General features: G+C 70.4%; 54 protein-coding genes, 3 pseudogenes and 1 riboswitch (2 of these 58 running past the window's edge). Of the genes and pseudogenes, 29 read left to right on the plus strand and 28 right to left on the minus strand.

Going from position 1 to position 55,513, the window contains the following annotated elements; genetic code table 11:
- Positions 1-734, plus strand: the 3' portion of a protein-coding gene (locus ACIRD8_RS26415) for a ThuA domain-containing protein (RefSeq protein ID WP_403996401.1). It extends 2,293 nt beyond the left edge of the window; only the last 734 of its 3,027 coding nucleotides appear in the window; the start codon falls outside the window, past its left edge; its stop codon occupies positions 732-734.
- Positions 735-753: 19 nt separating this feature from the next.
- Here ACIRD8_RS26415 and ACIRD8_RS26420 read toward each other — a convergent pair whose 3' ends face one another.
- From ACIRD8_RS26420 to ACIRD8_RS26440, 5 genes are all read right to left on the minus strand, one after another.
- On the minus strand, positions 754-1,374 hold the full coding sequence (locus ACIRD8_RS26420; RefSeq protein ID WP_403996403.1) for a GTP-binding protein: 621 nt from the start codon (positions 1,372-1,374) through the stop codon (positions 754-756).
- Complete coding sequence (locus ACIRD8_RS26425; protein ID WP_099175472.1) at positions 1,352-1,723, minus strand: DUF742 domain-containing protein; 372 nt, start codon at positions 1,721-1,723, stop codon at positions 1,352-1,354. The genes ACIRD8_RS26420 and ACIRD8_RS26425 overlap by 23 nt, the downstream gene beginning before the upstream one ends.
- Positions 1,724-1,725: 2 nt before the next feature.
- A complete protein-coding gene (locus ACIRD8_RS26430; protein ID WP_099175471.1) occupies positions 1,726-2,160 on the minus strand; it encodes a roadblock/LC7 domain-containing protein in 435 nt (144 codons plus the stop codon).
- Positions 2,161-2,167: 7 nt separating this feature from the next.
- A complete protein-coding gene (locus ACIRD8_RS26435; RefSeq protein ID WP_403996406.1) occupies positions 2,168-4,159 on the minus strand; it encodes a sensor histidine kinase in 1,992 nt (663 codons plus the stop codon).
- Positions 4,160-4,574: 415 nt separating this feature from the next.
- A complete protein-coding gene (locus ACIRD8_RS26440; RefSeq protein WP_403996409.1) occupies positions 4,575-6,371 on the minus strand; it encodes an ABC transporter ATP-binding protein in 1,797 nt (598 codons plus the stop codon).
- A gap of 143 nt (positions 6,372-6,514) precedes the next feature.
- On the opposite strand from ACIRD8_RS26440, the gene ACIRD8_RS26445 reads away from it, so the two are divergent.
- Positions 6,515-6,805, plus strand: coding sequence for a hypothetical protein (locus ACIRD8_RS26445; protein WP_403996412.1), 291 nt, complete (start codon positions 6,515-6,517; stop codon positions 6,803-6,805).
- A 115-nt stretch (positions 6,806-6,920) separates the two neighbouring features.
- On the opposite strand, the gene ACIRD8_RS26450 is transcribed toward ACIRD8_RS26445, so the two are convergent.
- The gene (locus tag ACIRD8_RS26450) at positions 6,921-7,364 is read right to left on the minus strand and encodes an SRPBCC family protein (RefSeq protein ID WP_403996415.1); all 444 of its coding nucleotides are present in this window, start codon (positions 7,362-7,364) and stop codon (positions 6,921-6,923) included.
- A 280-nt stretch (positions 7,365-7,644) separates the two neighbouring features.
- On the opposite strand from ACIRD8_RS26450, the gene ACIRD8_RS26455 reads away from it, so the two are divergent.
- Positions 7,645-8,382 carry an SDR family oxidoreductase gene (locus tag ACIRD8_RS26455; RefSeq protein ID WP_403996418.1) on the plus strand — a complete coding sequence of 246 codons (738 nt, stop codon included), beginning with the start codon at positions 7,645-7,647 and terminating at the stop codon, positions 8,380-8,382.
- A 202-nt stretch (positions 8,383-8,584) separates the two neighbouring features.
- On the opposite strand, the gene ACIRD8_RS26460 is transcribed toward ACIRD8_RS26455, so the two are convergent.
- Entirely contained in the window at positions 8,585-9,121 is a 537-nt protein-coding gene (locus ACIRD8_RS26460) for a TetR family transcriptional regulator C-terminal domain-containing protein (RefSeq protein WP_403996560.1), read from the minus strand.
- 339 nt (positions 9,122-9,460) lie between these two features.
- Here ACIRD8_RS26460 and ACIRD8_RS26465 point away from each other — a divergent pair.
- The 3 genes and pseudogenes from ACIRD8_RS26465 to ACIRD8_RS26475 form a co-directional block, all read left to right on the plus strand.
- Positions 9,461-10,894: pseudogene (locus ACIRD8_RS26465) on the plus strand (glycoside hydrolase family 30 beta sandwich domain-containing protein); the annotation flags it as partial.
- Between the two features lie 111 nt (positions 10,895-11,005).
- A complete protein-coding gene (locus ACIRD8_RS26470) occupies positions 11,006-12,277 on the plus strand; it encodes a GDSL-type esterase/lipase family protein (RefSeq protein ID WP_403996420.1) in 1,272 nt (423 codons plus the stop codon).
- A gap of 47 nt (positions 12,278-12,324) precedes the next feature.
- Positions 12,325-12,840 carry a DinB family protein gene (locus ACIRD8_RS26475; RefSeq protein WP_403996423.1) on the plus strand — a complete coding sequence of 172 codons (516 nt, stop codon included), beginning with the start codon at positions 12,325-12,327 and terminating at the stop codon, positions 12,838-12,840.
- Between the two features lie 89 nt (positions 12,841-12,929).
- Here the strand turns inward: ACIRD8_RS26475 and ACIRD8_RS26480 are convergent, their stop codons facing one another.
- Positions 12,930-14,444 carry an aromatic amino acid ammonia-lyase gene (locus ACIRD8_RS26480; RefSeq protein ID WP_403996426.1) on the minus strand — a complete coding sequence of 505 codons (1,515 nt, stop codon included), beginning with the start codon at positions 14,442-14,444 and terminating at the stop codon, positions 12,930-12,932.
- 151 nt (positions 14,445-14,595) lie between these two features.
- On the opposite strand from ACIRD8_RS26480, the gene ACIRD8_RS26485 reads away from it, so the two are divergent.
- Genes ACIRD8_RS26485 through ACIRD8_RS26505 form a run of 5 tightly spaced genes read left to right on the plus strand, consistent with a single transcriptional unit; the run spans position 14,596 to position 19,371 of the window.
- A complete protein-coding gene (locus ACIRD8_RS26485; protein ID WP_403996429.1) occupies positions 14,596-15,639 on the plus strand; it encodes an ABC transporter ATP-binding protein in 1,044 nt (347 codons plus the stop codon).
- A complete protein-coding gene (locus ACIRD8_RS26490) occupies positions 15,636-16,286 on the plus strand; it encodes an ABC transporter permease (RefSeq protein WP_403996432.1) in 651 nt (216 codons plus the stop codon). Before ACIRD8_RS26485 ends, ACIRD8_RS26490 begins: the two co-directional genes overlap by 4 nt.
- Before the next feature lie 2 nt (positions 16,287-16,288).
- Positions 16,289-16,960 carry an ABC transporter permease gene (locus tag ACIRD8_RS26495; protein WP_403996435.1) on the plus strand — a complete coding sequence of 224 codons (672 nt, stop codon included), beginning with the start codon at positions 16,289-16,291 and terminating at the stop codon, positions 16,958-16,960.
- A gap of 11 nt (positions 16,961-16,971) precedes the next feature.
- Positions 16,972-17,907 (plus strand): ABC transporter substrate-binding protein, encoded by a 936-nt coding sequence (locus ACIRD8_RS26500; protein ID WP_403996438.1) that lies wholly within the window; start codon positions 16,972-16,974, stop codon positions 17,905-17,907.
- 54 nt (positions 17,908-17,961) lie between these two features.
- Positions 17,962-19,371 carry a purine-cytosine permease family protein gene (locus ACIRD8_RS26505; protein ID WP_403996441.1) on the plus strand — a complete coding sequence of 470 codons (1,410 nt, stop codon included), beginning with the start codon at positions 17,962-17,964 and terminating at the stop codon, positions 19,369-19,371.
- Between the two features lie 63 nt (positions 19,372-19,434).
- On the opposite strand, the gene ACIRD8_RS26510 is transcribed toward ACIRD8_RS26505, so the two are convergent.
- Positions 19,435-19,605: a hypothetical protein gene (locus ACIRD8_RS26510; RefSeq protein ID WP_403996443.1), complete on the minus strand. Its 171-nt coding sequence runs from the start codon at positions 19,603-19,605 to the stop codon at positions 19,435-19,437.
- A 24-nt stretch (positions 19,606-19,629) separates the two neighbouring features.
- On the opposite strand from ACIRD8_RS26510, the gene ACIRD8_RS26515 reads away from it, so the two are divergent.
- The 5 genes from ACIRD8_RS26515 to ACIRD8_RS26535 all read left to right on the plus strand — a co-directional run bounded on the left by ACIRD8_RS26515 (position 19,630) and on the right by ACIRD8_RS26535 (position 24,366).
- A complete protein-coding gene (locus ACIRD8_RS26515; protein ID WP_403996446.1) occupies positions 19,630-19,968 on the plus strand; it encodes a hypothetical protein in 339 nt (112 codons plus the stop codon).
- A 125-nt stretch (positions 19,969-20,093) separates the two neighbouring features.
- Positions 20,094-20,939, plus strand: a complete 846-nt coding sequence (locus ACIRD8_RS26520) for an MIP/aquaporin family protein (RefSeq protein WP_403996449.1) — start codon at positions 20,094-20,096, stop codon at positions 20,937-20,939.
- Positions 20,940-20,966: 27 nt separating this feature from the next.
- Positions 20,967-22,484 carry a glycerol kinase GlpK gene (gene glpK / locus ACIRD8_RS26525; RefSeq protein ID WP_403996452.1) on the plus strand — a complete coding sequence of 506 codons (1,518 nt, stop codon included), beginning with the start codon at positions 20,967-20,969 and terminating at the stop codon, positions 22,482-22,484.
- A gap of 108 nt (positions 22,485-22,592) precedes the next feature.
- Positions 22,593-23,054: a hypothetical protein gene (locus tag ACIRD8_RS26530; protein ID WP_403996455.1), complete on the plus strand. Its 462-nt coding sequence runs from the start codon at positions 22,593-22,595 to the stop codon at positions 23,052-23,054.
- Between the two features lie 85 nt (positions 23,055-23,139).
- Positions 23,140-24,366, plus strand: coding sequence for a metallophosphoesterase (locus tag ACIRD8_RS26535; RefSeq protein WP_403996458.1), 1,227 nt, complete (start codon positions 23,140-23,142; stop codon positions 24,364-24,366).
- Positions 24,367-25,333: 967 nt separating this feature from the next.
- On the opposite strand, the gene ACIRD8_RS26540 is transcribed toward ACIRD8_RS26535, so the two are convergent.
- The 5 genes from ACIRD8_RS26540 to ACIRD8_RS26560 all read right to left on the minus strand — a co-directional run bounded on the left by ACIRD8_RS26540 (position 25,334) and on the right by ACIRD8_RS26560 (position 30,662).
- Positions 25,334-25,714 carry a DUF4387 domain-containing protein gene (locus ACIRD8_RS26540; RefSeq protein ID WP_403996461.1) on the minus strand — a complete coding sequence of 127 codons (381 nt, stop codon included), beginning with the start codon at positions 25,712-25,714 and terminating at the stop codon, positions 25,334-25,336.
- Complete coding sequence (locus ACIRD8_RS26545) at positions 25,707-27,092, minus strand: acyclic terpene utilization AtuA family protein (protein ID WP_403996464.1); 1,386 nt, start codon at positions 27,090-27,092, stop codon at positions 25,707-25,709. Before ACIRD8_RS26545 ends, ACIRD8_RS26540 begins: the two co-directional genes overlap by 8 nt.
- Positions 27,093-27,094: 2 nt before the next feature.
- Complete coding sequence (locus ACIRD8_RS26550) at positions 27,095-28,066, minus strand: NAD(P)-dependent oxidoreductase (protein WP_403996467.1); 972 nt, start codon at positions 28,064-28,066, stop codon at positions 27,095-27,097.
- A 37-nt stretch (positions 28,067-28,103) separates the two neighbouring features.
- A complete protein-coding gene (locus tag ACIRD8_RS26555) occupies positions 28,104-29,429 on the minus strand; it encodes an MFS transporter (RefSeq protein ID WP_403996470.1) in 1,326 nt (441 codons plus the stop codon).
- A gap of 105 nt (positions 29,430-29,534) precedes the next feature.
- On the minus strand, positions 29,535-30,662 hold the full coding sequence (locus ACIRD8_RS26560) for a tartrate dehydrogenase (RefSeq protein WP_403996473.1): 1,128 nt from the start codon (positions 30,660-30,662) through the stop codon (positions 29,535-29,537).
- A 133-nt stretch (positions 30,663-30,795) separates the two neighbouring features.
- Here ACIRD8_RS26560 and ACIRD8_RS26565 point away from each other — a divergent pair, with 133 nt between their 5' ends.
- Together ACIRD8_RS26565 and ACIRD8_RS26570 are read left to right on the plus strand one after the other, a co-directional pair.
- Positions 30,796-31,761, plus strand: coding sequence for a LysR family transcriptional regulator (locus ACIRD8_RS26565; RefSeq protein ID WP_403996476.1), 966 nt, complete (start codon positions 30,796-30,798; stop codon positions 31,759-31,761).
- 137 nt (positions 31,762-31,898) lie between these two features.
- Positions 31,899-32,351 carry a hypothetical protein gene (locus ACIRD8_RS26570; protein WP_403996479.1) on the plus strand — a complete coding sequence of 151 codons (453 nt, stop codon included), beginning with the start codon at positions 31,899-31,901 and terminating at the stop codon, positions 32,349-32,351.
- Positions 32,352-32,418: 67 nt separating this feature from the next.
- Here the strand turns inward: ACIRD8_RS26570 and ACIRD8_RS26575 are convergent, their stop codons facing one another.
- Entirely contained in the window at positions 32,419-32,919 is a 501-nt protein-coding gene (locus ACIRD8_RS26575; protein WP_403996482.1) for a GNAT family N-acetyltransferase, read from the minus strand.
- An 85-nt stretch (positions 32,920-33,004) separates the two neighbouring features.
- Positions 33,005-33,616 carry a TetR/AcrR family transcriptional regulator gene (locus tag ACIRD8_RS26580; protein ID WP_403996485.1) on the minus strand — a complete coding sequence of 204 codons (612 nt, stop codon included), beginning with the start codon at positions 33,614-33,616 and terminating at the stop codon, positions 33,005-33,007.
- 442 nt (positions 33,617-34,058) lie between these two features.
- On the opposite strand from ACIRD8_RS26580, the gene ACIRD8_RS26585 reads away from it, so the two are divergent.
- A complete protein-coding gene (locus ACIRD8_RS26585) occupies positions 34,059-34,208 on the plus strand; it encodes a hypothetical protein (RefSeq protein WP_403996488.1) in 150 nt (49 codons plus the stop codon).
- A gap of 182 nt (positions 34,209-34,390) precedes the next feature.
- Complete coding sequence (locus ACIRD8_RS26590; RefSeq protein WP_403996491.1) at positions 34,391-34,915, plus strand: YceI family protein; 525 nt, start codon at positions 34,391-34,393, stop codon at positions 34,913-34,915.
- A 148-nt stretch (positions 34,916-35,063) separates the two neighbouring features.
- On the opposite strand, the gene ACIRD8_RS26595 is transcribed toward ACIRD8_RS26590, so the two are convergent.
- From ACIRD8_RS26595 to ACIRD8_RS26605, 3 genes are all read right to left on the minus strand, one after another.
- Positions 35,064-36,446, minus strand: coding sequence for a carboxyl transferase domain-containing protein (locus ACIRD8_RS26595; RefSeq protein ID WP_403996494.1), 1,383 nt, complete (start codon positions 36,444-36,446; stop codon positions 35,064-35,066).
- Complete coding sequence (locus ACIRD8_RS26600; protein WP_403996497.1) at positions 36,439-37,893, minus strand: acyl-CoA synthetase; 1,455 nt, start codon at positions 37,891-37,893, stop codon at positions 36,439-36,441. Before ACIRD8_RS26600 ends, ACIRD8_RS26595 begins: the two co-directional genes overlap by 8 nt.
- A gap of 101 nt (positions 37,894-37,994) precedes the next feature.
- Complete coding sequence (locus tag ACIRD8_RS26605; RefSeq protein ID WP_403996500.1) at positions 37,995-39,272, minus strand: SLC13 family permease; 1,278 nt, start codon at positions 39,270-39,272, stop codon at positions 37,995-37,997.
- Positions 39,273-39,443: 171 nt separating this feature from the next.
- Between ACIRD8_RS26605 and ACIRD8_RS26610 the strand changes: the two genes are divergently transcribed.
- The 5 genes and pseudogenes from ACIRD8_RS26610 to ACIRD8_RS26630 all read left to right on the plus strand — a co-directional run.
- The gene (locus ACIRD8_RS26610) at positions 39,444-40,157 is read left to right on the plus strand and encodes a FadR/GntR family transcriptional regulator (protein WP_403996503.1); all 714 of its coding nucleotides are present in this window, start codon (positions 39,444-39,446) and stop codon (positions 40,155-40,157) included.
- Between the two features lie 467 nt (positions 40,158-40,624).
- A complete protein-coding gene (locus ACIRD8_RS26615) occupies positions 40,625-40,984 on the plus strand; it encodes a UBP-type zinc finger domain-containing protein (protein WP_403996506.1) in 360 nt (119 codons plus the stop codon).
- A gap of 60 nt (positions 40,985-41,044) precedes the next feature.
- Positions 41,045-41,932: a DUF5996 family protein gene (locus ACIRD8_RS26620; protein WP_403996510.1), complete on the plus strand. Its 888-nt coding sequence runs from the start codon at positions 41,045-41,047 to the stop codon at positions 41,930-41,932.
- A 308-nt stretch (positions 41,933-42,240) separates the two neighbouring features.
- Positions 42,241-42,435 (plus strand): hypothetical protein, encoded by a 195-nt coding sequence (locus ACIRD8_RS26625; protein ID WP_403996513.1) that lies wholly within the window; start codon positions 42,241-42,243, stop codon positions 42,433-42,435.
- A gap of 119 nt (positions 42,436-42,554) precedes the next feature.
- Positions 42,555-42,767 (plus strand): annotated as a pseudogene (locus ACIRD8_RS26630) (transposase); the annotation flags it as partial.
- Positions 42,768-42,878: 111 nt separating this feature from the next.
- Here ACIRD8_RS26630 and ACIRD8_RS26635 read toward each other — a convergent pair.
- Both ACIRD8_RS26635 and ACIRD8_RS26640 read right to left on the minus strand, forming a co-directional pair.
- Positions 42,879-44,078: an MBL fold metallo-hydrolase gene (locus ACIRD8_RS26635; protein WP_403996516.1), complete on the minus strand. Its 1,200-nt coding sequence runs from the start codon at positions 44,076-44,078 to the stop codon at positions 42,879-42,881.
- A gap of 122 nt (positions 44,079-44,200) precedes the next feature.
- Complete coding sequence (locus ACIRD8_RS26640; RefSeq protein ID WP_403996519.1) at positions 44,201-44,635, minus strand: PPOX class F420-dependent oxidoreductase; 435 nt, start codon at positions 44,633-44,635, stop codon at positions 44,201-44,203.
- 154 nt (positions 44,636-44,789) lie between these two features.
- On the opposite strand from ACIRD8_RS26640, the gene ACIRD8_RS26645 reads away from it, so the two are divergent.
- The 3 genes and pseudogenes from ACIRD8_RS26645 to ACIRD8_RS26655 form a co-directional block, all read left to right on the plus strand.
- A complete protein-coding gene (locus ACIRD8_RS26645) occupies positions 44,790-45,995 on the plus strand; it encodes a Glu/Leu/Phe/Val dehydrogenase dimerization domain-containing protein (protein WP_403996522.1) in 1,206 nt (401 codons plus the stop codon).
- A gap of 55 nt (positions 45,996-46,050) precedes the next feature.
- Positions 46,051-46,662 (plus strand): TetR/AcrR family transcriptional regulator, encoded by a 612-nt coding sequence (locus ACIRD8_RS26650; RefSeq protein WP_403996525.1) that lies wholly within the window; start codon positions 46,051-46,053, stop codon positions 46,660-46,662.
- Between the two features lie 43 nt (positions 46,663-46,705).
- Positions 46,706-47,119: pseudogene (locus tag ACIRD8_RS26655) on the plus strand (radical SAM protein); the annotation flags it as partial.
- Between the two features lie 22 nt (positions 47,120-47,141).
- On the opposite strand, the gene ACIRD8_RS26660 reads toward ACIRD8_RS26655, so the two are convergent.
- Both ACIRD8_RS26660 and ACIRD8_RS26665 read right to left on the minus strand, forming a co-directional pair.
- Positions 47,142-47,969 carry an SGNH/GDSL hydrolase family protein gene (locus ACIRD8_RS26660; protein WP_403996528.1) on the minus strand — a complete coding sequence of 276 codons (828 nt, stop codon included), beginning with the start codon at positions 47,967-47,969 and terminating at the stop codon, positions 47,142-47,144.
- Between the two features lie 176 nt (positions 47,970-48,145).
- Positions 48,146-49,060 (minus strand): peptidoglycan DD-metalloendopeptidase family protein, encoded by a 915-nt coding sequence (locus ACIRD8_RS26665; RefSeq protein ID WP_403996531.1) that lies wholly within the window; start codon positions 49,058-49,060, stop codon positions 48,146-48,148.
- 5 nt (positions 49,061-49,065) lie between these two features.
- Positions 49,066-49,237, minus strand: a riboswitch (cyclic di-AMP (ydaO/yuaA leader).
- 402 nt (positions 49,238-49,639) lie between these two features.
- Here ACIRD8_RS26665 and ACIRD8_RS26670 point away from each other — a divergent pair.
- A complete protein-coding gene (locus ACIRD8_RS26670) occupies positions 49,640-50,464 on the plus strand; it encodes a tyrosine-protein phosphatase (protein WP_403996534.1) in 825 nt (274 codons plus the stop codon).
- Between the two features lie 9 nt (positions 50,465-50,473).
- On the opposite strand, the gene ACIRD8_RS26675 is transcribed toward ACIRD8_RS26670, so the two are convergent.
- From ACIRD8_RS26675 to hpnH, 5 genes are all read right to left on the minus strand, one after another.
- Complete coding sequence (locus ACIRD8_RS26675; RefSeq protein ID WP_187327230.1) at positions 50,474-50,647, minus strand: DUF6126 family protein; 174 nt, start codon at positions 50,645-50,647, stop codon at positions 50,474-50,476.
- A 72-nt stretch (positions 50,648-50,719) separates the two neighbouring features.
- Positions 50,720-51,340: a helix-turn-helix domain-containing protein gene (locus ACIRD8_RS26680; RefSeq protein WP_403996538.1), complete on the minus strand. Its 621-nt coding sequence runs from the start codon at positions 51,338-51,340 to the stop codon at positions 50,720-50,722.
- A gap of 58 nt (positions 51,341-51,398) precedes the next feature.
- Positions 51,399-52,793 (minus strand): aspartate aminotransferase family protein, encoded by a 1,395-nt coding sequence (locus tag ACIRD8_RS26685; RefSeq protein ID WP_403996541.1) that lies wholly within the window; start codon positions 52,791-52,793, stop codon positions 51,399-51,401.
- Positions 52,790-54,700, minus strand: coding sequence for a 1-deoxy-D-xylulose-5-phosphate synthase (dxs, locus tag ACIRD8_RS26690; RefSeq protein WP_403996544.1), 1,911 nt, complete (start codon positions 54,698-54,700; stop codon positions 52,790-52,792). Before dxs ends, ACIRD8_RS26685 begins: the two co-directional genes overlap by 4 nt.
- Positions 54,701-54,838: 138 nt before the next feature.
- Positions 54,839-55,513, minus strand: the 3' portion of a protein-coding gene (hpnH, locus tag ACIRD8_RS26695; RefSeq protein ID WP_383738551.1) for an adenosyl-hopene transferase HpnH. 345 nt of this gene lie beyond the right edge of the window; 675 of the gene's 1,020 nt are visible here — the last part of the coding sequence; its start codon lies beyond the right edge, outside the window; the stop codon is at positions 54,839-54,841.

Consider the following 55,513-nt stretch of genomic DNA (forward strand, 5'->3'; position numbering starts at 1 on the left):
ACCCGGGCGGAACTCTTGCGTTCACGGTGGACGTGGCGGACGACGAGGACGGGAGGAACACCCCGGTCGACTGCTCACGTGTCCTCGTACGCTCGCAGGACGGCACCCCCGGTGCGCTGCGCCGCCTGACCGGCTCACCGGGGTGCAGGGGCTCGATCGTCATGGCGGCAGGGGGCGCCTCCCGTTCCGGCTCGCAGCGGATCAGCGTGCGGTACACGGACAGGGGCGCCCCGAACGCCCCTGAGCTCACGGGCTCCACGTCCCTCACCCTGCGCTCGGCCTTCCAGGAGGCGGAGCAGTTCACGTCGACCGGGGGCACCCACGGCGGAGTCGTGACGGGCAGCCGTACGGCGGCCTCGGGCGGCCGGGCGCTGACGGAGATCGAGGACGGGGACTGGATCGCCTTCGATCCGGTGAGCCTGCGGAACACCGGGTCGGTGACGGTCGGCGCGACACCCTGCGGGACCGGCGGCACCGTCGAGTTCAGGGCCGGCGCCCCTGACGGCCCCCTCCTCGGCTCGCTGACCGTCCCCGGCGCGGACGACGCGGCGGGAGGCGGGGCCGTGTCGCGGACGGCACGGTTGAAGAGCTCCGACGGAACCCTGACGCTGTACGTCGTGTTCACCAACTCCGCGTGGAGCAGCGAGAAGCCGGATCTGTTCGCGGTGGACTGGCTGAGCTTCCAGGCTCCCGGCGCTCGGTCCGCACGGCTCGTTCCGGGGCCGGCAGCCTGATGGTGTCGTCCCGTACGGGTCATGGGTGGGCTCCGAAGCCCGACAGCGGTGCCGGCGCCGTGGCGTTGATCAGGTGCTGGACGAGGGTGACCAGCGCCCCCGTGCCCGAACTCGCGATCCTCGCGTCGCAGAGGACGACCGGCACTTCGGGCCCGAGGTCGAGCGCTGCTCGAACCTCTTCCGGTTCGTAACGGTAGGCGCCGTCGAACTCGTTGACCGCGACGACGAATCCGATGCCGCGCCGCTCGAAGAAGTCGACGGCGGGGAAGCATTCGGCGAGCCGTCGCGTGTCCGCCAGCACGATCGCTCCGAGGGCCCCCTTCGACAGCTCGTCCCACATGAACCAGAAGCGCTCCTGGCCCGGGGTGCCGAAGAGGTAGAGCACATGCTGCTCGGACAGCGTGATCCGGCCGAAGTCCATCGCCACGGTGGTCGCCGACTTGGATTCGATGCCTTCGAGGCTGTCGGTCGCCGCGCTGACCTGCGTCAGGAGCTCCTCGGTGCTCAGCGGTGCGATCTCGCTGACGGCACCCACGAACGTCGTTTTGCCGACGCCGAAACCGCCCGCGACGAGGATCTTGAGGGCCACGGGGAAGTATTCGGAGCTTCCGGAGCTGTCAGAGCTGTCGTCGTAGACCATCGAGCACTGCCTCCAGCAGGGATCGGTCGGTTGGCATGTCATGGAACGCGGGGGCGTGCGCGGTGACCGCCCCGCAGTCGACCAGGTCGGACAGGAGGACCTTGGTGATGACGGCGGGCAGCCGGAGATGGGCGGCGATCTCCGCCACGGACGTGGGTCCGCCGCAGAGCTCCAGGGCCACGGTGTGTTCCGGGCCGAGGTGGACCTGGGGCTCGCTCCCCGTGGCCATCACCAGGGAGAGCAGGTCGAGCACGGTGGTCGGCCTCGTCCGGCCGTTGCTCACGGTGTACGGGCGGATGAGCCGGCCTGCCGCGTCGTCGAGCAACGGCCCGTCCTGCGGGGCCGGCATCCTCACAGCCCCGGGGTGAACGGCGCTCCGGCCGGCTGCCGGAGCGGCGTCATCAGGTAGGGGCGCACGCTCTTGACCAGCATGGCCATCTCGTATCCCAGGACGGCGGCATCCGCCTCGCGGCCCGCGAGGACGGCGAGACAGGTACCCGAGCCGGCGGTCGAGACGAACAGGAGCGTCGAGTCGAGCTCGACCACGACCTGCCGTACGTCGCCGTTGTCACCGAACCGGGCACCGGCGCTCCGGCCGAGCGAGTACAGGCCGGCGGCCAGGGCCGCCATGTGGTCGGCGCTGTCGGCGTCCATGCCGTGTACGGATTTCACCAGGCCGTCCGCCGAGAGGAGGACGGCGCTGCGCGTGTAGGGCACGCGTTGGACCAGGCCGCTGAGCAGCCAGTCGAGGTCCGAGACCTGACCGGACGGCATTTCGGTCGTCATGGTGCATCTACTCCTTGAACATGTTCTCGGTTCGTGGATCCGGCTCGGGCGTCTGCGGTCCCAGGTGCCCCGGGTCGACCCGCTCGGTACCGGCTGTCGCGGTGGCCGTGGGACTGCGGAACGGCAGCGGGGCGAGACCGTGGGAGCGCTGCGGCCCGACGGTCACGGCGGGGGCGGCCGGATCGGCTGCCTCCGGTGCGCCGTACGCGTCCGGTGTCTCCGGCTCCTCGGCGGTCTGGGCCTCGGCCAGGTCGACCCCACGCCGGAAGGCGGCCATCAGCCCGGGGTCGTGCAGGGCGTTCTCGTCCTCGGCGCGCGGGACCGGGGCCTCCCTGAGCTGCGGGACGAGGTGCTCCTGGTTGCTGCGCCTCGGGAGCTGGGGACGCTCGGGGCCGGCCACGGCGGCCGGGGGCGCCTCGGCGGGAGCGGCGGTGTCCACGGCGGTCCGGACGAACGCGACGGACCCGGCGGCCGGAGCGGGTTCGACCGAGGGGGTGGGCGCGGCCGGTGGGGCCGGTACGGCCGGGGACGCGGGCTCGGCGGCCGTGACGGACCGGGCACCCGGCGGGGACGCGGCGAGGTTCGGGCGGTCGACCCGCTCGGCGCGCAGCGGGAGCGGTGGCCCCTCGCCCCGGGGCCGGTCCTGCCGGGGCGTCCGGTCCGGTCGCGGCGGCTGGACCGCTGTCTGCGGCGGGGCCGTGGGCGGTGTGCCGTGGGCTCCGGGAGCGGGGGCCGCCTCCGTGGCGGGGGCCGTCGTGGCGTCGATGTCGATGCCCAGGAGGATCTCGGGCAGCACCAGGACCGCCTGGGTGCCCCCGTAGATGTTGCTCTGCAGCCGTACGGCGATGCCGTGTCTGCGGGCCAGGGAGGCGACCACGAACAGCCCGATCCGCCCGTCCTGCAGCAGATGGGCGACGTTGACCTGGTCGGGGTCGGCGAGCAGGGTGTTCATGCGCTTCTGCTCGGGTCCGGGCATGCCGAGTCCCCGGTCCTCCACCTCCAGGGCGAGTCCGGCGGTGACGCGCTGGGCGCGCAGCAGGACCTGGGTGTGCGGGGCGGAGAACACGGTGGCGTTCTCGACGAGTTCGGCGAGGAGGTGGATCACGTCGGCGACCGCGTGTCCGCGCAGGGTGCCGTCGATCGGCGGGACCAGTTTGACCCGTGGGTACTGCTCGACCTCGGCGATCGCCGAGCGCAGCACTTCGGTCATGGTCACGGGGTTGCTCCACTGCCGCCGGGAGACGGCGCCGCCGAGCACGGCGAGGTTCTCGGCGTGCCGGCGGATGCGGGTGGCGAGATGGTCCACATGGAAGAGGCCCTTGAGCAGGTCGGGGTCCTCGACCTCGTGCTCCAGCTCGTCGAGGATCTGGATCTCGCGGTGCACGAGGGACTGCAGCCGCCGGGCGAGGTTGACGAAGACCTCGACCTTCTGTTCGTTCCCGTTGCTGCGGAACAGCTGCGAGGCCTGGACGACGGCCGCCACCGCGTCGTCCTGCGAGCGGGACATCTCCTGGGCGAGGAGGTCGAAGGCGTCGGCGTCGCCGGGGGCGGTCGGCGTGGGCTGCCGGGCGGGCAGGGGTTCGCCGTCGCGGAGCTGCTCCACGACCCGTTGGAGCTCGGCCCGGTGCTGTGCGCCGGCGCGCCGGAGCGCCAGGGTGCGGTCGAGTACGCCGGTGGCGACACGGCCGGCGCCGAGGAAGGCCGCCGCCACGGCCGCCACCGCCAGTGCCCCGGATCCGCCGAGCGCGGCCAGGAGGCTGCCGGACGGGCGCACCCCGGAGGACCGGATGGTGAAGAGGACGGCCGCGGCTCCGCTGAGCAGGGCCGCCACGGTCGGCAGGAGGGCGGTGCGCAGCAGCTGCGGTCGCAGTCCGCTGTCGGGGGCGGGCTGCGCGGCGCGCGGCCGGCTCGCGGCCGAGTGCGAACGGCCACCCGGACGGCCGTGCCGTCCGCCTTCGCGGCGTTCCGGTCGCGCGGTGGGTGCGCGAAGTTGAGACATCATCGTCCTCGGTACGTGGGGCACCAGGAATCGGCATTCGTGTGGTGACACCTACGGTGGTCGGTCAGGCCCGGGTCAACGGTTGGGGCAGGCTCGACCGATATGAGCCCACCGTTGATCACCGACCACACACGGTAGTCGTCAATCGCCCGTGCTCGGCGTGCAGTTGTCGAAGTTGCCCGCCAGGCGTCCCGCTCTGGTATGAGGCCTCGCACGGGCAGCCGATTCCGTCCGGCACCAATTCCGTACGGACGGCCGGGAGTCGCTCCTGTGCTCGAATCGGTTGGACGGCCCACCGGGCGACCGTGCGTACGAACGCGGTGACGCGCGCACGAAGGAGCGGGGAGCCCGGGACGTCCAGGGCTCCCCGCTCAGATGTCGTCCAGGACCGCCCCGGACGGAGGGTGCGGCCGGGTCACCTCGGGTGGGCGGGCTGGAGCCCCGCGTACACGCCGTCCGTGCTCAGCAGCTCCTCGTGCGTCCCCACCTCGGCGATCCTGCCGCCCTCCATGGCCACGATCCGGTCGGCGCCCTGGATCGTGGAGAGCCGGTGGGCCACGACGAACACGGTCCGGCCGTGCACGAGCCTGGTGAGGGCCTCCTGCACGAGGGCCTCGGAGCGGTTGTCGAGCGCGGAGGTCGCCTCGTCGAGCACCAGCACCCTCGGGTCACGGATCAGCGCCCTGGCGATGGCGAGGCGCTGCTTCTGACCGCCCGACAGCTGTGCGCCGCGCTCCCCGATGACCGTGTCCAGGCCGCGCGGCAGACCGTTCACGAATTCCAGCGCGTTCGCGTCCCGGAGGGCGCGCATGAGCGTCTCCTCGTCCGTGTCCCCCATGCCGTACGTGACGTTGTCGCGGATGCTGCCTTCGAAGAGGATCGACTCCTGGGGCACCACCGACAGGAAGCGCCGGTAGGTCCGCAGATCGAGCCCGGCCATGTCGGTGCCGTCGAGCAGGATGCGGCCCGAGGTGGGCCTGATGAATCCGATGAGCAGGTTGAGCACCGTGGACTTGCCGGCTCCCGAGGCACCGACGAGCGCGATGGTCTCGCCCGGGCGGGCGGAGAGGGTGAACCCCTCGACGGCCGGTTCCCCGTCCTCGTACTCGAATCCGACGTCCTCGAAGTCGATGCGGCCGACGACCTTCTCGACCCGTGCCTTGCCGGAGTTGTTCTCCAGGTCGGGCGCCTGCAGCACCTCACCCGCCGAACGCACCGACTCCAGGCCCTTGGTGAGGACGGGCGCCAGGCCCAGCAGGGTCGTCACGGAACCGGTCAGCACGGTGAAGAAGGCGCTGAGCATCACCACGTCCCCGGCGGTGATGGGCATCCAGCCGTGGTAGGCGACGAGCGCGGAGCCCGAGAGGCACAGGACGCCGAGCGTGTTGAGGATGACCCAGGCCAGCGACCCGAAACGGCCGTTGATCATGTCCAGTCGCAGTCCGGCCGCAAAGACCTGGCGCAGCGATCCGTCGACCCGGCCGAGCGCGGTCCGCTCCAGGCCGTGGGCGCGGGTGATGGGGATCAGGGTGGTCATCTCCCCGACGCGGGAGGAGAGATGCTCGACCTCGCGGCGGAAGGACTCGTTGTGGCTGCGGAGCCGGCTGCGCAGCTTCATCACGAGGAAGCCGGCCGCGGGCACCACGACGAGGAAGAGGGGCAGGAACTCGGGCACCCGTACGCCGATGACGACGAGTCCGCCGACCAGGGTGACGACGGCTCCGAGACCCATGTCGGAGCTCTGCTGGACCATCTGTTCGACGGCCTCGACGTCTCGGACCACCTTGGCCTGGAGGACGCTCGAACTGACCCGCGCGTGATAGCCGATGGAGAGCTGCTGCATGCGGCGGCAGAGCGCCGAACGCAGGGTCGTGCCCATCCGGCGGATGCTGCCGCCGAGGAACCTCACGTACACCTGGTGGAGCGGGTAATTGATCACGAGGATGAACAGCAGGACGCCGGTGGACTTCCAGATCCCCGATTCGGGACCGTGCTGGACGACCACGTCGAGGACGGTGGCGGTGATCAGCGGCAGCAGCCAGATGGGGCTGTGCTTGACGACGAAGATGACGACCGCCAGGGCCAGCCGGCCGCGGTCGGGGCGGAAGAGATGGCCGAGGGTGCGGACCGGGTTCTCGCCGCGGTAGCGGTGATCCAGGTGGTCGAAGGGCGCCAGGGGTTCGGCGGAGAGCGGTGAAAGCGCTTTCTTCATGGGTTCATCCCACCTGCTCCCGGCACCGTCGACAACCCCCGTTCCACGGGCAGAGACAATCCTTCGGGATCACGCTGCGTAATCCCGCATCCACCGGGTACCGGGCCTGAATGTTCAGATATAGGCGTGTACGAGTTCTGACCGTGCTGCTCAGCGGCTGGGTGGTACTGACCGCCGTCGAGCGATGGGCGGAGCAGGCACCGTGGCCCGGTGCCGTACGGGGAGGTCTCCTGTGGGCGTGCGTGGTGGCCGGCGTCTGGTGGTTCGCCGAATGGACCCAGTCGCCGCTGCGCACCGCACGTCAGGCGGCGGAAGCCCGCAAGGCGGACGCGGCGCCCGGTCCGCAGGACGCGACCTCGTACGGAAGTGGGGCGGGCGGCGAGGACGAGCCCGCCGACGGCCGCCGCGACTCCTCCACGGCGTCACGGCGCTGACGTCCCACCGGAGCCCCACGGCGGTGGCAGCGGAACGGCCCGTACGCACCCGGGCGGTGCGTACGGGCCGTTCCCGTCCAGGGGGGGCCGGCCACCCCGGCGTACGGAGCCTCGGTCACAGCCCGCGAGGGCCGTCGCCCGCCGCCGTGGTCTCGGCCAGCTTCTGGAACTCGCCCAGGTCGTAGTTGGCGAGGGCCGAGTCGAGGTTGGTCAGGGCACCCAGGTGCTCCACGAACCCGCTGGGGTCGTACTCGATCTGCAGGGCGACCCGGCTGGAGGTGTCGTCGAGCCGGTGGAAGGTGACCACGCCCGCGTGGTGCACGCCTTCGATCGTCTTCCAGGCGATCCGCTCCTGCGGGACGACCTCGGTGAGCTCCGCGACGAAGCCCTTGTCGGCGCCCGGCAGGGACAGCTGCCAGGAGAACCGGCGCTCGTCCATCGGATCCACGCGCCGCACATGGCTCAGGAACTTCGGCCACTGCGTCACATCGCTCCACAGGGCCCAGGTGACGCTGACCGGCGCCTTGATGTCGACGGTCTCGACGAGGGAGGCGGACATGGAGAACAACCCCTTCTTTTCGCTCGGTTACGTCCTGCGCTGCCGACTACCCGATAGTCGGCGGCGCACGCGGGCGGCTGCGCGACCGGCTGCCCGCCCGGTGCCCCGGGGGGGGTGCGTTCGGCATCGGTGGTCCGGTGGTTCGCGGCCTCGGCCGGAGGCGCTTCAGGCCGTGGTCCGGCGTGGGGGACGGAGCGTGTGCGGTCCCGAGGCGGGCGTGTTTCAGTGGACCGGTGAGCTGCGACGGGGATGAGCACATCCACCGGAGGAAGGGCCTGTCATGAGGATCGCGGTGATCGGCGGTACGGGGCTGATCGGGGCGAAGGTCGTCGAGGAGCTGGACGCCGACGGACACGAGGCGGTGCCCCACTCCAGGTCGACCGGCGTGGACGTCGTCACCGGTGAGGGACTGGAGAAGGCGGTGGCCGGCGTCGACGTCATCGTGGACCTGACCAACTCCCCGACCTTCGACGAGGCCGCACCGGCCTTCTTCCGGCAGTCGATGGACAACCTGCTGAACGCCGGCCGGAAGGCCGGGGTGGGCCACTTCGTCGTCCTGTCCATCGTCGGCGTGGACCAGGTACCCGAACTGGACTACTACCGTGCGAAGGTCCTCCAGGAGGAGATCCTCGCGGCGGGGCCCATCCCGTACTCCATCGTCCGCGCCACCCAGTTCATGGAGTTCATCGACGCCGTGATGAGCTGGACGGCCGACGGTGACACCGTCCGGCTGCCCGCCACCCCGATCCAGCCGATCGCCGCACAGGACGTCGCCGATGTGGTGGCCGAAGTCGCCGTGGGCCCTCCCCTGCAGGGGATCCACACCATCGCGGGACCCGAGGTCTTCCCTCTCGACGAGCTCGGAAGGATCACCCTCGCAGCCGCTTCCGACGGCCGCACCGTCACCAGGGACGACACGGCCGGCATGTTCTCCGTGGTCCGCGGGGACGCCCTCACGGGCAAGGACGACACCTCGCTCGCCCCCACCCGGTACGCGGACTGGCTGGCGGCACGCTAAGGGCGGTGGCCCGAGTGGGAACGTCGTCCCGGCCGGCCGCGGACACCATCCGGCGCACCGGATCGCGACCGGCGCCGGACGCGTCGAGGGCGGCCCCGCTCACGACGGCAGTTCGTCGCCGCTCATCATGGCGATCCAGCTGTGCGGCGCGTCGTCGCCCAGCATGATGCCGCCGGGCAGGTGAGCCACGCGCTCGCCCCGGTCACCCGGCGCGCAGGCCCTCCAGCAGCGCTTCGATCACCCGCTCCGTCGATGCCGCCATGTCCACCGCTCCCGGATCCAGCAGCCACTGCACCTGCAGGCCGTCCATGACGGCCACGATCGCGTTCGCGGCGCCCATGACATCCAGGTCCTCGCGGGCCTCACCCAGCGCGCGGGCCTCCAGCAGGGCTTCGGCCACGAGTTCACGCAGACCGGCGTAGCGGTTGCGGAAGTACGACTGGGCGGGGTGGTCATCGGTGACGCTCTCCGCCGACAGCACCGCGTAGAGACGGATGATGCCCTCGCGCTCGGCGTTACGGCGTGCCGTGTCCACCAGGTGCTGGAGAAACGTCAGGCCGCGTGGGCGCTCCGGGCCGAGGTCGGCGATATCGGTGGCGTCCCGCAGGTCGAGCACCTCGGTCAGCAGGTTGGCCTTGGAGTGGAAGTAGTGCAGGACGCCGGCCTGGGTCAGGCCCGCACGGTCGGCAATCTCGGCCAGGGACGCCTTGCCGTAACCACGTGCGGCGAAGGTCTCCATGGCGATCCGGAGGATCTCGTCGTGACGCTCCTGGGCGGCGAGGCTGCGGCCGCGGCGGCCGGCTCGGAGTGCGGTCGTTGCCGCCTTGTCGGTGCTCACCTGGCGGAGTCTAGGCCGGACCCGGCCCCCGCAGAAGAAGTTCCGCACGACTACTTACTAAGTACTCGGTAAGCGTGTTTACATGCCGCCCATGAAGTCCCCACTCGGCATGTACAGGACGAAGGTCCGGGCATGACCACTGCACCACGGGTGCCGGCCACCGGACCCGGCCACCCGTGGGATGAGAGGAGTTCGCGGCACAGCCCGTTCGCGCCCCACCGCAATCGAAGGAGCCGCACGATGAGAGCACACGCACGCACCCGTGCCCGGTCGGGAGTCACGAGGACGGCGGTCACCGCGGCCGCTCTGGTCCTCACCGGCACGGGCATGGCCTACGGCGCCCACGGCACTCCCCCCAGCCCTGCCGCCGCCGACACCGCCCAGGTCTGGATCACCACTCCGGACGGCGGCAGCAAGCTCAAGGACGCCGGCACCGCGCCCTTCACGGGCAGCCCGCAGTCGACGGACATCAGGATCGACCCGTCCGCCACCGGTCAGAGGTTCACCGGCGCGGGCGCCTCCGTGACGGAGGCCTCGGCCCATCTGATCCAGCAGCTCCCGTCCGGAGCGCGGGACTCCCTGCTCACGTCGCTGTTCTCCCGCGACGGAGGCGGCATCGGCCTGAACTACCTGCGCCAGCCGCTCGGCAGCAGCGACTTCAACGCCGACGGGGCCTTCACGACGTACGAGGACACCCAGGGGGCGTTCTCCATCGACCGCGACAGGAAGGAGACCATCCCGGTCGTCAAGCAGGCCCAGGCGGTCAACCCCTCGATCCGCTTCATGGGCACGCCCTGGTCCGCCCCGGCCTGGATGAAGACCGGCAAGGACCTCAAGGGCGGCAAGCTCGACCCCGCCCACTACCAGGACTACGCCGACTACCTGGTCAAGGCGGTCAAGGCGTACGCCGCTGAGGGGATCGAGCTCACCGACCTCACCACACAGAACGAGCCGGAGCTGGAGACGAGTTACCCCTCCATGTCGATGTCCTCCTCCGAGCAGGCGGACTTCCTGAAGGTCCTGGACCAGACCCTCACGGCGAACGGTCTGGGCACCAACCTCCTTGCCTACGACCACAACTGGGACCACCCCGGCTACCCCCTCGACGTCTTCGGCAGGACGTCCGGCATGTCCCGGCTGATCGGCGCCGCCTTCCACTGCTACGGAGGTGACCCGGAGGCCCAGCAGCAGATCCACGACGCGGGCAAGCGCGTCTTCTTCACGGAGTGCTCGGGCACCGACTCCGCGAACACGGCCGACACCTTCAAGGACACCCTCAAGTGGCACGCCGAGAACCTGGTCGTGCGGAACATGCGCTCCGGCGGCGAGACCGTCGTCGACTGGAACCTCGCTCTCGACGAGAACGGCGGCCCGCACCAGGGCAACTGCTCGACCCGCTGCAACGGCGTGGTCGAGATCGCGGGCGATGACGTCACACTCAACGCCGAGTACTACACCCTCGGCCACCTGTCGAAGTTCGTGGACGTGGGTGCGCACCGCATCGGCTCCACGGACGGCGGCACGGTCCAGAACGTCGCCTTCCAGAACCCGGACGGCGAACGCGTCCTGTACGCCGTGAACACGGGCTCGTCCGCACAGCCGTTCTCGGTCACGGACGAGGGCCGCTCACTGACGTACACGCTGCCCGCGGGCGCGGTGGCCACGTTCACCTGGCAGCCCTGATCCACCCGGGTGGGGTCCGCCCGTCCCGTCCTCCCCGTACGGGCGGGGTGGGACGGGCGGGCGGGTCCCGCCGCCACGTCACGCCACTTCGAAGGAGCAACCATGTTTCGAGCGCCGTCGGCACTGATCCTCGCAGCCGCGCTGACCTGCACGGCCACCGTTGTGGCAGCAGGGGCGCAGGAGTCCCGCGCGCCTCACACCTCCCCGCACACGGCCTGGCACACCTCGTGGGCCGGCCCGCAGCACGGCCTGGCCCCCACTCCCCTGCGCGATCGGTCGATCCGGATGATCAGCCATCTCAGCCAGGGCGGGGACGCCCTGCGGATACGGGTGCAGAACACCTTCGGCACGAGCCCGCTGACCGTGGCCGCAGCCACGGTCGCGCCGAGCAGCGGCAAGGACGCGGCGCTGTCGGGCAGGCCCGGGGCCGTCACCTTCGACGGGCGGAGGAAGGTGGTCGTCCCGGCGGGGGGTGAGGTCTGGAGCGACGCGGTCCCGATGACGACCCGGGCGCAGGACGACGTGGCGGTGTCGCTTGCGGTGTCGGGCGAAGCGGGCGCGGGCCGCCACGAGGCCGCCTTCCGCACCAACTACCTCTCCGCGCCGGGGTCCGGTGACAGGACCGCGGACGAGAACGGAGACGCGTACACGGAGAAGGTCGAGTCGACCTATCTGGTCACCGCGGTGGACGTACGCAACAGGGACCTCGCGGGCACGCTCGTCGCCTACGGCAGCTCCGTCGTGGACGGCACGGGAAGTACGGACTGCGGGACGGGCTGCACCGAGCTGGGCAACAACCGGCGCTGGACCGACGACCTGGCCCGTCGGATCGGCACGGAGCTGCCCGCGGGCCGGCGGTTCGCGGTCGCCAACGCCGGCGTCATCGGCACCACCAGCTACGCGGACTGCCCCGGCACCGCCGACCAGTTCCGCGGTCTGGACTCGCTGGCCCGCCTCGAACGGGATGTGCTGTCCCTGCACGGGGTGCGCGGCGTGCTCTTCTACTACGGGACCAACGACCTCGCGGCGGGCTGCGACGCCGAGCAGATCATCGGCAGCTACCGCGAGACGTTCGCACGCCTGCACGCCGCCGGGATCAAGGTGTACGTCACTCCGATAACGCCGCGCCCCGGCTACAGCGACACCGCGAACCGGGAACGGCACACGGTGGCCGGCTTCGTGAAGAAGGGGAGCGACTGCTCCGGCACCTGCGACGGTGTACTCGACTTCGACCAGGTGCTGAAGGATCCGGTGAAGCCCAACAGCATCGACCCGGCCTACGACACGGGTGACGGGGTGCACGTCAATGTGGCCGGCCAGCAGGCACTCGCGGACTTCGTGTCGCTGCCCATGGTCACGAAGCAGACCCGCTGACGACCGATTCCTCGACACCCGCTCCGACCTGGGTGAAACTACCCGCGATGACTCAACGAACCGACACGCCTCCCACGTGGGACGAGCGTACGCAGCTGGCCACCTTCCTCGACTACGCCCGTGACACGGCACGAGCCAAGTGTGAGGGCGTGTCCGCGGAGGACGCCCGCAAGGCCCCCCTCCCGAGTTCACCCCTGATGACGCTGTGCGGGCTGATCAATCACCTGCGCTGGGTCGAGAACTACTGGTTCCAGGTGATGTTCCTGGGAGAGGAGCAGGTGGGGCCGCTCACCGAGGCGACCGAGGACGATCCCGACCCTGAGATGCGGACGGCGGCGGACATCCCGCTGCCACGGATACTCGCCGAGTACGAGGAGCAGAACGCCCGCTACCGTCGCCTGGTGTCCGATACCGACCTGGACACCAAGGCCGCGCGCCCGCTCGGCGACGGCCGCCATGTCGATCTGCGCTGGGTGGTCCTCCACGTCATCGAGGAGACGTCCCGTCACAACGGTCACCTCGACGTCGTCCGCGAGCTCGTCGACGGGCGCACCGGCGTCTGAACGAAGCCGGCGGCATGACCACCCGGCCCGCGAGGGAGCGCAGGCCGCCCCCTCGCGGGCCGGGTGGTCCTCGCACCACGCCCCGGAAGCTATCCGGCCCCGAGCCCCAGCCACAGTTCGGTGAAACGGTCGAGCAGCCCGGCCGCCGTCGTCACATCGTCCGTCAACGGCCGGTCGGCCAGCTCCGCGTCGAGCGCCGCGTCCGCCAGCTCGAAGGCGCGGCCGACGGGCAGCTCGGGGTCGAGCCGCATGTCGCGCTGGCGCAACGCCCGGACCGCCGCGACAAGTTCACAGCCCACGACGAGCCGGTACGCCTCGCACGCCCGCAGCGTCTGGCGCGCCGCCAGCGAGGCGAAGCTGGCCTGCTCCTCGACGCCCCGCGAGAGCACCGCGTGACCGAGCGACGCGGGTGCGGAGAAGGCCCGCAGGTCGCCGAGCGCCGCCCCGGCCGCGTATTCGAGGATCATCACGCCCGACGACGCCGGCTCACCGTCCGCGAGGAACGGCCGCAGACGGGTGAAGCCGGGTTCGTTCAGCGTCGAGAGGCGTGAGGTCGACAGCCGCGCCACTTGCGACACGGCGAGCCTGAAGTGGTCCAGCGACAGGGCGAGTTGGGCAAGGTAGAAGCCACCGTGGTGGTAGGCGGCCATGTCGTCCGCCGAGATCAGCGGGTTCTCGGCGGCCGCGTTGATCTCGACCACGAGGACGTCTTCGAGCGCGTCCGCCGCGTCGTGCGCGGGCCCGTGGATCTGCGGCAGACAACGGAAGCCGTACGGGTCCTGGATCCGGCCGAGCGGCGGCGTGGGGCGGTCAGGCGCACCGAGCAGCAGCCGCATGCGTTCCGCGACGGCGTACGAACCGGCGTGCCGCCGCGCCTCGTGCACGGGCAGTGCGTACGCCTCGTACGAACCGTCGGTCGCCATCAGGGACAGCGCCGCCACCACCTGGGTGGCGGCGATCAGGCCGCGCAGCTCGTGCACCGCGAGCGCCGACTGGCCGAGGGTGAGGGCGTTGCTGCTGATCAGGGCCAGGGCGTCGTTGTTGTCGAGCGGCTGCGGGGCGGGTGCCGCACCCGCTCCCTGCCAGGGGTGTTCGCCCGCCAGCGCGAGCCCCATCTGTGCGAGCGCGGCGATGTCGCCGGTGCCGACCGAGCCGAATTCGTTGACCTTCGGGTAGGCACCCGTCTCCAGGGCCTCGCAGAGCGCCGTGACGACGGTCGGGCGCAGGCCGGCGCCTCCCGCGAGCAGCTGGTTGGCGCGGACGGCGAGCATGGCGCGGACCTGCCGCGCGGGCAGCTCCTCGCCGATCGCCCCGGCGTGGCTGCGCAGCAGTCGAAGACCGTGGTCGGCGGCCGCCTCCGTCGGCACGGACTCATTCCGGTTAGCCCCCACGCCGGTGGAGCGGCCGTAGACGCGACCCCATGAGGCGATCTCCCGCGCGGCGACCCACGAGGCCTCCACGCGCTTCATACCTTCTGCTGCCGGAACCGGCCTGGCGGCGGATTCGGCCATGCGTACGACATCTGCGACCATCAGTCCGCGACCGTCGAGGACGACGGTCGCGTCGCTGTCGTCGAGCACCGTGTTCACCATACGAGACGACATCACTCGTAATTCCTCCTCAATCAGGCGCCTCGTCTTGCCCTACGGCCCTTCGTAACCAGGGATTTACGTCTGAGCGGCGACCACCTATTGACAACCTATTCAGTCACCGAGAACTCTGCATGATGATATGCAGCCGGGCAAGGGACTCCTCATGATCCAATTCGATACGGTCCACAAGCGCTTCCCCAACGGCACGACCGCGGTGCACGACCTCACCCTCGAGATGCCGGAAGGGGGCGTGACCGTCCTCGTCGGATCCTCCGGTTGCGGCAAGACGACGACGCTCCGCATGATCAACCGGATGGTCGATCCGACCTCCGGGACGATCAGGGTCAACGGCAAGGACGTCCTGGAGCAGGACGCCGCCGAGCTGCGGCGCTCCATCGGCTATGTCATCCAGCAGTCCGGGCTCTTCCCGCACCGGACCGTCCTGGACAACATCGCGACCGTGCCGCTGCTGCTCGGCTGGGGCCGCAGGAAGGCGCGGGCCCGGGCGTCGGAACTCCTGGAGACGGTCGGCCTCTCCGCCGACACCGGGAAGCGCTACCCGCATCAGCTCTCCGGTGGCCAGCAGCAGCGCGTCGGCGTGGCCCGAGCGCTCGCCGCGGACCCGCCGGTCCTCCTGATGGACGAGCCGTTCGGTGCCGTCGACCCCGTCGTCCGCACCCAGCTCCAGGACGAACTGCTGCGCCTCCAGAGGGAGTTGAGCAAGACCATCGTCTTCGTCACCCACGACATCGACGAGGCCGTACGCCTCGGTGACCGCATAGCCGTCTTCCGCACCGGCGGTCATCTCGTCCAGTGCGCCGGTCCCGCCGAACTCCTGGCCCGCCCCTCGGACGCGTTCGTGGCCGACTTCCTGGGCGCGGAGCGCGGACTGAAACTGCTGTCGCTGACGACGCTGGCGGACGTCCCTCAGGGACCCGCCCCCGAAGGCACCCGCTGGCAGCTGACCCTCGACGCCGCCGGCAAGCCGCTGGCCTGGCGCGACACCGGGACGGACGCCGAGACCCCGGTCCGGCCGCTGCGGGACACGGACACGCTCCTCTCCGCGCTCAACGAGTCGGTCGCGGCGCCCAGCGGTCTGGTGGCGCGGGTCGACGCGGACGGCGTCCTCACGGGCGTGACCTCGCGCGAGGACATCCACGACCGCGCGGGGGACGTGCACAGCGAGGCAAGCACGGTGGCCGCATGACCGTCGACTGGTCGTGGATATCCGACCACACCGGTGATCTCACCTCCCTCTCCCTCTCCCACCTGCAGGCCGCCCTCACCGCCGTACTCCTCGGCCTGGTCGTCTCACTGCCCCTGGCGGTCGTCGCGCACCGTGTGCGGCCGCTGCGCGGGCTCCTCCTCGGCCTGTCGAACATCCTCTTCACCATCCCGTCCATCGCCGTCTTCGTGCTCCTCCTGCCGGTCAGCGGGCTCACCCGCACCACCACCGTCATCGGGCTGACGATCTACACCCTCGTCGTGCTCCTGCGGAACACCGTCGAGGGCCTGGACTCGGTCCCCGCCAGGACCAAGGAAGCCGCGAAGGCCATGGGCACCCGGCCGCTGCGCACCCTGCTCACCGTCGAACTGCCCCTCGCCCTCCCGGTGATCATGGCGGGCGTGCGCATCGCGACGGTGATGGCCATCTCGCTCGTCTCCGTGGCCACGTACATCGGCGACGGCGGACTCGGGCAGCTCTTCACGGACGGGTTTCAGCGCAACTTCCCGACCCCCGTCATCGTCGGCGTCGTTTTGACCCTGCTCCTCGCGCTCGTCGCGGACGCCTTGCTCGTCACCCTCCAGTACGTCCTGACGCCGTGGACCCGCCGGCAGAAGCAGGGGGCCTGACCATGTACGAACTCTTCAAGGGCCTCGGTTCCTGGCTGGTCAGCGGTGAGCAGTGGGCCGGCCCCGACGGCATCGGGCACCGTCTCGCCGAGCACCTCCAGTACTCGCTGCTCGCCACCCTCGTGGCCGCGGCCATCGCGCTGCCGGTCGGCCTGCTCATCGGGCACACCGGGCGCGGCGCGTTCCTCGCCATCAACCTGTCCAGCTTCGGGCGCGCGCTGCCCACGGTCGGGCTCGTGGTGCTGGTCTTCCTCGTGAGCGGTCTGTCGATGTGGCCCGTCTACATCGCCCTCGTGGCGCTGGCCGTGCCCTCCGTCGTCACCAACACCTACGCCGGGATGACCGCCGTCGACCCCGAGGTCCGGGACGCGGCACGTGGCCAGGGGATGCGCTGGTACCAGGTCCTCCTCCAGGTCGAACTGCCCCTCGCGCTCCCCCTGATCATGACCGGGCTCCGGCTCGCGCTCATCCAGGTCGTCGCGACGGCCACCATCGCCGCGTACGTCTCCTTCGGCGGCCTCGGCCGGTACGTCTTCGACGGGCTCGCCCAGCGCGACCTCGTGCAGGTCCTCGGCGGCGCCGTGCTCGTGGCGGTCGTCGCCGTCGTCCTCGACCTCGCGCTCTCCGCCCTCCAGCGTGTCCTCTTCCGCCACCGTCCCGCCAAGTCCGTCTAGGAGCAAGCACCATGAACCGCAGAAATCTCCTCGGCGGGCTCCTCGCCGCCGCGACCGTCCCCGCGCTCGCCTCCTGCAGCAGCGGCATCACCTCCCTCGACGGGCAGGGGGCCGGCGCCGGGGGCGGCGGCTCCAGCGAGGGCGGCGTCACCATCGGCACCGCCAACTTCACCGAGAACCAGGTGCTGGGGTACCTCTACGCCGCCGCGCTCGAAGCAGCCGGGGTGAAGACCACGGTCCGTCCCAACCTGGGCACCCGCGAGATCCTCATCCCCGCGCTCAAGGGCGGCGACATCGACCTCCTGCCCGAGTACCAGGGCGCCCTGCTGCACTACCTCGACGCCGAGGCCACGGCCACCGAGGAGGGCGAGATGCAGAACGCCCTCGCCGTGGCCCTGCCGCGCGGCCTCCAGATCCTTCCCTACGGCCAGGCCGAGGACTCCGACGCCTTCGTCGTGACCCGGAAGACCGCCCAGGAGTACGGCCTGAAGTCCCTCGCCGACCTGGCCGGGCACAACGGCAAGCTGGTCATCGGCGCGGCGCCCGAGGTCAAGAAGCGGGCGGTGGGGGCGGTGGGCCTCAAGGACGTGTACGGCGTGGAGTTCAAGGAGTTCAAGTCGCTCGACTCCTCGGGGCCGCTGGTCAAGGGCGCCCTGAAGAAGGGCGACGTCGACGTCGCGAACCTCTTCACCACCGACACCGACATCGTCGCCGAGGGATGGGTCGTCCTCACCGACCCCAAGAACCTGATCCCCGGCCAGCACATCGTCCCCCTCGTCGCCGACCGCAAGGCCGACTCGACGGTCCGCAAGGCACTCGCGGGCCTCGGCAACGCGCTGACGACGAAGGACCTCACCGAGCTCAACCGCCTGGTGGACAAGGACCGCAAGGACCCCGAGGACGTCGCGTACGACTGGGCGGCGGAGCACGGGATCAAGAAGAAGTAACCACCGCAGGACCGAACGGCACGACACACCACCGAGAGGCCGGGTAACCGAGTCATGGCAGCTGAAGACCTGGTGGAGCGGCGCTCCATCGATGTCGTCCCGGACGACGAACGGCACGGGACCGCGTTCAGTCAGTTCACCCTCTGGCTCGGCGCCAACCTCCAGATCACCGCGGTCGTCACGGGTGCGCTCGCCGTCGTGTTCGGCGGCGACGTGGTGTGGTCGGTGGTGGGCCTCCTGCTGGGCAATCTGCTCGGCGGCGCCGTCATGGCCCTGCACTCCGCGCAGGGACCGAAGCTCGGCCTGCCCCAGATGATCCAGTCCCGTGCCCAGTTCGGGGTGCGAGGCGCGGTCGTCCCCCTCCTCCTGGTCATCCTCATGTACGTGGGCTTCTTCGCGAGCGGCAGCGTCCTCGCCGGCCAGGCGACCGCGCAGCTCACGCACACGGACGACAGCACCGGCATCATCACCTTCGCCCTGATCACCGCCGTGGCGGCGGCCGTCGGCTACCGCGTGATCCACGTCCTGGGGCGGGTGGCCAGCGTGGTCTGCGCGCTCGCCTTCGTCTACCTGGGCATCCGCCTCCTGGACCGCGTGGACCTGTCGGCGCTGCTCGGTGACGCCCACTTCGACCTGCCGATGTTCCTGCTCGCGGTGTCGCTCTCGGCGTCCTGGCAGCTGGCCTTCGGGCCGTACGTCGCGGACTACTCGCGCTACCTGCCGCGTACGACGTCGGGGCGGGCCACCTTCTGGTGGACCCTCTCCGGGTCGGCCGTCGGCTCGCAGTGGTCGATGACGTTCGGGGTGCTCGTGGCGGCGAGCTCGGGGGAGGCGTTCCTCGCGGACCAGGTCGGGTACGTGGTCGGCCTGGGCGGCACGGGGCTGATCGCCTCGTTCCTGTACTTCTCGATCGCGCTCGGCAAGCTGACCATCAACGTGCTCAACACCTACGGCGGCTTCATGTCGATGGTGACCGGCATCAGCGGATTCCGGGGCCAGAAGACGCTCTCGCAGCGCGGCAGGGCCGCGTACATCGCGCTGATCATGGTGGCCGGGACCGCGGTGGCGCTCCTCGGTAAGGACAGCTTCCTGACGTCCTTCAAGGACTTCCTGCTGTTCCTGCTGACGTTCTTCACTCCGTGGTCGGCGATCAACCTGGTCGACTACTACCTGATCTCACGGGAGCGCTACGACATCCCCGCGCTCTCCGACCCCGAGGGCCGCTACGGCGCCTGGCGCTGGGACGCCCTCGCCGTCTACGCGGTGGGTGTCCTCGCCCAGCTCCCGTTCCTCGTGACGCACTTCTACACCGGCCCGCTGGCGGCTCCGCTGGGCGGGGCGGACATCTCCTGGATCGTGGGCCTCGCGGTCCCCGCGGCCCTGTACTGGCTGCTGGCCCGCCGCGACACGTCCCACATACCGGAGGAGACCCGGTACACCCTGGCGTCCGGACCGACGGACTGACACCTCGCAGCCGGGCAGGCCGCCGCCGCCTCGCGGGGGCGGCCGCCCCGTCGTGCAAACGGGTCACATCAGCGACGTGTCGCCGTGGGACTCCAGGAGCTTGCGCAGCAGCCGGGCGAGCTCGTCGGACTCCTCCCGGCTGAGGGCCGAGAGCATCCGCACCTCGTTCTCCAGGTGCTGCGGGAAGAGTTCGTCGGCCTCCCGCTTCCCCTTCTCCGTGAGCTGGATCTGCACCGAGCGCCGGCGGGCAGCCGCAGCTTGGCGCTCGGGGCCGCCCTGTTCGTCTTCGTCCTGGCGGTCTCCACCGCGGGCCCCGCCGTCGTCCAGGCGATCGGCGCGAGCGCCGGGGCCGCGCGCACCACCGCGATCGCCGCCTACGGCTTCCTGCTCAACCTGGGCTCCGGCGCGGGCGCCCAACTCCCACTGGCGGTGGCCAGCGTGGCCGGCGTGGCGCTGATCCTCGCCGCCCTGCTCGTCACCTGCACCGGACTGCTGGCCCTCGCCCGCCGGGCAGCCGTACGGCACGCACGCACAGCACCGGTGGCCGCACCCGCACCCCTCGTCCGGCCGAAGCCTGAGCACACCGCGAAACGGTGAACACCCGGGCCACCGGCCCCACCTATCGCTTTGCCTCGATATGCGCACTTTCGCGAGGCGCCCTAGCCTACTGACATTGCTCAGATAGTCGAGTGCCGGTGCACGCCGGCGGAGGGCGAGCTCCCATGGCTGAGCCGCGTGCGAGGTCCGGACTGATCGGCGAGTTGTCGGCAGAGTTCTTGGGCACGATGATCCTCATCCTGTTCGGGTGCGGCGTGGTGGCCCAGGTGGCCGCGGGCGGGGCCCTGACGGATCCCCCCGGTGGCCTCGGGGACCACGACAGCATCGCGTGGGCGTGGGGGCTGGGCGTCACGCTCGGCGTCTACGTGGCGGCGCGGCTGAGCGGTGCCCATCTCAACCCCGCGGTGACCGTCTCGCTCGCCGCGTTCAGGGGCTTCCCGTGGAGGAAGGTGGCTCCCTACGCGCTGGCCCAGACGGCCGGCGCGTTCGTGGCCGCCCTCCTCGTCCGCTGGAACTACAGCGAGGCGCTGGCGAAGGCCGACCCCGGACACACCGTCAAGACGCAGACGGTGTTCTCCACCCTCCCCGCCAACGGCAATCCGGCCCTGCCGGTCCATGAGTGGGGCGCGTTCCGCGACCAGGTGATCGGCACCGCCATCCTGCTGCTGCTGATCATGGCCGTCACCGACATGCTCAATACGGCGCCGGGCGCGAACCTGGGCCCGTTCATCACCGGCCTGATCGTGGTCGCCATCGGCATGGCGTGGGGGACCAACGCGGGCTACGCGATCAACCCGGCCCGCGACTTCGGCCCCCGGCTGGCGAGCTTCATCACCGGCTACAACGGGGCGTGGCGAGATCAGTACGGAAATCTCTACTTCTGGGTACCCATCCTGGGTCCGCTGATCGGCGGCCTGCTCGGCGCGGGGATCTACAAGGCATTCGTCGGCCGGTTCCTGCCCACCGCGGAACCCGAGCCGCCGGGACGCGCCCCGGCATCCAAGGCCTGACGGCACCGTCCGGAGAGGTGACACATCATGGCGGACTTCATCGGCGCGGTGGACCAAGGGACCACCAGCACCCGATTCATGATCTTCGACCACGGCGGCAACGAGGTCGCCAGGCACCAACTGGAGCACGCCCAGGTCCTCCCCCGCTCCGGCTGGGTGGAGCACGACCCGGTCGAGATCTGGGAGCGCACCAACTCGGTGATGCAGAACGCCCTGCGGTACGGCGGCCTTTCGGCGGACGACCTGGCGGCCATCGGCATCACCAACCAGCGTGAGACCACGGTGGTCTGGGACCCGCGCAACGGGCGGCCGTACTACAACGCCATCGTGTGGCAGGACACCCGGACCGACGCCATCGCGGCGAACCTCGAACGGACGGGGCGCGGCGACGTCATCCGCCGCAAGGCCGGGCTGCCGCCGGCGACCTACTTCTCCGCCGGAAAGATCCAGTGGATCCTGGAGAACGTCGACGGCGTACGGGAAGCCGCGGAGGCGGGCCACGCCCTCTTCGGCAACACGGATGCCTGGGTCCTGTGGAACCTGACCGGCGGTCCGGACGGCGGAATCCACGCCACCGACGTGACCAACGCCAGCCGCACCATGCTGATGGACCTGGAGACCCTCGACTGGGACGACGAACTCCTGGGATTCTTCGGCATTCCCCGGGCCATGCTCCCCACCATCAATCCCTCGTCGGACGCGGAAGCCTTCGGCGTGACACGCACCTCCCGGCCGCTGCGCGGCGCCGTTCCCATCACCGGGGTCCTCGGCGACCAGCACGCGGCCACCGTCGGACAGGTCTGCTTCGCCCCCGGTGAGGCCAAGAACACCTACGGCACGGGCAACTTCCTGGTCCTGAACACCGGCACGGAACTGGTCCGCTCCCAGCACGGCCTGCTCACGACCGTGGCGTACAAGTTCGGTGACAGCCCGGTGGTGTACGCCCTGGAGGGCTCCATCGCCGTGACCGGCTCCGCGGTGCAGTGGCTGCGCGACCAGATGAAGATCATCAAGTCCGCCCCCGAGAGCGAGGAACTCGCCCGTACGGTCGAGGACAACGGCGGCATCTACTTCGTCCCCGCGTTCTCCGGGCTGTTCGCCCCGTACTGGCGCTCCGACGCCCGTGGGGCCATCGTCGGCCTGGCCAGGTACAACGACAACGCCCATCTGGCGCGGGCGACGCTGGAGTCCATCTGCTACCAGAGCCGGGACGTCGTCGAGGCCATGGAGCGCGACTCCGGCGTCCATCTGGACGTGCTCAAGGTCGACGGCGGTGTCACCGCCAACGACCTCTGCATGCAGATCCAGGCCGATGTCCTCGGCGTTCCCGTCAGCCGGCCGGAGGTCGCCGAGACGACCGCTCTCGGCGCCGCGTACGCGGCCGGTCTCGCCGTGGGGTTCTGGCGGGACACCGACGAGCTGCGCACCCACTGGAACGAATCCGAACGGTGGCAGCCCCGGTGGACCGAGGAACAGCGCGCGGAAGGCTACGCGGGCTGGAAGCGGGCCGTGGAACGCACGCTGGACTGGGTCCAGGTCCCCTGACCCCGCACCGCCGGCGCCGGCCCGAGGCCTGGCCGGCTCACGGAGCGCACCTGGCGTCGGCTGGCTATGCTCGATGAGGGGTTGCGGAACCGATCTCTGGAGGTTCGCATGACCATGGCGTTCGAACCACGCGATGTGGCCCCGCGCCTCGCCACCGGCGCGTTCATCCTGAACTCCGGCCTGGCCAAGCTGAAGGCGGACGAAGCCACCGCGCAGGGCCTGCACGGCATGGCCTGCACGGCGTACCCGTTCCTCGACAAGCTCGGTGCAGCACGCTTCACCCGTCTGCTCGCCTGCGCGGAGATCACCGTCGGCGGGGCGCTCCTCTCCCCGTTCGTGCCGACCCGGCTGGCCGGCCTGGCGCTGACCGGTTTCTCCGGAGGGCTCGTCGGCCTGTACCTGCGGGTCCCGGGAATGCGGGAGCCGGGCAGCCTGCGACCCACCCAGGACGGCATCGCACTGGCCAAGGACACCTGGATGCTCGGTATCGGGCTCGGTTTCATGGGTGCGGGGCCGCCCCGCACGTGCACGCCCGTGTCCCACCGTTCTCACCGCCGGTGCCCGTGCTGACCGCACCCTGACCTCCTCCGGCTCAGGTCGCCGGGACGACCGGGTACAGTGCGCCCGGCAGTCCGGCTACTTGAGGAGGGGAAGCGTGACCGACACCAGCGAGACCCGGTCCGCGGACGATGCGGCTGATGCGACCCGGCGGAGTCCGCTGCAACGTCTGATGCGCTACGTCCCTCTGATCGCACCCGTCCTCCTGTGGGCTGTGCCCTGCTGGGTGCTGCTGCACGCCGGCCAGCACTGGCCGCTTCCCGTGGCGCTGGGCGGCACCGCCCTGTCAGTCCTCGGTCTGATCGCCATGCCGCTCGCGATGGTGCGCGGCCACGGCCGGCGGCAGCAGGACCGGGCGGCGATCGTCGGGGACACCCTCCTCGGGGCCGCCTGGGTGCTGTTCACCTGGTCCGTCCTGCTCGGCGTCCTGCTGCGCCTCGCCCTGACCGTGGCCGGCGTGGGCGACGGTCAGGAACGGGCCCGGATCGTCACCTGGGCGGTCCTCGGCGTATCCGCCGTGCTGCTCGCCTGGGGGTACGCCGAGGCCCGCCGGGTGCCACGGGTGCGCCGGCTCGACGTACAACTCCCGCGGCTGGGAGCCGGGTTGGACGGCACCCGCGTCGTCCTCATCACCGACACCCACTACGGCCCGCTCGACCGCGCCCGCTGGTCGGCGCGGGTCTGTGCGAAGGTCAACACGCTGGAGGCCGACCTGGTCTGCCACACCGGCGACATCGCGGACGGCACGGCCGAACGCCGCCGCGCCCAGGCGGCGCCGCTGGGCACCGTGCAGGCGACTCGGGCCCGGGTCTACGTCACCGGGAACCACGAGTACTACAGCGAGGCCCAGGGCTGGGTCGACCTGATGGACGAGCTGGGCTGGGAGCCGCTGCGCAACCGTCACCTGCTGCTCGAACGCGGCGGCGACACCCTCGTGGTCGCCGGCGTGGACGACGTCACCGCCGAGTCCTCGGGCCTGGCCGGCCACGGCGCGCACCTCGCGGGAGCCCTGGACGGCGCCGATCCCGACCTGCCCGTCCTGCTCCTGGCCCACCAGCCCAAGTTCGTCGACCGGGCCGTGGCGGGCGGCGTCGACCTCCAGCTCTCGGGTCACACGCACGGCGGCCAGATCTGGCCCTTCCACCACCTCGTCCGCATCGACCAGCCCACCGTCGCCGGCCTCAGCCGCCACGGCGCCCGTACCCTCCTCTACACCAGCCGCGGCACCGGCTTCTGGGGCCCGCCGTTCCGCGTCTTCGCCCCCAGCGAGATCACCCTGCTCGTACTCCGCTCCCCGCAGCCGCCGGCCGCGCAGCCCGTGTGAGCGGGGCCCGGCCGCAGCGGTAGTGGCGGTACGGGCGGTCAAGATCGCATTCCGGGTCGATACGCCGGTGTGATGGCCCCTTGGGTGTTGACGGATCTCTCGCTGGTCCGTCCGGCTTCCGGCGGCGACCCGCGCCGGGTCCACGTGGTCAACCCGCGACTCGGTCTGGAGACGCTGCTGGCCCGGCAGCGGGCCGACCTCGCGGCGCGCGAGCAGCGGGTGCGCGCGGGCGAGGCGGCGGTGGCCGGTCTGCTCAGCGGGCTGCCCGCCTCGGACCCGGTCACGGGCGAGTCACCGGTGGTGCACCTGAACGGTGTGGACCATGTGCGGGACTGTCTCGACCGGTTGCACGACGAGGTGGCGGAGGAGATCCAGACCTTCGCCACGGGCGGTGCGCAGACCGAGGAGAACATGCGCGCCTCCCGCCCGCTCAACCAGCGGCTGCTGGGACGCGGGGTGCGGATGCGTACGGTCTATCTGGACAGTGTCCACAACCACGCGCCCACGGTGGCGCACGTCACCTGGCTGGCCTCGCTGGGTGCCGATATCCGCACCGCGCCCTCGCTCAGTACGCGCATGATCATCACCGACCATCGGCTGGCCCTGGTGGCTCTGGACGACCAGGACTCCTCGCTGGGGGCGCTGGTGGTGACCGGGAGGGGGCTCATCGCGGCCCTGGAGGCGCTGTTCGAGAGTGTCTGGGACCGGGCGGAGCCGCTGGGCGGGCAGGAGAAGCACGAGGCCGACGCGTTGACCCGCCAACAGCACGAGACGCTGCGGCTACTGGCGCGGGGATACACGGACGAGGCCATAGCCAAACGCCTCGGCGTCTCCCCCCCGCACCGCCCGCCGCATCGCTACGGGCCTGCTCGGACACCTGGACGCCCGCAGCCGCTTCCAGGCAGGCGTCCACGCGGCCCAGCAGGGTTATCTGCGCACGGGCGGCCCGAAGCCGTAGGACGTGTCGTCACCGTGCCGTTGTCCGGCCGAAGTCCGGACGGGGCTGCGGCTGCCGCGTGCGGTCGTGAGGAAGGGGCAGGACGGCGAGGGGCACGTGGTGCTGGCCGGCGTGCACGTCCCGGTCCCTGAGGGAGCCCTGGCTGACCGGGCGTGGGAAAGAGATCTTGACGACGTTCAGTTCGGGGATGCGGAACATGTCGACGGTGGCTTCGTCGACGTCGTAGAGCCGGGCGATGGTGCTCTCGTCGAGGAAGGCGGGGTCGGCAGCGATGCGGTAGCCGTGTGCGTCCCGCATGAACAGCTCCATGGTGACCCAGAAGGGTCCGGCGTTCTTGGACCGGATCTCGTGGGCGAGGTCGGCGAGCGTGGCAGGAGCGGTGTCAGCCATGGCGCGGGGTCTCCTGGAGTGTGAGGCGGAACATGTCGGTGGGGGTGGGGGTGTCGACGACGTGGTTGAGGACGAACTCGTAGGCCGCGCCGCGTTCGGTCTCGGCCGGTGAGGTGGCGAACGCGAGGCTGGGCAGATAGTCCATGTCGGCGGTGGGCAGGTGCAGCATCAAAGGATTGGCGATCTTGGCGACGGCGGTGGCGGTGGTCTGGTCGGGGGCGTTGACCAGCAGCATGACGCCCACTTCCCGCGGCGGACCGGCGGCGGGGTCGAGATGCTCCAGTACGGCGTTGTAGCCGTAGAGGCGTACGTCGAAGGCGTAGGCGTCCGCTCGCAGCCCCAGCGTCTGTTCGACGCGCTGCTCCAGCACGGTGCGCAGGAGGGCGGCCCAGGCTTCGATGTCGGCGAGGATGTGCGGGTCGCGGATCGCGGTGAACGACATGGTCTCGTAGCCGGTGATGCGGGCGCCTTCGAGTTTGACCGTGTGCTGCTCGGCGGGATGGAAGCGCGATCCCTCGACGCGCACCGTGCGCTCGTCCAGGGCACGGTAGTCGGCCCGGCGGACGTCGAGGGTGCCGGCGGGTTCACGCATCCGGAACGGGTCGGCCGTCTCGTAGAGCATGTGGGCGGCGACCGAGTGCGGGGTGCAGGCCGCGGTTTCGTCGAGGGGTTCGATGGTGAAGCCGTTGGCGTCGATGGTGGCGAAGACGCCGCCGGTGCGGGGGTTGGTGGTGCACTGGCCGCCGCACTCGACGATTTTGGACGCGTGCCAGGTCGGCCCGGGCGGCATGTCCTTCATGAGGGGATAGGCGGCGGCGACGGCCGTGTCCGTGGCGCGGCCGGCGAGTACGACCTGGGCGCCCGCCTGGAGAGCGGCGACGATGGGTTCGTGCCCCATCATGGCGACGATGTGGGTGCAGCTTTCCAGCGTTTCGCCCTCCAGGTCGCCCAGGGGCGGCAGGGCGTGGATGCGGCCGGCGTCGAGGTGCTGCTTGAGTGCGACGGCGTCCTGCTCGCTGTAGATGCGGGCGACGTTCAGCGCCAGGTCCTCTTCCCGCTGGATCGTGGTGACGATGTCCGCGACCCAGTCGACGCCGCTGTCGGTTCCGCTGGTGCCGCACGAGCCGACGATCAGGGGAATACCGGCTCGTGCCGCTGCCTTCAGCAGGATGCGCAGATCACGGGCGACCGCGGCGGCCGTGGTCTTGGGCACGGACGCACCGAGGTAGTAGGGGCCGGAGTCGGTGCTGCCGCCGTCGACGGCGATCACGTCGGCGCCCAGTGCCAGACCGCGCTCGATCGTCGCCTCGGCGAAGCCGGCGCCGAGCATGCCGGCGGGCACCAGGATGCCGACCGATGCGACCGGTTCGTGGTTCATGCTCATCGTTCCTTCGCTGTCGTGGTGTCGGGGCGCTGGGCGTTCACGGGCAGAAGGCCGGCGCTCACGGCGTGGCGGGGGCGGCCCGCGAGAGAAGCGTCCAGTTCGGCCGCCCCTTCCAGCCCGGCCGCGGTGCGGGCCTGCTCACTCTGTCCGGCCAGGTGGGAGTGGACGACGATGCCGTCCACACCGCGCAGCTGGCTGTCGGGCGCGAGCGGTTCCTGGCTGACGACATCGAGGGCTGCCCCGGCGATCCGCCCGGTTCGCACCGCGTGGGCCAGCGCGCCTTCGTCGACGATGCCCCCACGGGCGGTGTTGATCAGGACGGCGGTCGGCTTCATCGCCGCGAACGCCGCGGCGCCGAGCAACCCCCGGGAGCGATCGGTGAGCGCGGTGTGCACCGACACGTAGTCGGCCTCGGCCAGGAGTTGCGGCAGTTCGACGAAGTGCACGGTGCCGTCCGTCCGTTCCTCCAGCGGTACGCCGGTGGTGCACAGCACGCGCATGCCGAACGCCTGGGCCAGCGGTACGACGGCCCGGGCGGTGGCACCGTATCCGAGCAGGCCCAGTGTCGCGCCGCGCAGTTCACGTCCCGGCTCTCTGGGCCAGGTGCCGGCGGCGACGGCGGTGGCGCTGTGGACCAGGTGCCGGGCCGCGGCCAGCAGCAGGCCCAGGGTGTACTCGGCGACCGCGTTGGCGTTGATGCCGGGCAGGTTGCTCACCGTGATCCCCAGCCGGGACGCGGCCGGCACATCGATGGCGTCGTATCCCACGCCGGTACGCACGACGGCACGCAGCCGTGGTGCTCGGGCCAGGACGTCGGCACTCAACGGCTCATGGCCGACGAGTGCCGCATCGGCGTCGGCGTAGGCGGCGGCGATCCGGTTGTGGTCGTGGACGCCGGCGAGCGGGGTGTGCACGGTGGTGTGGCCGCGCATCCGCAGATAGCGGTCGGCCTCATCTCCGGGATGCAAATGGTCCGTTGTGATCAGGACTCGGGGCACGGCTTCCTCAATCTGTCGCTGCTTGCGTCTGTTCGAACGTCTTAGCCGGGCCGCCGGCCTGCTGGGCCCGGCGGGCGGCGCGCCGGCGCAGCAGGGTGATCCTGATGACGAGTGTGATGGCGAGGGCGGCGATCAACGCGATGTCCAGGAGCATCAGGGGCCAGCCGGTGGCGTCGACCATGGCGCCCACCAGCGTGGGGCCCACGAAACCGCCGCCGGCCCAGCTGATGCTGTACATGCCCGCGTAGGTGCCGAAAACCTGCGCGGAGGGGGCGAGATTCCACAGCACCACCGCCGCGTTGACCAGGAAGCAGCTCGCACCGGCCGCCCCGACGCACAGGGCCACGGTGACGCCGGTGGGCGTGCGCAGGCAGGTTCCCAGCACCAGGGCGGCGACGAAGAGCAACATGCCGCCTGTGATGACGCGCAGCCGCCCGTAGCGCTCGGCGAGGATCGCCGCCGGGTAGGCCGCCACGATGAAGGCCAGACCGCTGGGCAGCGTGAGACCACCGGCATCCCCGCGCGTCATCCCCAGCGCCTCCATCCCGAACGGCGTGATCAGGGAGCGGGAGGCGGACCAGGCACTGCCGAACAGGACGATCGCGGCCAGCAGCAGCAGGCGGCTGCGGTCGCGGTCCGTGGCGATCTCCTTGAGGGTGTCGCGCACCCGCCGCCGCGGGGACCCGACACCTGGTGGCTGTGCGGCGCTTTCCGCCACGGCCGCCCGGTAGGCGGCGGAGGTGTTGTCGCGCACCGTGGCCGCGAGGACCACGATCGAGATCAGCATGACGGCGGCGGGGATGGCGAAGGCGATGTCCGGGTGGTCGTCGATGAGCAGGATGCTGATGACAGCCGCGGCGATCGTCGTCAGGCTGGTGACGATCTTGACGACGGCGTTGGCGCGGCTGCGCCGCCGGGGCTCGATGAAGTCGGGGACCAGCGCTTCGGCGATCGGTTTGAAGGAGTTGGCCACCAGGGCGTACGCGAACATCACCGCGATCAGAAGGGGCAGGGAGCCGCTCACGTGCGGGATGAGGATGAACAGCACGGCGGCGACGGGCATGCCGGCCACCAGGTAGGGCATTCGGCGGCCCCATCCGGTACGCGTGTGGTCCGACCTGTTGCCCATCCAGGGCTGGATGAAGATGCCCAGCAGGTTGTCCATCCCCATCAGCATGCCGACCACGGCTGCGCTGGTGAGGTGTTCCCGCAGCAGGGGCGGGACCTGGGACTCGTAGAAGTTCCAGGTCGATTCCTGTGCGAACACGGCCAGAGCGGCCAGCAGCGTGATGCGCCCGGTCCCGGTGCGCTGCCCTGGTGACTCCGTCGTCATGGGCCGATCTCCCTCGAACGGGGGGTGGATGGATGCGGGTCGTGCGCGCGCGGAAATGCGGTGCAGGGCCGCGCGCTCAGCAAGAGCGGGCGGCCCAGGATGTGCTCATGCCGAGGCACCCGCCCCGTCGTGGAGGCCGGCGGCAGGCGCGTGGGGTGGCGCGGCGATGCGCTGGGCGACGGCTGCCCCCAGGCCGGCCGTGGTCCCCGGGCCGCCCAGGTCAGGGGTGAGGAGCTCGGGCTGCTCGGCCAGGACGTCCTCGATCGCGGCCACGATGCCTGCTGCGGCGGCGTGTTCGCCCAGGTGCGCGAGCATCATCGCGCCGCTCCAGATCTGGCCGATCGGGTTGGCCACGCCGCGCCCGGCGATGTCCGGCGCGGACCCGTGAACGGGTTCGAACAGGCTGGGGTAGTTGCGCTCGGGGTTGATGTTGGCGCTGGGCGCGATGCCGATGGTGCCGGTGCACGCAGGTCCGAGGTCGGACAGGATGTCACCGAAGAGGTTGCTGGCCACCACGACGTCGTAAGTCTGGGGCTGCAGGACGAACTTGGCGGCCAGGATGTCGATGTGCTCCTTGTCCGCGGCCACCTGCGGGTACTGCGCGGCCATCGCCTCGGCCCGCTCGTCCCAGTACGGCATGGAGATGGAGATCCCGTTGCTCTTCGTCGCCCACGTCAGCTGTCTGCCGGGGCGCGAGGCAGCCAGGTCGAAGGCATAGCGCAACACCCGGTCGACGCCGATCCTGGTCATCACGGTCTCCTGCAGCACCGTCTCCCGGTCGGTGCCCTCGAAGATCCGGCCGCCGATGCTGGAGTACTCGCCCTCGGTGTTCTCCCGGACCACGTAGAAGTCGATGTCGCCGGGCCGGTGGTCCCGCAGCGGGCTGCGCACCCCGCGCAGCAGCCGGACCGGCCGCAGATTCACGTACTGGTCGAACCCGCGGCGCAGCTGCAGCAGGCTTCCCCACAGCGACACATGATCGGGGACGACCTCGGGCCAGCCGACCGCGCCGAAGAACAGCGCGTCGAAGCCGGCGAGTACGCTCCTCCAGTCGGGCGGCAGCATCACGCCGTGCCGCAGCCAGTAGTCCGCGCTGGCGAAGTCGAACTCGGCGACATCCAGACCGAATCCGTATGCGTTCGCTGCTGCCCGCACACACCTCAGCCCCTCGGGAACGACCTCACGGCCGATCCCGTCCCCCGGGATGGCGGCAATGCGATAGTTGTGCGGCATACGTCCGCCCCCTCTTCGACGCCAGGAGCCCCTCGGCGGCGATGAACCGGCCCCGGGGGCAATGCATGAACCCCACCTTGGCCAGCACGAACAGCCGGAACAAGACCGAGGACGGCAAGGTAGCCTTTCGCCTGTGGAAAGCCTCCCTCGCGCCGTCACGAGCAGGTCCGCCATGGACGACCTGTGGTTCTTCCAGGTCATCGCCTCCAACGAGACACTCACCGCCGCGTCCCGCGAACTCGGCTGCTCCCTCTCGGCCGTCAGCAAACGCCTCAGTGCCCTGGAACGGCGCCTGAACGCCCGCCTCGTCCAGCGCGGCGCCCGGCGCCTGGTGCTCACCTCGGAAGGCGAGCGCTACGCGGCACGCACCCAGGCCATCCTCGGCCAGGTGCGCGAACTGGAGGATTCGCTGAGCGATCCGTCGGCCGACCTGCGCGGATCACTGACCGTCGAAGCAACCCTCGGCCTCGGGCGCGCCCATGTGGCGCCGCTGCTCGGCGAGTTCGCGACCGCGCATCCCCAACTGCGCGTACAGCTGCAGACGTCCGCCCTGCCACTGCGCCCGCACCGCCGCACCTTCGATGTCGCCGTCCACGTGGGCGTCCCCCCGGACTCCTCGCTGCGCATGCGCCGCCTGGCCGCCAACCACCGCGTGCCCTGCGCGGCACCGTCCTACCTGGCCGCACACGGCACCCCGCAGGAAATCGACGACCTCGCCGAGCACAACTGCATCGTGCTGCGCGAGAACGAGAGCGACTACGCCCTGTGGCGCTTCGGCGACCCGACCCACCCCCGGCAGGTACGCGTGCACGGCAGCCTGGCGAGCAACGACGGGGATGTGGTGACCGACTGGGCGCTGCGGGGCCACGGAGTGATCATGCGCTCCCAGTGGCACATCCGCCCCCACCTCGAACGAGGAACCCTGATCCGCGTCCTGCCCGATGAGCCGACGCCGGCCGCCGACATCTACGCCCTGTACGAGGGAGACGGACATCTCCCCTTGCGGGTCAGCCATTTCATCGATCACCTCGTGGCCGGATTGCCGCAACGCCTGGGCATCCCCGCAACGACCGACGACGGCGCGGCACATCGGTCCTGATGCCTGTGAGCAGCGCGGGCCCCGTGTGGCGAGGTGACTCCGGTCCGAGGGACGCGACCGGATTCGGCGTGCTGCCCCGCAGGTGGGTCGTCGCTTCCGGCTTGTGGCGCAGTGCCGTTCATTGGGACCATCTCCGCATGTTCGAGTTGCTCCCCGGAGTCGGTCTACGACTCCCTGGCTGTGCCGGCACCCTCCGCTTCGGCATGGACGAGCGCACCGCCCAGTGGGCCGTCGCCACCGTCGCGGACGTTCGCGACGGTTGGGTCTGTGGCGCCCGGTGGGCCTTCAGCGCGCAGTACCGGGGCCTGACGCTCGATGCATATGGCGACACCACGGACAGCCACGGCCGGCGCCAGGACACCCCTGGCCTGGCAGGCATCGGCCTCACCCGCGACCCCTTCACGCTCACTGGGCCGTCCGCCTGCGCAGTTGTCCTCAGCGGCATCGACCTCTTCGGATACCCGACCGCCGAGGTTTCGGATGCCCTCAGTGAGGGCCTGCCCCTGCCCCCGACGCTCCGACTCAGCGGCGACGGTTCCTACCTCACTGCCGTGTCGGTTCACGCGGAACCCGTACCTGTCGAGAGCTGATCACGACGGCAAGCCTGATCGACGCAGAACAGCGTCTCCCGCAGCTGTCGACGAATGGCTGCGACACTCATGCGGCGCGCTGCATGCACACGAGTTGATCCCGTTCGTCCCATGACCGGGTGACGCTGAAGCCGAGTCGTTCGTACAGGGCAATGGCCCCGGTCCTCCATTCCCATACCGAGAGCCGGACGGTGTCCACACCGTTCTGCGCAGCATGGGCAAGGGCGGCACCGAGCAAGGCGGACGCGATGCCCCGGCCCCGGGACTCGGGGTCGGTCCAGAGCCTCTTGATCTCCGACTGCCCGCCGGCCAGGGAGGTCATCACCAAGCAGCCCACAGGGGCGTCACCGATGAGAGCCACCAGCACGACGTCGCCGGCGAATGCCGTCAGAGGGTCGGTGATCTCCGCCCGGTAGCGATCCGGCAGCCCGTCCACATCGGCGACCGATTCGCCCTTCTCGGCCTCGGTCCGCAGATGGTAGGCCGCCAGCAGGGCGACCAGGCCGTCCTCGATCGGAGGGGTCGGGCCTGGCCAGCGGACGATGGCAACCTCACAGTGATCACTCATGGCGCCGGCATCACACGCCAGGGAGTACGTACCGGTCGAGTACGCCCCCAGGAACCGGCCCGGCCGGTATGGCCGCGTCTGCGTGTCAGGGCCTGCATACCCGTTCGACCAGGTCCTGCCAGGCCGAGCCCAAGCTCTCCTCGATCTGAGGGCCTCTGTTCAATGCGTCGGCGGAAAGGTACAGCAGAAGCGGGCCGTCGAGCGCCGCGGTGAGCTGGATCGCGAGCAGGTCGAGGTCCGCACCGTCCAGGCGCAACTGGCGCAGGAGCATCCGGATGTGCATCTGTGACGTCGGTGTCTGGGGACTGCTCGGGAGTGGCTGCCGCCCGTCGAGCGCGAATCTGGCGATCTCCGTGTTCTCGATCAGCAGGCGCACCCGCGCCCGGCCGTAAGCAATGAGCCGGTCGACCGGCGGCGCACCGGGGCCGAGCGGCGGCGGCCCGGACAGCACCCGCTCCTGCAAGCCTCGCTCGATCTCATCGAGCAGCGCCTGGAAGATCCCCGCCCGAGTGCCGAAGCGCCGAAATACGGTGCCTTTGCCCAGGCCTGAACGCTCGGCCAACGCGTCCATCGTCAGTGGATCGGGACCTGACTCGGCCAGCATTTCGCGAGCGGTGGCCAGGAGGTGGGCGCGGTTGCGGGCCGCGTCCGCCCGTTCCGGCCGCGGCGCTCCCCAGCCCACCTGAAGCCCGTCCATGGCGGTGATCCTAACAGTCATCCCGTCATGCGGGGTATAGTCCGCTTTTGCTCCTGGGCAATCGCCACGGCGCCGACGTAGGCGTGGGGCATGGCTGCGCGACCCAGCCGTGGAGGCGATTGCCGCCGGTGCCACCAGGGCCGCCACCGACCTGCGCGCGCCGCATGGCGTGAACGTGTCGTCGGCGCGGCTTTCCGCAGCGTCGCGCCCTCACCGATCACCCCAGGTAGCGACAAACGCCCCACTCAAGGCCCCCAAGTCACTGAACACGCATGATGCGCGACACGTTCCCCGCGCCGGGCGTCGCCCCTCCGTCATTGCCCGCCCCCTACCAAGTGGGGTAAAGTCCGTTTACGACGGCTGGATGGTTCCCCGCTTGTCGGCCAACGGGCAGATCCGTGTGTCGCGGCTCTGTCGAGCCCACTCAACAAGGGAGAAACTCATGACCGCGATAGACGGGGTGCTGAAGCGGATCCCGCACGGCGCGCCGGTGATGACCAACACCTCGGCCACGCTGCAGGAGTCCGGCACCGAAGCAGTGCTTCATCGTCGCCCAGCCAGGCACGATCAGTGCATGTCTGGACGGGCCTGACGGCGCGGACTTCGATCTCGTGCTCAGGCACTTCGCAACCGACGGACTCAAGACCGTCGCGACCTCCTCGGGTGAGGAAGTCGCTGACACTGACCCATCTCTGTGGCGTGCCCGGCTCGCGCAACGCGAAGTCACTCGAATTCGATCATCAATTCAGTCCCGTATTCATCAAGGAGAATCCCATGACCGCCACCGTAGAAACCGGCCTGTGGCAGCTCGACGCCACCCGCTCCGTCGTCGCCGTCAGCCACGTGACGATGTGGGGCATGGTCACGGTGAAGGGAGCGTTCACCGATGTCACCGGCCAGGGCGAGGCCCGCCCTGACGGCACCATCAGCGGTGCCGTGACCCTGGAAGCCGCCTCCCTGGACACCAAGCACAAGAAGCGCGATGAGCACCTGCGCAGCGCCGACTTCTTCGACGTCGAGCACTACCCCACCCTCGTCTTCGCAGTCCAGGACGCCGCATTCCGCCCGAACGACGTCGTCGAGGTCGAAGGCCGGCTGACCGTACGCGGTGTAAGCCGCCCGCAGACCGCCACCGTGAAGGTCACCGAGTCGCACGCGGACGCGGTCACGCTCACCACCGAGTTCACCGTCGACCGGGAGCCGTTCGGCATGGGGTGGAACCGGCTGGGCATGATGCGTGGCCTGACGACGGTGACGTCGACGCTCCGGTTCACGCGCACGTCCGCCAGTAGTGCATGAGCTGGTCGTGGATCTGAGGGTTACCGGCGGAGCAGATCAGGGCGGCAGCCGAACCGTAGGGATGGACCGTCAAGGCCGGCCCTTGACCATCGCCCGCATTGCTGCGTCTCGCGAAGTTCCCTTGTCGGGGTGAGTCGGTCGTGGGAGGTCAAACACCGACGACTCCTCGTACGACACCGAGGTCCATCAAGTCCTGTGGCCTGAGCTGCAGTTCGTCCGCCGTCGCCCGTAGGGCGGAGGCCGGGCGTTTCAGGATCGCGGCGGCAAGCTCGGGTGCGATGACGGAGAAGTAGCTGGACGGGGTGGCCCAGGTGTTGTCGGGTGCCGCGAGTGCCAGGGCGCCGCCCGAGCCGCCCTCGCCGATCAGCAGCGTGGTCACCGGGGTGCGGGCCGTGGCGACAGCTGTGAAGAGTTCGGCGATGGCGGGGCCTGCACCGGCTGCCTCCGCCGCCGCATCGTTGGCGGCGCCCGGGGTGTCCACAAAGGTCAGGACCGGAATGTCGAGCCGGTCGGCGAGGCGGATGAGACGGGCCGCGGTGCGGTAGCCGGAGGGGCGGGTCGCGGTGCCGCACTGGGCGGCGTACGCGATCGTGCGCCCGTCGTGCAGCCCGAAGCCGCACAGCATGCCCGGGTCGCGGCCGCCGCAACGGTCGCCCGAGACGGTGGTGCGCTCGGTGAAGTACGCGTCCAAGTAGGCCTGCGCCCGCGGGCGCCTGCGGCTGCGGGCCGCCTCGACTGCGTCCCAGCCGGAAACCGGGAGCGTCATGTCGCCCTGCGCGGCCGGTACGGGGGCGGGCAGGGCAGATCCGGCCGAGGTCAGCAGCCGCAGTCGCAGCGACACATCCGCGCGCAGGTCCTCGGCTCGTACCACCGCGTCCACATGCCCGGACGCGCACTGCGCCTCGGCCGTGTACGCGGCCGGACCCGCGTCGGCCGGCCGGACCCGCGAACCGGCGAACCCGACCTGGGCGCCGGGCAGCGCCACGATCATGTCGGCGCCGGCGCCGAGGGTCGCCCAGCCGCCGCCCGTCGTCGGATCCCGCAGGACGGCCAGCTGGGGCAGACCCACGGAGGCCGTCAGAGCCGACTGCTGTGCCACGCGCTGGAGTTGGGTGAGCGCGAGCATGCCCTCCTGCATCCGGCTGCCGCCGGTCGCGATCAGTGCGACCACGGGGAGGAGGTGGGAGCGGGCGTACGCATGGGCTGCCTCGATGAGGTCACCGGTGCGGGTGCCGAGCGAGCCGCCGAGGAAGCCGAACTCGAACGAGATGACCACCGCCGGGGTCCCGCCGATCACGGCCCGTCCGCAGACCACGGACTCCTGCTCACCGGTGCGTTCGACGGCACGGGCGACCGAGGCGCCGTAGCCCTGCCAGTTGAGGGGGCCATCACTCTTGAACTCGCCATCAGGGGTGGGAAGTTCGGCGAAATCGGTGGTGAGGAGCGCGATGGCTCGGCGCGCGGTGAGGCGGGGGCTGGATGACGTGGGGGAAGCGGCGGGCCGGCGGGGCCCAGGGCTGGGCTCAGGCACGGAGGGCCCTCTTCATGAGCTTGCCCATGTCGTTGCGCGGTAGCTCGGCGAGGTAGTGGACGATGCGCGGGCGCTTGTGCGGGGCAAGCTGAGCCGCCACGTGGTCCGCCAGCTCCTGCTCCGTAGGCGGCTGTTCAGCATCGCCGGGCACGATCCACGCCACGATCCGCTCGCCCAGGTCGGGGTCGGGCTCACCCGTCACTGCGGCGTCGCGTACGGCCGGGTGCTCCATGAGGACGTTCTCGATCTCCCCCGCGCCGATCTTGTAGCCGCCGCTCTTGATGAGGTCGGTAGCCTTGCGGCCCACGATCCGTACGTATCCGTCCGGGTCCCGCACCGCCATGTCGCCCGTACGGAAGAAGCCGTCATCGGTGAAGGCGTCGGCGGTGGCGTCCGGCCGGTTGAGGTATTCGAGGAACAGGTTCGGGCCGCGTACCTGTATCTCACCCACCTGATCGGGCCCATCCGGGAGTTCGCGGCCGTTCTCGTCGACCAGGCGCAGGTCGACGCCGCGCAGCGGTACGCCAACCGTGGCCGCCCGGGGTTCGCCGTCCGCGCGTACGCTGGTGTTCATCAGCGTTTCCGTCATTCCGTACCGCTCGATCACCGTCCGCCCGGTCGCGGTCCGGATCCGTTCGTGGTCGCGGGCCTGTAGCGCGGCGGACCCCGATACGAGTAGCCGCGCTCCCGCCAGCGCCTTGGCCAGTGCGGGGTCTTCCGGCAGTTGCTCGGCGATCCGGTGATACATCGTCGGTACGCCGAAGAGCATCGTGGCCCCGGTGCTCAGTTCCTTGGTTACTCCGTCCGTGCTGAACCGGCCCAGGTGGCGCACCGATCCGCCGCGCCGCAGCGGGCCGAGGACGCCGAGGATCAGACCGTGCACGTGGAACAGGGGCAGCCCGTGCACGAGGACGTCCTGCGAGGTCCACTGCCAGGCGTCCTGAAGGGCGTCCAGGGTGCTGGACAGTGCGCGACGAGGCAGAACGGCGCCCTTGGGTGGTCCGGTGGTGCCGGAGGTGTAGACGATCAGGGCCGGGTGGTCGGGTGCGGGTTCGGGCCAGGTGTGCTCGTAGCCCGTGGTGGCTGTGGCCTTGATGTCGATTCGGTCCAACTCGGCCAGCGCGGGCGGCAGTTCGTCACCCTGCCTGGCCAGGACCAGCGACGGCTCGCTGTCGCTGACGATATGGGCGAGCTCCCGCTCGCCGACCTTGGGGTTGAGCGGGATGGCAGGGATACCGGCGAGCAGTGCCGCCACCACTCCGACCGCCGTCTCCAGGGTCGGTGTCGCCCAGACGGCGACTCCGGGAGCCTGGCCGAGCAGTGCGGCCAGAGAGCCGGCCGACTCGGCCAGTTCCTTGTACGAGAGGGTGCGCTCGCCGAAGGTCAGGGCCGGCCGGGACGAACCTTCGGCCAGGGCGGGGAACAAGGGCGTGGTCCGGTGAGTCACGTGTCGTACTCCGATTCATGGAACTCAGGCGCGCGGAGCGCCCGCCGACCATCGGCCGGCGGGCGGCTCCATGGGCCGCGGGCAGGGCTTCCTCGGGCATGTCACCCGAATCCGGGGACCACCAGGACCAGCCAGACGATGGCGGGGACCGCGGCGACGATGACGCCGCCGTAGATCATCAACTGCCGGAAGAACCGCTCGCGGTCGACATCCGGCGCGGCCGCCAGCACGAGGGCGCCGTTCGTGGAGAAGGGGCTGACGTCCACGACCGTTGCCGACACGGCCAGCGCGGCGATCATTCCGACGGCACCGATCTCGCCCTGCGCGAGGAACGGGACGGCCAGCGGGATCAGGGCGCCCATGATGCCGACGGAGGAGGCGAAGGCCGAGACGATGGCGCCGACGTAGCAGAGCAGGAGCGCCGCGAGCAGGGGTATGCCGATGTCGCCGACGCCCTCGCCCGCCCACGTGATGGTGCCCATTTCTTCCATGACACCTACGTACGTGATGACACCGCAGATGAGGAGCACCGTCGGCCAGGCGATCTCGCTGACGGCCTTGCGGCTGGTCGCCGGCCAGATGGCACTGAGTGCGACGGCGAGGGTGACGGCGGTGAGACCGGCGTCGAGGTCGAAGCCGAGCACGGCGACAACCAAGGCGACGAGGGCGATGAGGGTGGCGATTCGGGGCGGGGTGAGGCGGGTTGCCTCGCCGGACTCCGAGGTCGCGCCCTTGTCGCTGTCGTCGCCGGTGCTGCTGGCGTCGGCGCGGTGGCGGGCCAGCTTCAGGCCGCCGAACAGGACGAAGACGACGGCCGCGATGATCAGGTTCGCCACCAAGGAGGCGAGGAACAGGGCGACTTCATTACCTGGGAGGTTCTCGCGCTCGACGATTCCGTTGACGATCGAGCCGTAGATGCTGATGGGCGAGAACCCGCCGCCCTGCGCGCCGTGGACCACCATCGCGCCCATGAGGAGCGGGCTGATGCCGTAGCGCGCGGCGAAGCTGAGCGCGATCGGCGCGACGATCGCGACCGCGGCCGGGCTGACGGCGCCGATCGCCGTGAGGGTGCCGGTGATCACGAACATCACCCAAGGGATCAGCGCGATTCTCCCGCCGACCAAGCGGATGGAGGCATGCACCAGCCAGTCGGTAGTGCCGTTGGCTCGGGCGATGGCAAAGAGATACGTGATGCCGACCAAAACGACGAAGAGGTCGCCGGGGAATCCGGCGAAGATGCCGTCCGCGTCGAGGTCGGCGACGAGTTCACCGACGCCGAATGCTGCGGCGAAAGCCAGCGCCCCCATGTTGATCGAACGGGTGGTGGCGATCACGAAGACCACCACGAGGACAAGGATCGAGATCAGTTCCGCGGACATCGGGGGCTCCCCGGGTGCAGGATTGGCCAAGTGGCTCAGCCACTTGGTCGATTGGGTGTCCCACAGAGTCGGGGGCGCACTCATCCTCGTCAAGGGGGTGCGCGCAAATTGGCTCAGCCACTTGTCCAACCCCGCTGCTACGCTGCGGATATCCACGGGAGGGGGTGGGCCATGTCCGAAGCACTGCGCCCCATGGGGCGCACGCGCCTGTACGAGCAGGTCATCGACCGTCTGCGCACCTACGCCGCCGAGTCCGGCCTCACGTCCGGCGACCGCCTCCCACCCGAGCGTGAACTCGCCCAGCGCCTCGGCATCTCCCGCGCCTCGGTCAAGCAGGGCATCGTCGTCCTCGAAGTCCAAGGGCTCGTCGAAGTACGCCACGGCGGCGGCACCTACCTCGTCGGCGACAGCCTCGACGTCGCCGAGCCCGTGGAGCAGCTCGTGGAACGCCGGCGCCGGCTCCCCGACGTACTCGAAGCGCGCGAAGCCATGGAGACCAAGCTCGCCGAACTCGCCGCGGAACGCCGCACGGACCAGGACCTCGCCGCGATCCGCGACGCCCTCGACTTCATGGCGCAGGAGATCGAGCGAGGCGAGCACGGCGTCGAAGGCGACCGCCGCTTCCACGCCGCCGTGACGGCAGCAGCCCACAGCACGCTCCTCGCGGACTTCATGCGCTCGATCGCCGAGCAGATCACGGAGTCCCGCCACGAGTCACTGCGCCAACGGGGCCGCCCCGCCAAGTCGTTCGCGCAGCACAAGGCCATCTTCGAGAAGATCGAAGCAGGCAACGGCCGGGCAGCCGCCGCGGCGATGCGCCGCCATGTACGGACGGTCGCGAAGGTCAGGCTCCTCGACTGGGACCCGGAGAGCGAAGAATGCTGACACGGCCCGCCCCGACGACCGGCTCGCGGTCCGGTCCCGCCTGTCGCCCGGGCCGCACCGGACCAGGACAGCCGGAACCTCCGAGCGCCGACTCACTCCACGCCGAATGCCTGCTGCTGACGGTGACGGGATCGTCGGCTTCCCTGTGAGGCAGTGGCGGGCCCTGGGGGCCCGTCCAACGGGTCGGTGACCTTTCGCTTACAGATCCTCCCAGAGGACGCGGGGAGGGATGATTCATCGGATGGTGAGTGGGCTCGGCCAGCCTTCACGCCACCTGTCCGTGAGCATGGGGCGGGGGCCGGTGGAAGTACCACCACACGGTGATCATCAGGCTCTTGTTTCGCACAGTCGACTGTCAGCGCGACCGGGTGTGCCGCGGCGGCGTCACCACTCCCACCGGCAGTGGCGCGTGACGCGGACCCGGGGGACGCTGAGCGGGGGGGCTGGGCCGGACCGAGGAGGAGCAGATGGCCGACGAGCGGATACCCGGCATCGATCCGGACGTCCCGCCGAGCGGTGACGGCTGCGTGGAGTGCCTGGCGGGCGCCGATCCCGGCTGGTGGTTCCACCTGCGCCGCTGCGCCGCCTGTGGGCACGTCGGCTGCTGCGACTCCTCCCCCGCGCAGCACGCCTCACGACACGCCCGCGAGTCCGGGCACGCCTTCCTGACCAGCTTCGAACCGGGCGAGGACTGGTTCTGGAACGCCGAGACCCAGGAGTACTACGACGGCCCGGGCCTGGCCCCGCCCGGTTCGCACCCGGCCGCCCAGCCCGCCCCCGGCCCCGCCGGCAAGGTTCCCGAGAACTGGGAACGGCTGCTGCACTGACCCGGTCCGTCGTCGGCTGTCGCCCAAGCCCGGGCCCCATCGACACACCGGGAGGCCTCCGTGAGCGGACCTCACGATGCGTGGCCGACGCTGGTCCACGAGGAGCTGGCGTCCATGGTCGGATACGTCAGCCGGGTGGTACAGGTCGCAGGCAAGTACACCCTCGACGAGCCCTTCGAAGTCGGCTGGGGGAACGTCGTTCTGCTCGACGACGACGTGGTCATCGATGCCGACACGGGCTCGCGGACGGTGCCCTTGTCGACGGGATCGGTCGCCACGTTCTACGCGGCGTTCCTCGGCGCGGCGGCAGAGCTCGGCATCGACCGGCCGCGTTCCTTGCTGATCTGTGAGATTCCGGATTGTGCGCCGACTTTCGAAGCCGATCACGCCGAACGGAGCTGGGATCCTGGTGCGGCTCGGCTGATGTGGGAGGCGTTGAGCCTCGCCGCCGGCGGGCTCGAAACGTGGCAGGCGCCCTTCCGCGGGCACCGCCCCCGGGTCGGTGTGATGTGGGGCGGCTTCGACCTGTCCGCCACGCGGCACCGGGTGCAGCCCACCGAGCCACCGCCCGATCGTCCGATGTTCATGCAGAATGCCCAGCTCACGGCGTACGTGGCGGTGGGATTCTCCTTCGGGGATGCCACGTCGCCCAGCGCCGGTATGTACGCCTACATCTGGCCTCAGCCGGACGGTCTCGAAGGCAGGTCCTGGGGTGTCGACGGCGCGGTCTGGAACGCCGATGCCGGTCTGGTCCTGCTGCCGTGGGACACACTCGGCGAGACTGCCGACCCGCATCAGGCCATCGTGAAGTTTGGTGACGCCGTCTACGACGCCGCCGTAAAGCTGGGAGGCTGGCCATCCGACCTCATCGGGCCCCGCGTCGATGGTTGGTACATGAGCAGGACACCGCCGGAGGTCGTTCGAGCCCAACACCACTGGGCTTACTGAACGTTTCAGAACGAGACACGCGGGGCGGTGAGAGCGTGGGTAGGCGCCTCGCTCTGCAAGGAAAAGGACAGGCATGCTGCTGCCCGTTGCAGTACAACGACCTGTATGAGCTGGGTGGCGAACGTAATGATGTCGGTCGACGTGGCCGACAGCGCGAGTGTAGAGATGTTGAGCGAGTGGCTGCGGAAGGATGCCCCTCGCCGTGCTCAACCGCAGGCTCATGGGGTTGGCTTCTTGAAGCTGCTCACCACTCCTGAGACGAATGGGGTGGCTGGAAGCACCCTGAATGCAAAGTGTGGGCGGGTGCCTTGAACCATGCCGACCTCGATGCCCTCAAGCAGCGAGTGTTTGAGACACCGTGGCGCGAACCGAACCTGGTGCAGCTCCTGGTGATGGATCAGGAGGAAGGGTTCTTCCGTATGTGGATGATCCGAGACAACGAACTGCGGCAGTTTGCACCGCTGCGGCCGAACGAGGAGGACGAGGGCTTCTACCGGAGCTGATGAGCTGGGCCGGTGACTCACGCCGGCGTCTCGCCGAATCTCATGGGCGGTTGCTCTCGTCCTCGACGACCTGGGTCGGAAAGGTGCCTCGTGTCCAGGGATTCCGTTGCTGACGACCTCTGGGAGCGGGTGGCTCCACTCCTGCCACCGGAACCCGAGCGGCGCCTCGTCATCCAGGGCGATTGCGCGTTCCGGACCGGACGGCGCTCGCGGGCGTGATGTATGTGTTACGGACCGGCGTCGCCCGGCGGGACGTCCCGGCGGAGACCGTGGGCTGCTCGGGAGTCACGGCCTGGCGCCGACTGCGCGACTGGACGGAGGCCGACGTTTGGCCGCGCCTGCACGCCGCCTTATCGACGGCACTCTATTCGCGGCAGACTGGACGGTTCCTGAGGACAGGCGACGCCCGGGCCGAGAGCTGCTCAAGATTCTCCTTGCCCCCGTCACCGCTCGCCCGCGAGGTCGACTTCCTCCCGGTGCACCGGTGGGGCCGGGTCCGCCACATCGGGACTACGCCAGGGGTGCGCGAGGGGCGCGGACACCGCACGCCACCACGCATCCGACGGAAGCTCCCCCGCCGGTTCGAACGGCTCGCCCGCACGGGGGAACGCCACCGGCTGCCCCGCCTCCTCGGCCACATCCTTCATCCACTCCCCCGGCTCCGCCCACGGGTGCGGGGCGAGGTTGAAGGTGCCCCAGTGAATGGGCAGCAGCGCGCCGTGCGGCCTGCCGCCCTGGAGGTCCAGGTGCGCGCGCAGGCCCTCGGCCGGCGTCATGTGGATGTCGGGCCAGTACTCCGAATAGGCGCCGACCTGGATCATCGTCACGTCGAAGGGGCCGTGCTCGGCACCGATGTCCCGGAAGCCGGAGAAATAGCCGGTGTCCCCGCTGTGATAGACCCGGTGCTCCGGGCCTGCGACGGCCCACGACGCCCAGAGTGTGTGCTGCTGATTGCGCAGGCCACGCCCGCAGAAATGGCGCGCCGGGGTGGCGGTCAGGCTGATGCCGGCGATGCGGGCGGTCTCGTTCCAGTCGAGCTCATGGATACGGTCCAGGGGTACGCCCCACCGCTCCAGGTGGGCGCCGACACCGAGCGGCACCGCGAAGACCGTGTCCGTGCCCGCCAGGGCCTTGATCGTGGGCAGGTCGAGGTGGTCGTAGTGGTCGTGGGAGATCACGACGGCGTCCACGGGGCCGAGCGAGGCGAGCGGCAGCGGGACGGGGTGCAGCCGCTTGGGCCCGGCGAAGGCGAACGGGGAACAGCGCTCACCCCAGACCGGGTCGAACAGCACGCGGCGGCCGTCGATCTCGACGAGCACACTGGAGTGTCCCAGCCAGGTCACCCGCAGGCCCGTCGCCGGCGGCGCGGCAAGATCGGCCAGGGTCGTGGCGTGGACGGGCACGGTGCCCAGCGGGGATCTACGGGCCCGCTGTTCCTTGTGGAAGTACACCTTGGCGAATTCGACCATGGAGCCGGACGGCCTGGTCCGCGCCCCCTCCGGGTTCTGGAACACTCCGTCGGCGAAATTGGGCGAGCGGCGGATCCGCTCCATCCGCGCCCCCGCCGGGTCCGCCCCGAAGGCGTCCGGACGCAGTGAGCGGAGTCTGGTACGGAGCGAAGGCTGGTTGTCGGCGCCGGTCACAACATCTCCTGAGGGAGTCGGTGTCGTCTCATTATGGTCGGGAGGCAGGACGGAGCGAGAGCTCGGCGGTGAACGGAGCACAGTCGCGCGCCCTCCGGAGCCGTGTCGCAAGGGGTGCCGCGTCAGGCCCGCGGCTGGCCGTACACATGCTCGATCCGCAGCGTCAGGGCGACTCTGCGGTCCTGGACCATCACCCGGCGGTAGTCGTCCCAGTCCGGATGCTCTCCCCGGACGTCCCGGTAGAGGCTGATCAGCTGCTCCACGACCTCGTCGTGCGGGTCGGCGGCGGGCGGGGTCAGCTCGGCGGTGGCGTCCGCGACGGTCCAGGCCCACCGGTCGTCGCTGGTCACGTGGTAGCTCGCCCTGGGGTCCCGGCGGAGGTTACGGGTCTTCGCCCGGCCCTCCGTGATGGACACACGGACCACCCCTTCCTCGGGGTAGTAGGCGTGGTTCACATTGGACAGCTGGGGCCTGCCGTCACTCTTGAGGGTGACCAGCACCCCGCCGTCGTGCTCCCCGAAGAGTCGTAGAAGTGCCTCACGCGCGGGTTCCGTCATGCCGACTCCAACGTCCGGACCCCCCGCAGGATTCCGCATCCGGGGCACGACGATGTCACATCCGGTGCTCCGCCAGGCGTTGACAGCCGTTCCCGGCCTCCCGATACTGACTCGCTGTTCAGTAAATGGACTCAGCTGATCCAGGAGCCGCGCCGTGCCGTCCCTCTCCCCCTCCCCCGCACCGCTGGTGTCCCTGACCTGGACCGACCATGTCACCGGCACCGAGGGGTATCTCGTCGTCGACCGGCTGGTACGCGGTGTGTCGAGCGGGGGCCTGCGGATGAGGCGGGGCTGCACCCTCGCGGAGGTGGCGGGCCTGGCGAAGGGCATGACCATGAAGGAGGCCCTGCACTTCGACCCCGGCGACTCGCGGGCCCGGTACATCCCGCTGGGCGGGGCCAAGGGAGGCATCGACTGCGACCCACGCGATCCCGCCGCCTACGGGGTACTCGTACGGTTCCTCCGGGCGGTGCGTCCGTACATCGAGAACGTCTGGACGACGGGCGAGGATCTCGGGCTGAGTCAGGATCTCGTCGACCGGGCCGCGTCGGAGGCCGGGCTGGTCTCCACGGTCCAGGCGGTCCACCCCCTGCTCGACGACGAGGCGGAGGCCCGGCGCCGGCTCGCGGACGCCTTCGCCGTCACGGTGGACGGGATCGGGCTGGACGAGCTGGTCGGCGGCTTCGGGGTCGCTGAGTGCGCGCTCACCGCCCTCGACCGGGCGGGTGTGGCGCACGACGGCGCACGGGTCTCCCTCCAGGGGCTCGGCACCATGGGCGGGGCGACGGCACGTTTCCTCTCCCGGGCGGGTCTTGCGGTCGTCGCGGTCGCCGACATCAAGGGCACGATCGCCAATCCCGCCGGCCTGGACGTCGAGGCGCTGCTGGCCGCCCGGGACGCACACGGGACGGTGGACCGCGGGGCGCTGCGGGACGGGGACCGGGAACTGCCGGCCGACGCCTGGCTGTCCGCCGACGCGGAAGTACTCGTTCCGGCCGCCGTGTCGTACGCCGTCGACGCCGTGAACCAGGCCTCCGTCAGAGCCCGTTGGGTGGTCGAGGCGGCGAACATGCCGGTGCTCCCGGAAGCGGAGTCGCTGCTCGCCGAGCGCGGAATCACGGTGCTGCCCGACGTGGTCGTCAACTCCGCCACGAACGCGTGGTGGTGGTGGACGCTGTTCGGGGACATCGGGCCCGACGCGGACGAGGCGTTCGGGCACACCCGCAGTTCGATGCGCGCCCTCATGGACCGTGTCCTGCGGCGGGCCGCGACGGACGGCTGCACCCCGCGGGCGGCTGCGCACGCGCTCGCCGCGGACCGTCTGCCGGTGATGGCGGAGCGGTTCGGCTGGTACAGGTAGCCCGCCAGGCACGGGGGCCGGATGCCCGGACCGGCGCGTTCGTTAGGGTGACCGCGTGGCGAGAGTACGGCTGAGTGTGGCGGAGCGACGTGAGGAGCTCCTGCGCGCCGCCGTCGAGCAGATCGAGGTCCGGGGCGTGTCCGCGGTCCGGATCGCCGATGTGGCCGCCGTTCTCGGGGTGAGCAACGCTCTGGTGCTCTACCACTTCTCGTCCAAGGAGAAACTGGTGGCCGCCGCGTTCGCCTACGCGGCGGAGGCCGATCTCGCCCATCTGCGCAAGCTGCTCACCCGGCGTACGAGCGCGGTCCGGCGGCTGCGGTCCGCCGTTCGCTGGTACGCCCCGACGGGTCAGGCCAAGGGCTGGCGGCTGTGGATCGAGGGCTGGGCGTCCTCCCTGCGTGATCCGGTGCTGCGCGAGGTCGCCGGAGACCTCGACCAGCAGTGGAAGGCCGAGCTGGCCGAGGTGATCGAGGAGGGTGCCGCGGCGGGTGAGTTCCACTGCGAGGATCCGATGTCGGTGGCCTGGCGGCTGACGGCCCTCCTCGACGGGCTGGCCGTCCAGATGACGTCGTACGTGGGTCCGCTCTCCCGGGCCACGATGCTGCAGTGGACCGAGGAAGCGCTCGCCCGCGAACTCGGCATCGACCACGAGGCCCTGACCGCCTGAGAGACCGGGGGCGTGCAGCCGGCGCATCGGTCCGTCAGGTCTGGCCGCCGAGGGGCACACCTACACGGACGAGCAGGCGGACCGCTGGACGGCTCTGGACCCGCTGTTCCCGTACAGCAGGCATCCGCACCGCTCGGCGGGGCTGCCCTGCCGGACCGGCGAGTCGGTCGTCTCGGTGGACGGCGACGGGACGGTGCGCCGCTGTCATTTCGTCCGTGCCGAGCTGGGCAACCTCTACGACGGCAGCTACCGGAGCGCGCTCGGCCCCCGCGGCTGCCCGCTCGCGGTGTGCGACTGCCACATCGGCTATGTGCACCTGGAGACACTGCCGTTGTACGACGTCTTCGCGGGCGGCGTGCTGGAGCGGATACCCGCCCGTCCGGTGCGGGTATCCGCATCGGACGGGCTCGCCTCCCCGGGCCCGGCCCGGCGTCAGCTCCCCCTGGCCGGCCCCTGACGAAAGGTCAGCGGTGGGGTGGTCAGAGCGGCAGCAGGTCGGGGCGCTTGGCCTCGACGTGGTCCCCGGAGGACTCCCCGCGCAGCCGGCGGCCGATCCACGGGACGAGGTATTCGCGCGCCCACTGGATGTCGTCGCGCCGGACCTCGAGCGCTCCGCGCTGTACCTGCGGGGGCCACACCTGGTCGGGGTCGGCCGGCACCTCGAGGCCGAGGACCTGGGCGGCGCGCAGGGCGACCCGGGTGTGCCCCTCCGCCGAGAGGTGCAGCCGGTCGTTGTCCCAGGCCCGCCGGTCCTGCACGGACCGCAGGGACCACAGGTCCAGCACCGGGCAGTCGTAGCGATCGGCGATGGACCGGACATGCGCGGTGTACATGGCGATCTTGCCCCGCAGATGCTTGAGCACGGGGATGCCACGCGTGTCGAAGCCGGTGGTGACCATGACGGTGCCGACCGCCTGGGTCAGGTCGGCGACCGCACGCTCGAAGCGTTCGGCCACGTCGTCCGGGTCGGAACCGGGACGGAGGATGTCGTTGCCGCCCGCGCAGAAGCTCACCAGATCAGGTGCCAGCTCCTTGGCGCGGGGGACCTGTTCCTCGACTATCTGGTCGAGGAGGCGTCCGCGTACGGCGAGATTGGCGTACCGGAAGTTCCCGTGCATGTCGTCCGCGGGGGCGACCACCGCATCAGGGACCGGGAGCTGGTCCGCCAGGAGGACCGCGAACCGGTCGGCCCAGCCGACGAGCGTGCCTCCGGGGCCGGGGTCTCCGACGCCCTCGGTGAAGCTGTCGCCAATCGCTGCGTACGACCCGATGATGCCTCGTGTTTTGTTTCTCGAATCGTCTGCCACAAGGGCTTATCTTGCACCTTCGATTGTGACCTACGCGACCGTAATAAGGGGTTGACGGGTGGTGAGAAAGACCACCCGGTCAGTTTTTGGTAAAGCCGGAATAAGGAGAGGGGCGGTGCGCCGCTGCGCACCGCCCCTCTCCTTCAGTCCGAGATGGGACCCTCGGGTGGTGTGTCTCAGATGGAGACGCCGTGCGAACGCAGGTAGGCGATCGGGTCGACGTCCGAGCCGTAGCTCGGGCCGGTCCGGACCTCGAAGTGGAGGTGCGGGCCGGTGGAGTTGCCGGTGGTGCCGGAGAGGCCGATCTGCTGGCCGCCGGTGACGGTCTGGCCGGCCGAGACCTCGAGCGAGGACAGGTGCGCGTACTGGGAGTACATGCCGTCGCTGTGCTGGATGACGACCTCGTTGCCGTACGAGCCGCTCCAGCCGGCGGAGACCACGGTGCCCTCGCCGATGGACCGGACGCTGGTGCCTGAGGCCGCCTGGAAGTCGGAGCCGGTGTGGTAGCCGCTGGACCAGCTGGCGCCCGAGGCGCGGTACTGGGTGGTGACGTTGGGGTTCTCGACCGGGGTGGTCCAGCCCGAGGTGTTGCTCTCGGAGGCGCCGGAGTCGGCGGTCTCCTCGGCCGGAGCAGCCGCCTCCTTGACGGGAGCAGCCGTCTTCTCGGCCGGAGCGGCCTTCTTCGCGGCCGACGGGGCCGACTTGGAGGGCGTGGCGTCGGCGGAGCCGGATGCCTTGGCGCCGATGGTCAGCTTCAGGCCCGGCCGGATCAGGCTCGGGTTCTCGCCGACGACGTCACGGTTGTCCTGGTACAGCTTCTGCCAGCCGCCCTTGACCTTCTGGTCGGCCGCTATCTTCACCAGGTAGTCGCCGGAGACCACGGAGTAGGTCTTCGGGGCACTCTTCGCCGCGGAGGCGGGGGCGCCGTGCGCGGCGGCGGACGTGGAGGCCGGTGCGGCCTGCTCGGCCGCGTTGGCGCCGGTGGCGCCGATCAGCGGGAGGGCGAGTACGGCGCCGCCGGTCCCCGCGGCAAGGACGCCTCGGGAGATCGGGCCGGTCTTCGTACGACGGTGCTTGCCTTTTGCGGGCATGGGGCTTTTCCTCTCCGGCGCCTGCGAGGTGAGCTGTCGGGTTCGGACTGGAGATGCCCGGCCGCACTGTGCGCGACTTGACCCCTAGCCGTACCGGATCCCTCCGGCCGGCGGCCTACCTGGTTCCCCCGCTCCTGCCACACGTGAGTCGTTGCGGATTCCGGGCGGCGGCAGGATTAGGCGTTCCGTCCGGATTGACCGTGACCGTAAGCGAGCCGGGACGCCGCGAACAAGCCACGGATTGTGAAGCGGAATCCACGCTTCAATTCCGGTGCGGAATTACCGTCACACTCCGTGGATTACCGATCTTGGCTTTCCGCGCGGCGTCAGGAATACCCCTCGGCATCCTCGCCACACACCGTCACGGATATGATCCCGCTCACCTCACTCACACCATCTCCCGTACAAGCGGGGCGTGTTCTGCTAAATGCACCAATACGGACATGGCGCGACCTTCGCCCCATGAGGGAGACCGGGGCCACGGCGACCGGGACGGCTGCGCGATGCAGCTATGTCGTATCGTCGCGGGCGTGCCCCGTCGGCGAGCGGCGCCGACGCCCGACACCCCCAGGAGCCCTTGTGACGCAGCTGCCAGAGGTCCCGCCGGCCGGCCCCGAGCCGACGGACGTCGACCTGTCCGGTGTCCGCAACTTCCGTGACGTCGGCGGGCTTCCGACCGCCGACGGCCGCACCGTGCGGTACGGGCGCCTCTACCGCAGCGGTCACCTCGCCCACGCCACCGAGTCCGACGCAGCCTTCCTCTCCGGACTCGGCCTGCACACGATCTTCGACTTCCGCAATGCGGCCGACCACAAGCTCGACGGTCTCGACGTGGAGCTGCCCGGCGTCCGGAATGTCAGCATTCCTCTCTCCGACCCGGCGGACGGCGCGGAGTTCTGGCGGCTGGTGCGCGACGGGAACATCCAGCAGTTGCGCTCGATCCTGGCCGACGGCAAGGGAACGGCGAGGATGGTCGCCTCGTACCGTTCGATCATCAAGGACCGCACCGCCGAACACAGCCGCGTACTGCACGCGCTGGCCGAGGACAGCGTGCCGGCGCTGATGCACTGTGCGGCGGGCAAGGACCGGGCCGGCCTTTCGGTCGCGGTCTCGCTGCTCGCGGTCGGTGTCGAGAAGGAGGCCATCGAGGCCGACTACCTCAAGTCGAACGACGCGCACCGCCGCTACAAGGTGCGGCGCAGCGACACCTCGCCGGTGGGAATGTCCGACGAGGTGATGGAACTGCTCAATCCGCTCTTCGGTGCCCGCGCCGAGTACCTCACCGCGGCGCTCGACACCATCGACGAGATCTGGGGCAGCGCGGACCGCTATTTCCTGGAAGGGCTGAAGATCAGCCACGAGACCCGCGCGAAGCTGCGTGAGCGCCTCGTCGAAGGCGCGTGACGCCGTCGGTCAGCCTTTGCCGGCCACGGTGAAGAGGAGGTAGAGGAAGCCCGCGACGACGTGTCCGGCCACCAGGTAGGCGAAGAGCCGGATCACGACGCCGCGGGGCATCCGCCGCTCCTGTGTGTCCGCACTCTTCGGCCTGCGCGGGGTGAGCGGGTCGTAGTGCTCCGAATCGGACATGACAGTCCTCTCTTCCGGCCGCTCGGACCGGGGGGCAGGGGCGAAGGGTGTGCGTGGGGGGGGCGTGCGGGATCAGAGCCGGTGCATGCCGCTGCCCAGGCACAGCTCGGCGGCCGGGCTCTGCAGCAGCGTGTGGACGAAGAGCAGGCGCGCCCCGCCGGTGCCGAGCGCGGCGATCCGGTGCGGGGTGAGCGAGTCGAAGTGCGCACTGTCCCCCGGGTCGAGGTCGTGCACGCTCTCGCCGAGCACGACCCGGAGCCTGCCGTCGAGGACGTACAGCCACTCCTCCCCGGGGTGGACGCGCACGAGGTCGCCCTCGGCGCCGTACGGGACACGGACGTGCAGCGCCTGCATGGCGCGGCCGGGTGCGCCCGCCTGCCGGTAGACCCAGCCGCCCGCCTCGGTGCCGCGCGGCGTGCCCTCGGGCAGGCTGCCGCGGACGATCGCGTCACGTTCGGGCGGCATCTCGCCCAGGAGCTCGGAGACGGTCGTACCGTAGACCCGGGCGAGGCCGAGCAGCATCGGCAGCGAAGGCTGCCTCCGGCCCGTCTCGAGCCGGGAGAGGTGGGCCGGGGAGAGTCCTGCCCGTCCGGCCGCGCCCTCCAGGGTGAGGCCGCGGTTGCGGCGCAGTTCGCGTAGGCGTGGCGCGATCCCCGGGAGCTCGTCGGCCACCCCTCCGTCAGGAGGATTCATGCCTCCATTGGGCCAGAATCTTTCCTCTGAGGCAAATATTTTGCCTCAGAGGCAACAGTCAGCGGTTGGCCACGGCCTGCTTCACCAGCGTCCTGCCGAAGTCCCACATCAGCCCGCCCCCGCTGTGCGCGTCATCCATGACGGCGGTGAAGGCGGTGACGAAGCGGTCGACCTCCGGCTCCCCGATGACCAGCGGCGGAATCAGCTTGATCACCTCCAGGTGATCGCCGGAGACCTGGGTGAGGATCCGGTGCTTCTGCAGCAGCGGCACCACGACCATCTGCGCGAAGAGCCCCTTGCGTGCGGCCTGCAGCATCGTCCAGCGGCTGCGGAGCTTGAGGGAGGACGGCCGGCCGAACTCGATGCCGATCATCAGCCCCCGGCCCCGCACCTCGTGCAGCAGCTCGTAGCGGCCGACGAGCGCGGCGAGCCGCTCACGCAGCAGATCACCGGTGCGACGGGCGTTCGCCACGGTCTCCTCCTGCTCCATCACCGCGAGGACGGCGAGCCCGGCGGCCATGGCCTGGGCGTTGGAACCGAAGCTCGCGGAGTGGACGAGGACCCGGTCCATCGAGGAGTAGACGCGCTTGAAGATCCAGTCCTTGCCGAGCGTCGCGCCGACCGGGACGTACCCGCCGGAGAGCGCCTTGGCGACGCAGAGCAGATCGGGTTCGACGCCCTCCTCGTGCTGGTACGCGTAGAAGTCACCGGTCCTGCCGAGCCCGGTCTGCACCTCGTCGGCGATGAGCACGGCCTTGTGCCGGTGCAGCAGCTCCTGGGCCTCCCGAAGGAAGCCGGGCGGTGCGGCGTGGACGCCCTTGCCCTGGATCGGCTCCACGACAAGCCCGGCCACGTCCCCGCGCTTCAGCTCGCGCCGCAGCGCGTCGAGGTCGCCGAGCGCGATGGCCGTGTCCGGCAGCAGGGGCGCGAACCCGTCGCGGAAGCCCTTCTCACCGTTGACCGAGAGCGAGCCGGTCGTCAGCCCGTGGAAGGCGTGGTCGCAGTAGAGGATCCGCGGCTTGCCGGTGGCGTACCGGGCGAACTTCAGCGCGGTCTCGACCGCCTCCGTGCCGCTGTTGCCGAAGAACACCCGGTCGAGGTGCGGGCTGTGCGCCAGCAGTCTCTCGGCGAGCAGCCCCGGCAGCGGCTGGCAGTCGAAGCGGGTGAGGTCGGCGAGCGAGGCGTCCAGGACGTCGTGGAGCGCCTTGCGTACGACGGGGTGGTGCCGGCCGAGACCCATCACGCCGAAGCCGGCCAGCATGTCGAGGTAGTCGTTGCCCTCCTCGTCCCAGAAGTGCGCGCCCTCGGCCCGCTCGTAGACCTTGTCGAAGCCGAGGGTGTGGAGCATCCGCGGCAGCTGGTGGTTGAGGTGCCGGGTGTGCAGCTCGTAGCGTTCGGCGCCCCGTTCCGCGAGGAGCCGCCCCAGGTCGAAGCCCGGCCGTCCGTCCTTCATGCCCCGTTCTCCTTCGGCACGTTCCGCTCTCCCGCTGCCGTGCGGCGCTCCAGCGCCGCGCTGATGCTCCCGGCGATCTCCACCGGCGTGAGCCCGATCTCGGCCAGCACCTCGCCGCGCCCCGCGTGCGCGAGGAACTGCTCGGGGACGCCGTACGTCCGCAGCGGTACGTCGACGCCGGCGTCCCGCAGTGCCTGCCCCACGGCCCAGCCGACCCCGCCGGACCTGCTGTTGTCCTCGACGACCGCCACCAGCCGGTGCTGCGCGGCGAGGGCGGGCAGCTGCTCGTCGACCGGTTTGACCCAGCGCGGGTCGACGACCGTGCAGCGGATCCCGGATCCGGCGAGCAGGTCGGCGGCCTGCAGACAGACCGGGGCGAGCACTCCGACGGCCACCAGAAGGACGTCGGGGTCGGGGGCCCGGTGCAGGACGTCCATCCCGCCGATCCTCCCGACGGCCGCGACGGGCTCCCCCACCGACTCCTTGGGGAAGCGGATCACCGTGGGGGCGTCGTCGACGTCGACGGCCTCGCGCAGCTCCTCACGCAGCCGGTCGGCGTCGCGCGGGGCGGCGATGCGGAGCCCCGGGACGACCTGGAGCAGGGACATGTCCCACATGCCGTTGTGCGAGGGGCCGTCGGAACCGGTGACACCGGCCCGGTCCAGCACGAAGGTCACCCCGCAGCTGTGCAGGGCGACGTCCATCAGCAGCTGGTCGAACGCCCGGTTGAGGAAGGTCGCGTAGACGGCGACGACCGGGTGCAGGCCTCCGGTGGCCAGCCCCGCCGCCGAGACCGCCGCGTGCTGCTCGGCGATCCCGACGTCCCAGATCCGGTCGGGGAACTCCTCCGCGAAGCGGGTCAGCCCGACCGGGTGCAGCATCGCCGCGGTGATCGCGACGACATCGGGGCGTTCGGCGCCGATCTCCGCGATCTCGTCGCCGAAGACGGAGGTCCAGGACGGCGCGGCGGGCACGACGAGCGGCTCGCAGGTCAGCGGGTCCATCCTGCCGACGGTGTGGAAGCGGTCGGCGTCGTCGGCCAGGGCGGGCGGGAAGCCACGGCCCTTCTCGGTGATGCAGTGGACCAGCACCGGGCCGTGGAAGCGCTTGGCCCGCTGCAGCGCGGCCTCGACGGCCGCGGTGTCGTGCCCGTCGACCGGGCCGACGTACTTGAGGCCCAGGTCCTCGAACATGCCCTGCGGGGCGAAGGTGTCCTTGAAGCCCTTCTTCGCGCCGTGCAGGGACCCGTACAGCGGCTGTCCGATGACCGGTGTCTGCTGGAGCACGCCCTTGCCCCAGGACAGGAAGCGCTCGTAGCCGTCGGTGGTGCGGAGGGTGGCGAGGTGGTTGGCGAGCCCGCCGATGGTCAGGGCGTACGAGCGCTCGTTGTCGTTCACCACGATGATCAGCGGGCGGCGCCTGGCCGCGGCGATGTTGTTGAGGGCCTCCCAGGCCATTCCGCCGGTGAGGGCCCCGTCGCCGATGACCGCCACGACATGGCGTGCGCGTTCCAGCACCTCGTCGGCCTTGGCGAGGCCGTCGGCCCAGCCGAGCACGGTGGAGGCGTGGGAGTTCTCGATGACGTCGTGCTCGGACTCCTCGCGCGAGGGGTAGCCGGAGAGGCCGCCCTTGCCGCGCAGCTTGGAGAAGTCCTGGCGCCCGGTCAGCAGCTTGTGCACATAACTCTGGTGTCCGGTGTCCCACAGGATGCGGTCCACGGGAGAGTCGAAGACCCGGTGCAGGGCGATGGTGAGTTCGATCACGCCGAGGTTCGGGCCGAGATGACCGCCCGTCCTCGCCACCGCCCGGATGAGGAACGCCCTGATCTCCTCGGCGAGTTCACCGAGTTCCGGTCGGCTCAGTGCCTTGAGATCCTGCGGCCCCTTGATGGATTCCAGCATCGTCACGCCCGGGCCCCTCTCTCTGCTCCTGTTGTCGGCTCACGGCCACGGCGGGGACCCCGGTGGGTGCCCCCGCCGGGTCGCCCCGCGAGGGCCGGCAGCCCGGGGAGCACCCGCGCGGCCGGCCCTCCTTCGGTCATGACGTCACCGGTTCCCGCCGATCGTCTCCCGTGCCGCTCGCAGGGACTCCTTCAGCGACCCCATGGTGGCGAGCACCGCCGTGGGCTCGTAGCCGCAGTGCGCCATGCAGTTGGCGCAGCGCGGGTCCTTGCCCCGGCCGTACTTGTCCCAGTCGGTGTCCTCGATGAGCTCCCGGTAGGTGGGGACGTACCCGTCGCTCATCAGGTAGCAGGGCCGCTGCCAGCCGAAGAGCGAGTAGTTGGGGATCGCCCAGGCCGTGCAGGGGAAGTCGGCCTTGCCCTCCAGGAAGTCCAGGAAGAGCGGGGAGTGGTTCAGCCTCCAGCGGCTCCGGTTGCCGCCCGCGAAGGACTTCTTGAAGAGCTCGCGGGTCTGCTCGACGCCCAGGAAGTGCTCCTGGTCGGGGGCCTTCTCGTAGGCGTAGGCGGGCGAGATCATCATCTCGTCGACCTTCATCTCGTCATTGAGGAAGTTCAGCACCTCGATGACGGTCTGCGGGGTGTCGGTGTTGAAGAAGGTGGAGTTGGTCGTGACCCGGAAGCCGCGCCGCTTGGCCTCCTTCATCGCCTCCACCGCTTCGTCGAAGACGCCTTCCTTGGCGACCGACTCGTCGTGCCGCTCGCGCAGTCCGTCGATGTGCACGGCGAAGGCGAAGTAGGGCGACGGGGTGAACTTGTCGAG

Origin of the sequence: Streptomyces sp. NPDC102451, from assembly GCF_044765485.1 — a bacterium.
Lineage (GTDB): Bacteria > Actinomycetota > Actinomycetes > Streptomycetales > Streptomycetaceae > Streptomyces.

What these genes read in the sequence shown, in the direction of transcription:
- ACIRD8_RS26460 (WP_403996560.1), bottom strand. Translation starts at nt 9,121, where the DNA reads ATGGAGACCTTCGCCGCACGTGGTTACGGCAAGGCGTCCCTGGCCGAG.
- ACIRD8_RS26555 (WP_403996470.1), bottom strand. Translation starts at nt 29,429, where the DNA reads ATGACGACGGAGTCACCAGGGCAGCGCACCGGGACCGGGCGCATCACG.
- ACIRD8_RS26610 (WP_403996503.1), top strand. Translation starts at nt 39,444, where the DNA reads ATGTCCGAAGCACTGCGCCCCATGGGGCGCACGCGCCTGTACGAGCAG.
- ACIRD8_RS26425 (WP_099175472.1), bottom strand. Translation starts at nt 1,723, where the DNA reads ATGCCGGCCCCGCAGGACGGGCCGTTGCTCGACGACGCGGCAGGCCGG.
- ACIRD8_RS26450 (WP_403996415.1), bottom strand. Translation starts at nt 7,364, where the DNA reads ATGTCCGCCTCCCTCGTCGAGACCGTCGACATCAAGGCGCCGGTCAGC.
- ACIRD8_RS26590 (WP_403996491.1), top strand. Translation starts at nt 34,391, where the DNA reads ATGACCGCCACCGTAGAAACCGGCCTGTGGCAGCTCGACGCCACCCGC.
- ACIRD8_RS26580 (WP_403996485.1), bottom strand. Translation starts at nt 33,616, where the DNA reads ATGGACGGGCTTCAGGTGGGCTGGGGAGCGCCGCGGCCGGAACGGGCG.
- ACIRD8_RS26605 (WP_403996500.1), bottom strand. Translation starts at nt 39,272, where the DNA reads ATGTCCGCGGAACTGATCTCGATCCTTGTCCTCGTGGTGGTCTTCGTG.
- ACIRD8_RS26675 (WP_187327230.1), bottom strand. Translation starts at nt 50,647, where the DNA reads ATGTCCGATTCGGAGCACTACGACCCGCTCACCCCGCGCAGGCCGAAG.
- ACIRD8_RS26440 (WP_403996409.1), bottom strand. Translation starts at nt 6,371, where the DNA reads ATGAAGAAAGCGCTTTCACCGCTCTCCGCCGAACCCCTGGCGCCCTTC.
- ACIRD8_RS26585 (WP_403996488.1), top strand. Translation starts at nt 34,059, where the DNA reads ATGACCGCGATAGACGGGGTGCTGAAGCGGATCCCGCACGGCGCGCCG.
- ACIRD8_RS26435 (WP_403996406.1), bottom strand. Translation starts at nt 4,159, where the DNA reads ATGTCTCAACTTCGCGCACCCACCGCGCGACCGGAACGCCGCGAAGGC.
- ACIRD8_RS26560 (WP_403996473.1), bottom strand. Translation starts at nt 30,662, where the DNA reads ATGCCGCACAACTATCGCATTGCCGCCATCCCGGGGGACGGGATCGGC.
- ACIRD8_RS26540 (WP_403996461.1), bottom strand. Translation starts at nt 25,714, where the DNA reads ATGGCTGACACCGCTCCTGCCACGCTCGCCGACCTCGCCCACGAGATC.
- ACIRD8_RS26570 (WP_403996479.1), top strand. Translation starts at nt 31,899, where the DNA reads ATGTTCGAGTTGCTCCCCGGAGTCGGTCTACGACTCCCTGGCTGTGCC.
- ACIRD8_RS26500 (WP_403996438.1), top strand. Translation starts at nt 16,972, where the DNA reads ATGAACCGCAGAAATCTCCTCGGCGGGCTCCTCGCCGCCGCGACCGTC.
- ACIRD8_RS26575 (WP_403996482.1), bottom strand. Translation starts at nt 32,919, where the DNA reads ATGAGTGATCACTGTGAGGTTGCCATCGTCCGCTGGCCAGGCCCGACC.
- ACIRD8_RS26615 (WP_403996506.1), top strand. Translation starts at nt 40,625, where the DNA reads ATGGCCGACGAGCGGATACCCGGCATCGATCCGGACGTCCCGCCGAGC.
- ACIRD8_RS26530 (WP_403996455.1), top strand. Translation starts at nt 22,593, where the DNA reads ATGACCATGGCGTTCGAACCACGCGATGTGGCCCCGCGCCTCGCCACC.
- ACIRD8_RS26495 (WP_403996435.1), top strand. Translation starts at nt 16,289, where the DNA reads ATGTACGAACTCTTCAAGGGCCTCGGTTCCTGGCTGGTCAGCGGTGAG.
- ACIRD8_RS26505 (WP_403996441.1), top strand. Translation starts at nt 17,962, where the DNA reads ATGGCAGCTGAAGACCTGGTGGAGCGGCGCTCCATCGATGTCGTCCCG.
- ACIRD8_RS26640 (WP_403996519.1), bottom strand. Translation starts at nt 44,635, where the DNA reads ATGACGGAACCCGCGCGTGAGGCACTTCTACGACTCTTCGGGGAGCAC.
- ACIRD8_RS26480 (WP_403996426.1), bottom strand. Translation starts at nt 14,444, where the DNA reads ATGTCGTCTCGTATGGTGAACACGGTGCTCGACGACAGCGACGCGACC.
- ACIRD8_RS26470 (WP_403996420.1), top strand. Translation starts at nt 11,006, where the DNA reads ATGTTTCGAGCGCCGTCGGCACTGATCCTCGCAGCCGCGCTGACCTGC.
- ACIRD8_RS26485 (WP_403996429.1), top strand. Translation starts at nt 14,596, where the DNA reads ATGATCCAATTCGATACGGTCCACAAGCGCTTCCCCAACGGCACGACC.
- ACIRD8_RS26420 (WP_403996403.1), bottom strand. Translation starts at nt 1,374, where the DNA reads ATGGTCTACGACGACAGCTCTGACAGCTCCGGAAGCTCCGAATACTTC.
- ACIRD8_RS26520 (WP_403996449.1), top strand. Translation starts at nt 20,094, where the DNA reads ATGGCTGAGCCGCGTGCGAGGTCCGGACTGATCGGCGAGTTGTCGGCA.
- ACIRD8_RS26430 (WP_099175471.1), bottom strand. Translation starts at nt 2,160, where the DNA reads ATGACGACCGAAATGCCGTCCGGTCAGGTCTCGGACCTCGACTGGCTG.
- ACIRD8_RS26490 (WP_403996432.1), top strand. Translation starts at nt 15,636, where the DNA reads ATGACCGTCGACTGGTCGTGGATATCCGACCACACCGGTGATCTCACC.
- ACIRD8_RS26665 (WP_403996531.1), bottom strand. Translation starts at nt 49,060, where the DNA reads ATGCCCGCAAAAGGCAAGCACCGTCGTACGAAGACCGGCCCGATCTCC.
- ACIRD8_RS26545 (WP_403996464.1), bottom strand. Translation starts at nt 27,092, where the DNA reads ATGAACCACGAACCGGTCGCATCGGTCGGCATCCTGGTGCCCGCCGGC.
- ACIRD8_RS26680 (WP_403996538.1), bottom strand. Translation starts at nt 51,340, where the DNA reads ATGAATCCTCCTGACGGAGGGGTGGCCGACGAGCTCCCGGGGATCGCG.
- ACIRD8_RS26685 (WP_403996541.1), bottom strand. Translation starts at nt 52,793, where the DNA reads ATGAAGGACGGACGGCCGGGCTTCGACCTGGGGCGGCTCCTCGCGGAA.
- glpK (WP_403996452.1), top strand. Translation starts at nt 20,967, where the DNA reads ATGGCGGACTTCATCGGCGCGGTGGACCAAGGGACCACCAGCACCCGA.
- ACIRD8_RS26475 (WP_403996423.1), top strand. Translation starts at nt 12,325, where the DNA reads ATGACTCAACGAACCGACACGCCTCCCACGTGGGACGAGCGTACGCAG.
- ACIRD8_RS26455 (WP_403996418.1), top strand. Translation starts at nt 7,645, where the DNA reads ATGAGGATCGCGGTGATCGGCGGTACGGGGCTGATCGGGGCGAAGGTC.